Here is a 42,174-nt window from a genome sequence, read left to right as displayed (position 1 = left end):
CAAGGCAGGGCGTAGGCCATTACATAGTCGCCACGGTCAGTCGACTGACGGGCGCCGCCGGCGGTGATGACCACATACTGCTTGCCGGTCTTCGGCGAAACGTAGGTCATCGGGCCACCCTGGCTACCCACTGGCAGACGGGCTTTCCAGACTTCGTTGCCGTTGCTGCTGTCGTAGGCGCGCAGGTAGAAGTCCTGGGTGCCGGCGATGAACACCAGGCCGCCTTGGGTCGACAGGGTGCCGCCGAGGGTCGGCAGGCCGATCTTGATCGGCAGGTGCATGCGGATACCGAGGGGGCCGGTGTCTTCCACGGTACCCACTGGCACCTGCCAGGCGACCTGGCGGGTCTTCATGTCGATGGCGGTCAGGGTGCCGAACGGCGGCGCCTGGCACGGGATGCCGGCGACCGACAGGAAGCGGTTCTTGTTCACCGCATACGGGGTGCCCTTGAGCGGTACGGCGCCCATGCCGGTGTTCAACGCTTCGCCACCGGAGGCGGCCGAGCCCTTGTTCTGCGACGGGATCATCTGGATCCACAGGCCCAGGCGCATGTCGTTGACGAAGATGAAACCATGCACCGGGTCAGTGGAAATGCTGCCCCAGTTCATGCCACCCAACGAGCCCGGGAAGCTCAGCGACAGGTCGGTGCCTGGCGCGGTGTACAGGCCGTCGTAGCGCATCTTCTTGAAGTCGATGCGGCACAGCAGCTGGTCATACGGGGTGGCGCCCCACATGTCCGATTCGGTCAGGGTCTGCGCGCCGATCTGCGGCATGCCCACCGATTTGGGCTGGGTCGGGGAGTAGGGCTCGTTGGGGATGTTGCTGGGCTTGACCGGTACTTCGTCGACCTGGGTCAGCGGCTTGCCGGTGGCGCGGTCGAGCACGTAGATCTGCCCGGCCTTGGTGCCGATCACCACCGCAGGGACCGACTGGCCGTCGTCCTTGGTGAAGTCGATCAGGCTCGGCTGCATCGGCAGGTCGAAGTCCCAGAGGTCGTTGTGCACGGTCTGGAACACCCACTTTTCGTTGCCGGTGGTGGCGTCCAGGGCCAGTACCGAAGCGCCGTAGGTGTGGTCCAGCTTGCTGCGTTCGACGCCGTAGATGTCGGTGGACGACGAGCCCATCGGCAGGAATACGGTGTTCATCGCCGGGTCGTAGGACATCGGCGCCCAGCTGTTCGGGGTGCTGCGCACGTAGCTGCTGCCTTCGGCAGGCGCGTTGCGATCTTCCGGGTTGCCCGGGTCGAAGGCCCAGCGCATTTCACCGGTGATCACGTCGAAGCCACGGATCACGCCGCCAGGCATGTCGGTCTGGACGTTGTCGGCGACACGGCCGCCGACCACCACGGTGGTCCCGGCCATCAGCGGCGCGGACGACAGCTGGTAGTAGGAGTCCGGCACGTTACCCAGGCCGGCCATCAGGTTGACCTGGCCGTTGTTGCCGAAGCCCTGGCAGAACTCGCCGGTGTCGGCATCGACTGCGATCAGGCGACCGTCGATGGTGTTGGTCAGCAGGCGACGCTGGCAGTTGGCACCGGCCGCGACGCTGGCGACGGTGATCGGCGAGCTGTTCGGCTGGGTCGGCTGGGCGATGGCGGCCGTGGCGTCGAAGTAGGCCATGCCACGGCAACGCTGCCAGACCTTGGACTGGGCGTTGATCGCGTTCTTCCACAGCTCTTTGCCGGTGTCGGCGTCGAGGGCGATCAGGTTGTTGTGCGGGGTGCAGATGAACACCTTGTTGCCGACCTGCAGCGGGGTCAGCTGGTCTTCGGCACCGTTGCCGTCGCTGATCGCCACGTCACCGGTGTGGTAGGTCCAGGCCACTTTCAGCTTGTCGACGTTGTCGCGGTTGATCTGGTCCAGTGCGGCAAAGCGGCTGCCACCTTCGGTGTTGCCGTAGTGGGCCCAGTCTTTCTGACCCTTGCCGGCTTCGACCGGGGTCATGCCCGGGCCTTTACCGGTGGGCGCGACGCTTGGGTGGGCGACGAACATGTTGCCGGCAGCGATCACCAGCATCACGGCCAGCACGCCAGCGATGCCGTAGGCACCACGGCCGGTGCTGCCGCCATTGGCGCGCACCAGCAGCGGATAGACCGCCGCCACCACCATGCCGATCGCAGCGAACATGAACAGGCGCGAGAACAGTGGCCAGAACACCAGGCCGGTGTCGATCAGCGCCCACAGCGCGGTACCGACCAGGAATGCAGCGTACAGCCAGGCACCGGCCCGCTTGCGGCGGGCGATGAGGACACCGGCGATGGCCATGGCCAGGCCGCCGATCAGGAAGTACCAGGAACCGCCCAGGCCGGCCAGCTTGACGCCGCCAGCAGCCAGGAGAAGGCCGAGCAGGGCGATGATCACGCCCAGGCCGACCAGAATGAGTTTTGTGGCGCCAGAGGCGCGCGGTGTTTCGTTCATGCCAGGGATCTCAGCAGGTGGAATGCGCGCAGTTTAAGCCCTTAGCAAGCTAATTAACAAGTTAGTACATAATCTTGTGAGGCTGATTGTCGCAGGGCTGAACTCGCAGGCTTGTCGCGAAAAGTCTAGAACATGCGTTGAATATTGCAGAAAACAGGACCTTTGATTAGCCGCTTGAGGAGGGGCCAGACTTTTGTATTAGGCATGAAGGCCTGCCCCAGGCAGGCCCTTTTTTGCCTAGAACTGATAGTTCGCGGTGAGGATTGCTGCCCTGTCGGCGCCATACTCGATGGCCGAGGAGCGCGCGGCGTTGCCGTTTTGCTGGCGCACCCGTTCCACGTAGGCCTTGTCAAACAGGTTGTTGACGTTCAACTGCAGGTCAAGTTGCCGGTTCACCTGATAACCGAGCATGGCGTTGTGCAGCCAATAGGCATCGAGTTTGGCGGTGGTACTGGAAGTGACATTGCGTTCGCTGATATACCGGGCGCCATAGCCGAAGGTCCAGGCAGGGGTGAGCCGGTAGGTGGTCCACAGGTTCATCGAACGGGGCGGGGTGTTGGCCAGCGCATGCCCCTTGCTGGCGAAACTGTTGCCGCCTGCGGCCGCCTTGAGCGTCTCACTGTCGAGGAAGGTGTAGTTGGCGAATACCGTCCAGCGTTCGCTCAGATGGCCCGTGAGGCCAAGTTCCAGGCCTTGTACACGTTGTTTGCCGGACAGCTGGGTGGAGCCGTCAGCCAGCGTCTCGCGGGCGTTGCTCTTGACGATATGGAACAGCGCTGCATCGAGCTCCAATTGTTGGTCGAGCAACGCCCACTTGCTGCCGAGCTCCCAGGTCTGGTTTCGTTCCGGAGCAAGCCCTTCGGTTGCTGCGGTCAGGCCCCGGGCGTTACCGGCCAGAGATTCGGCCGACGGGTTGTAGGAGTTGCCCCAGGCAAGGTATACGCGGCCGTGTTCGGTTGGCTTGTAGACCAGCCCCGCGCGGCTGCTCACGGGGGTGTCGACGGAATTGAACGCCGAGGTGCGTACGTGGGCCGGTGAATAGCCTTTGGCGCTGCCGGCGAACCGGTCATGGCGCAGGCCAAGGTGCAGGTCCCAGCGTTCACTCAGGGCCACGGTGTCGAACAGGTAGATGGCCTGGTTGTCCAGCGCGGTTTCGCTGTACCCCGTGACAGCCTTTTCCACGGGGCCGTTCCAGTAACCGGGTGGGTTCCCCAGGTCGTAACCGTTGGCGGGGTAGCGCGTGGTGCCGAGGCCGTGATCGTAGGTTTTCAGGTCCAGCGTTTCGCGGGACAGCTCAACGCCGATTACCCAGTCGTGACCCATGCCCAAGAGCTGGTCGTGGCCTAGCAGGCTGGTCTGGCTGATCCACATCTGCGTGGTGGCGTCGCGGCCGTACCCTTGTGGCCCGGCCGGGCGGTAACGCCCAGGCGGCAAGCCCTCGGTGTTGACGTGGGAGGCGGACACCACCGTGTCACGCCTGAGCTGCCCATAGCGGGCCAGTTGCTGCAGTCGCAATCGCTCATTGAAGTCATGCTCCAGCTTGAGCGTGAGCTGGTTCTGTTCGATGTGTTCCTTGTCGAGGTTTTTCCAGCCGAAGTATTGCTTGCGCTCGACACCTGCCAGGCGCTTGCCATCCAGCGCCGGCACACCGTAGTCCGGCAGGTTGTCATCGCGCTGATGCACGGCGCTCAGGGTCAGCCAGGTGGCGTCGCCGAGGCCGAGTTGCAGGGCCGGGGCAATCCCCCAGCGTTTCTGGTCGATGCCGGGGCGACCGGGCACTTCGTTGCTGTGCGCCATCAGGTTGATACGCACGGCGCTACCCTGGCCGACATCGTTCAGTGGCTGGTTGCTGTCCAGGGTCAGGCGTTGATAGCCGGCGCTGCCCAGGCTGCCGCCCAGGTGGGTGAAAGCCTGCTGCTCGGGCTGCTTGCTGATCAGGTTGATGGTGCCACCGGTGGTGCCGGCCCCGCCGAACACTGAACTGGGGCCTTTGATGACCTCGACCTGTTCGGTGTTGAAGGTGTCGGAACGCGTGGTCTGGGCGCTGTCGCGCAGGCCGTCGACCTGGATATTGTTGCTGGCCGAGAAGCCGCGAATGTTGATGCTGTCGCCGGAGCCGCCACCGCCCTCACCGGCGTTGAAGGTGATACCGGAAACATTCGACAGCACCTGACGCAAGCCCAGCGCCTGTTGCTGGGCGAGCACAGGTGCAGGGACCACGGTGATGGTCTGTGGGGTATCGAGCAACGGGGCACTCTGTTTGATCGACGCCGAGCGTTCGGTACGTGGGCTGATCGCGGCTGGCGCCGTGACATCCGTTTCCTCCAGCTCGATCAAGGGTTGCGCAGCGAAGGCATTGCCACACAGGGAAGCGGCACCTAGGCCGAAGGCGGTGCTGCGCAGGGCACTGCGGATACTGCGGTCGGTCGTGAGGTCATGCATGTTTGAACGTCCAGCGTTGGAGAGTGAAGCCGAGCTGTGAGTGATTTTTCACAGGCGAGCGGGGGCACTGCGCCACGGCCACAGGCCGCGCAGGCATTTAGAAAGGATGAATTGGGGCGATCAGGTCAGTTGGCAGGCCAGGGCGTTGTGCTGTCGTAGAACACGGCCAGCCAGACGGTATGGGTGCCTTGGGCGGTCCATTCCACGCGATGTCGACAGTGCGCCGGGATGTCCAGGCAATCACCGGGTGCCAGCAACCGGGTGTGGGCTTCATGCTCCAGGCGCAGTCCGGCACTGCCGCTCAGCAGCAAGATCCATTCGCCTTCGGGCTGGTCGTACCAGAAGCCAGGCGGGCTGCACTGGCCACTGGAAACGATGCGCTCGATGCGCAGGCCAGGGCGTTTGAGCAGGTCGTCGACCCACTCTGGCGTGGCAGGGTCACAAGGGGGGAGAGGGGTCAGCACGTTGGTGGGTGTCATAGGAAAATCTCGCTCTTGGGGAGGTAATTCACTATGGACTTCATCGAAAGGCGGCGCGCTTCTTGACCGCCCATTCGGGATGTAGGAATTCTCTGAGACTTAAAGCAAAAGGGCACATCTGGACAAACTTTTGGCCAAGCGGCGGTGCCGCTGGACCTATCGGCCGAGCGGCAAGGCCACGCCGATCAAGGCAAACAAGCTCCCGCAGCAGCGATTGAAACCCTTGCCGCCCTTGGCCAACCAGGGCTTGATACGAAACGCCAGGCGCGCCAGCAGGTATTCGACTACGAACTCCACGCTGGCAAACGTGGCAGCCATGATCACGAACTGCAGGAACAATCCGCGCTGCGGGTCGATGAACTGCGGCAGGAACGCTCCATAGAACAGCAGCACTTTGGGGTTGGCCATGGCCGACAGCAGGCCCTGGCGGAACATGCCGGCGTTGCTCAAGCGTGCGGCCCGCGCATTCACTTCCAGGTGCAGTGCGGGGCTGCGCCAGAGTTGGATGCCCAGCCATACCAGGTAGGCCCCGCCTACCCACTTCAGCACGGTCAGCACCGATGCCGATGTCTGCAGCAGGGCTGTGAGGCCAAACATGGCCAAGGCGATCAATGCACTGAAACCGAACACCCCACCAACGATCGTGAACAAGGTCCGTCGCGCGCCGTACAGCGCGCCGTGGGTCAGGGCCAGCAAGCTGTTGGGGCCGGGGGTGAGCGACAGGCCGATGCTCGCCAGCAGGTAGATGAGCCAGGTATCCAGTGCCATGGAAAATGCCTTGTGTGTGCGAAGGCGGCCAGTTTAAGGGACGGCCCGGAATGCCAAGGGTATTATCTGGACATCCTATGGTGCTATCTGGACATTTGGCCATGCCCCCTGATATCCGTTTGCTGATCCTGCCACTGCCGGAATTCGCCCTGCTGCCCTTTGGCGCCTTTCTCGACAAGCTGCGATTCAGTGCAGACGATGAGGACTACAGCCGCCAACGCTATTGCGCCTGGACGCTGGGCAGCCTGACCGGCGAGCCCGTGGCGTCGAGCAGCGGGGCGGTGCTGCAGGTCGAGGCCATCGCCCAGCAGCGGCTGGCGGACTACCACTACCTGGTGCTGTTCGGCGGCCGCAACGCCGGGGCCACGGCGCGCCTCGCGCCGCATTACAAAAACCTGCTCAAGCGCGCGACGCGGGCTGGTGTGAAGCTGGTCGGCATCGACAATGCTGCGTTTCTGCTGGCGGCCTGCGGCTTGCTGGACGGGCACAAGGTGGTGGTGCACTGGCGGCATGAAGCCGAGTTCCGCGCCAGCTTCCCTCACCTTGAGGTACTGCGTGAACAGTTGTACTGCATCGACAGGGGGCGTATTACCTGCGCCGGCGGTACAGCCGCCATCGACCTTGCAGTGGAACTGCTGTCACACGGCTGTGGACGCGCCCGTGCGCTCAAAGGCCTGGCCGACATGCTGGTGGACGAGTATCGGGACAGCCGCCATGCCCTGCGTTCGCTGGAGGCCGGGGCAGGGCAAGGGCGTCAGGTGCAGCGCGCCCTGGCGCTGATGCGACACCACATGGCGGCGCGGCTGTCCATCGAGCAGCTGGCGGCCGAGCTGGGCATCAGCCGGCGGCAGCTGGACCGTCAGTTCCAGGCCAGCCATGGCATGAGCGCCAAGGCCTGGTGGCAGGAGATGCGCCTGCAGCAGGCGCGCTGGCGGTTGCTCAATTCCAGCCACAGCCTGGGGCAGATCGCCGATGAGGTGGGGTTGGGCGATGCCAGTTACCTGGGGAGATGCGTGCGGCAACGCTTTGGTTGCACGGCGCTGGCGTTGCGCGATGGCGCTGCGTGAGCGGGTGATGCAGCGGGCGTGGAGGCGTGGACCTGTGGGAGCGGGCTTGTCCCGCGAAAGGGCCGGCCCAGGCAACAGAGTTGCATGGCCAGGGCTTCGCCCTGGTTCGCGGGACAAGCCCGCTCCCACAGGGTCACTCCTGGAGGTTACTGCGGCGTGCCGAACAACCCCGTCCAGTAGATGCCGGCATCGCTCTTCGGGTCCACGGCATAGGCGGCGCCCATCTCGCGAAAATCCGGATTCATCAGCGTGGCGCAATGCCCGGGGCTGGCCAGCCAGCCATCCACCACCTTCTGCGCACTGTCGCGCCCGGCGGCGATGTTCTCGCCGATCTGCTGGTACAGGTATCCGGCCAGCTCCGCGCGGTCGCCCGGGGTGCGGCCATCGCGGTCGATGTGGTCGAAGAAATTCTGGTTGGCCATCGCCCGCGTATGGCCGGCCGCCACGCCGGCGAGGGCGGTGCTCCAGGTCAGCGCCGATGTCGCCGCGAACGGCTGGCCACCACATTGACGCGGTTCCTTGCGCGCCACATTGATGGCTTGCATCAGCTTCTGCCCCTCGGCCTGCCAATCACCCAGGCGCCCGCTCAACAAGGGGCGAGCCAGCACGATGCGCCAGTCGCGGCCTTCCTGGCTGACGCCGATATCGACGAACTGCGGGTCGAGCACCACCTGGCAGAAGCTCTCTTCGATGGCATGCATCGCGGCGCGGGCGTCGCGCGGGCCGGACAGACTGATGGCCTGGACGTTGACCATCGGGTAGGCGGCGCGGGTCATGGCCTGCTGCAGGTCGCGGGTGCCTTCCGGCGACAGCGCCAGGCGGGTGTCGCTATTGAGCGGTGGCAGTTCCAGCGATGCCTCGCCGCCACAGGGCTGGGCCTGGCTGCGGTAGGTATTGATCGACTCGATCAGCTGCGCCTCTTCGCCGGTGGCGGCCAGGCTCCCGGTCGTGACGACCAGGCCCAGCGTCAAGGCGGCAACGGATGACAGGACGCGCATGTGGATCTCCCTGTGACTGGCAGCGTCTTGGTATGCGCTGCTCATCCTACACAAGCCCAGGGCTTTTGGCCCGGAATCGTGCATCGCGAAGTAAACACCGGCAAAGGCTTGCAGGCGGCAAAAGAGGGGGTAGACCACAAGTCGACAAGAAAGTGCGAAATTCTTGGGAATGATTCCTGATATCGGCTAGAAACAATACGCAATTGATAATGATTGATATCCCTCGCGCGCGGGATGCCGACCCAATCGACTTCTGATGAGCAGGGTGTTCATCGGTCAGCGCGCCAACGCCTGGTTGGGCTTGTAGAACAGGAAATGCCGGGTCTCGGCCGTTTTGCGATAGGTCTTGGCCCAGTCGGGGTGCACGTTGCGGTCATGGAAGTACAACGCGCCCCCGGTCGAGTCCTTGAGCTGCTGGTTGAGCGCCTTGCGCGCGATCTCCTTGGCGATGTCATAGCGCTGCGCTTCCTCGACCTGGTCGGAGCGCCCGTCGCACCACCAGGAGAACTGGCAGGACTTGCTTTCGACCCCTTGCTTGACCACCCCGCAGATGGTGTCCGGGAAGCCCTCATGGCCCAGGCGGTTGAGCACCACGCTGGCGACCGCACTCATGTCCTTGGCATCGGCGCCCTTGGCTTCCCAGTAGATGGTGCGGGCAAGGCAGGTGATGCTGTCATCCATGGGCGCCTGGCCTGCCGGGTCGACAACCTTGACTTCACTGGGTGTCAGGGTTTCGGCCTTTTTTGGCGGCGGCGCGTCTTCGACGACTTTTTCTTCGAGCTTTTCGGCCTTGTCTTCGGCCACTGCGGCCTTGGCTGGCTCGACGGCCTGCAGAGGGCCTGCGAGCAGGGCCGCGGTCAATCCGATCAGCATCCACGAGCAGCGCATGGTCGAGCTTCCGTAGTGGGGGTTGCCTCACAGTCTAGCCAAACGCCATCACTTCAGCGTAAGCATTAATACCAAGGGCAAGGTTACGGCGGCGGCCACGGTCTGCAAGGCGATGATGGTGGCCATCAGCGGCGCGTTGCCCCCCATCTGCCGCGCCATGACATAGGACGAGGACGCTGTTGGCAGCGCCTGGAACAGCACCGCCACCACCGCCGCCTGGCCACCGAGGCCAAGCAGGCGGCACAGGCCCCAGGTGGTCAGTGGCATGACCAGGAACTTGAACGTCGATGCCGCCATCAGTGGCCGCACCTGCTGACCGAGGCTGGCACCGCCCAGGGCCGCGCCTACGCACAGCAGGCCCAGGGGCAGGGCAGCCTGGCCCAGGGCCTTTACCGTCGGTTCGAGGCCCGCAGGCAGGCCCATACCCGTCACCCGCAGCAGCAACCCGCCGGCGCAGCCGACGATCAGCGGGTTGGCGAAAATCGCCCGCAGCACCGTGGCGGGTGAGCTGTGGCGGGCGCTGAAGCGCGCGAACACCAGCACGCAGAGCAGGTTGACCAATGGCACGATGGCCGCGTTGGCAACGGCCGCCAGTGCAATCCCCGCACTGCCGTAGATGCCGGCGGCCAGGGTGGCGCCGATGTAGTTGTTGAAGCGCACGCCGCCCTGGAACACCGAGGTGAAGTCGGCGCCGTCGTGGTTCACCGCGCCCTGGTAGAGCACCAGCAGCACGGCACCGAGCAGGGTCGAGAGCATCAGTACACCCACCATGCCCAATACCGGTACGCCATCGAGGTTGGCGGTGGCCAGGCCGTGGAGGAACAGCGATGGCAGCAGCACGTAGTAGCTCAGGCGTTCGGCACCGGGCCAGAAGCTTTCGGCGAGAAAGCCACGGATGCGCAAGAGGGTGCCCAGGGCAATGAGCAGGATGATGGGCACCAGGGTGGTCAGCAGCAGGTGGAGCATGGCAGGTGTTCCGTGGTCGGGTACTGGCACAGGTTAGCGCGGCCGACAGGTCATTAAAAACGCGCATTTCTGCAGTCACCGTTGAGAAAAACTGCACTGTCAATATTGGCTGCATTGTGGGAGCGGGGTGGGTGCGGGGTGGGAGCGGGCTAGTCCCGCGACCTCTGTGGTCTGGGCGGGCCTCTTCGCGGGGCAGGCCCGCTCCCCCAGGGAGGAGGTGCCACTCATACCTGCAGTGCTGTCTTCACCACCGCACTCAAATGCCGTCGCTGGCTTTTTTCATGCTCCAGCAGCACCACCCGCCGTGTCAGTTGCGGCTCGCCGAAGGGCAGGCAGGTCGCGGGCGGCAGCCTCTGCACATCGTCGTCAGACATGGGAATGATCGCCACCCCCAACCCCATGACCGCCATGCGCGCCAGCGCTTCCTGGCTGTCCAGTTCCATCTGTTCGCTGACCTGCAGGTGCTGTCGGCGCAGTTCCTGCTCGATCTGCCGGCCGGCCCACGCACGCTTGTCAAAGCGCAGAAAAGGTTGGCTGGCCAACAGCTGTGGCAGGCTCTGGCCGGCGAGCTCAGGGCTGGCGATGGCCCAGAAGCGGTCTTCGAACAGCGGCGTGTAGTCGAGGTTCTGCGGATAGGGGCTGACGGGCTCGGTGGTGATCGCCGCATCCAGTTCACCGTCCTCCACGCGCCGCGCCAACTCCGCAGACATCCCCGAGGCCACGCTGATGTGCAGATCCGGGTGATGCGCCTTGATCCACACCAGCGCGTTGGGCAGACGGCGGGCGAGTACCGTGTGAATCGCCCCGAGCCGCAGGCAGCCACGCAGGCTCGGGCCGCTGGCCAGGGCGTCGGCCAGTTCGTCATACGCCGCCAGGATGGTCTCGGCGCGTGCCACGGCCAGCTGGCCGGCTTCGGTCAGCAGCACCTGGCGGCGGCTGCGGTCGAACAGCACGACCTGCAATTCCTCTTCCAGGGTCTTGATGTGCAGGCTCACCGCCGACGGGGTCAGGCTGAGCAGGTCCGCGGCACGGGCGAAGGTGCCGTGGCGGGCGATGGTCACCAGGGTGCGCAGGGCTTTGAGGGACACGCGGGCAGGCTCCGGGGTTGAGCGGGCGATGCGGCATTGTGTTTCAGTCTGTGGCTGGAGGGAATGCCTGGCGGCCTGGGCAGTCCCAGCTGTTACGCGGGTAGCAACGCCCGTGTTTCACACGCCATGGAGAAACTACATGAAAGCAGCGCTATTCACTGCCTTGCTGGCCTCTGCCGGCTTCGCCCAGGCCGCGCAGACGGTGGAACTCAAGCTCGCCGGGCCAGACGGCCCAGGCAAGTCGATCGGTACCATCAGCATCGAGCAGAACCCGTACGGTACTTTGCTCACGCCGGACCTGAAGGACCTGCCGCCCGGCGTACATGGCTTCCACCTGCACCAGAATCCTTCCTGCGCTCCAGCAGAAGAAAACGGCAAGCCCGTGCCCGCGGGCGCTGCAGGCGGCCACTGGGACCCCAGCTCAAGCAATGCGCACAAGGGACCGTATGACGACAGTGGCCACCGCGGCGACCTGCCAGCGCTGTATGTCGGTGCTGACGGCAAGGCCAGCTACCCGGTACTGGCGCCCAGGCTGAAGGTCGCCGACTTCAAGGGGCATGCCTTGATGGTGCATGCCGGGGCAGACAATCACAGCGACCATCCCGAAAAGCTGGGCGGTGGTGGTGCCCGTGTCGCCTGTGGGGTAGTGCAGTAACTCGCGTTTCAGGGTAGCGCCGCTGCCTGCTGCAGGTTCATCGACCGGGTTTCCGGCGCCATCGCCCAGCTCACCAGCAACCCCAGCAGGGTGATGGCCGCCGCGGCATACAGGGTCGGAGCGATGCCGTAGTCCTGCAGCGAGATCGGTACCAGGTAAGTGCCCAGCGCTGCGCCAATGCGCGACAGCGAAGTACCGAGGCCGACCGCCTGGGTACGAATTTCGGTCGGGAAGATCTCGTTGGGATAGACCAGCGCCAGCACCTGCGCCCCGCCAATGGCCACGGCGTAGAGGCCGAACAACAGCAGGATCAGCGCAGTATTGCTGTCGTGGAATGCCCCCAGGCCGAGCAGTGCCAGCCCCGAGAACAGGAAGCTGGCAAGCAGCAGGTTGCGCCGGCCCAGCGCGTTGATCAGGTGTGCGGCCAGCGCGCAGCCGATCACGAACAGCAAGGTGATCACCAGTGAGCCGAGCGAGGCCATGTCACCCTTGAGGTTGAGCGCGTCCATCACCTTTGGGGCAAAGGCGTACACGGCAAACAACGGGATCACCGAACAGCTCCAGAACAGCGCGACGAACAACATGCGCCGCCCGTAGCCGGCGCGCACCAGGCTCCATGCCGACAGCGTGCTTGTGCGCGGCTCTTCCGGCAGGTCCTTGAGCGAATAGTCGTTGCCGTACACGGCCTTGATGATTTGCTCGGCTTCGGCATGGCGCCCCTTGCTCAGCAGCCAGCGCGGCGATTCTGGAGTACCCAGGCGCACCAGCAGCAACAAGGCGCCGAACAGCGCAGCACTGGCCAGTACCAGGCGCCAGGCGTCCGGCCCACCCAGGCGTAACAGCAATTCGCCCAGCCCATAGGCCAGCGCCGCACCCGCGAACCAGATGATCACGAAGGCCGCCAGGCGCGGGCCGCGGTACTTGCGTGGCATGAACTCGACCATCATCGAAGTGGCCACCGGGTATTCGATGCCGACCGCCACGCCGATCACCAGCCGCAGCAGGAACAGCGTCGCTGCGTCCTGTACCCAGTACTGGCCCAGCGACGCGAGCACGAACAGCACGGGACCGACGAAGTACATGCGCCGCCGGCCGAACACATGGGTCAGCCAGCCGCCGAGCAAGCCGCCGAAGAAAATGCCGATCAGCGCCGAGGCGGCGATCATGCCTTCCCAGAAGCTGTCCAGACTCAAGGCGTTGCTGATGGGCATCAGGGCGATGCCGATCAGGCTCAACACATAGCCGTCGACGAACGAGCCGCCGGCGGAGCGCAAGGTGAGCAGGCGGTGGAAGCGGTTCAGGGGTAGATCTTCGATCGAGCGAAGCGGGTGGGTCATGAAGTCTCCTGGTACAGCTGGACTGTTGTTTTTGTAGGGCTGCTACTCAGCGTCGCAAGGTAGTGCGGTGATGCGCGGAAAAGTCGAGGGGCATCCCTGGCGGGCTAGCCCGCCAGGAGGTGCTAGAGGTCGATCAGCAGATCGGAAGTGGGGCGGCTGCAGCACAGCAGGCGCAGGCCTTTGTCGATTTCACGCTGGCGGATGCCGCCGTTGTGTTTCATCTCGACGCTGCCTTCGAGCACCGCCGTCTTGCAGGTGCCGCAGACGCCCTGGCTGCAGGACGAAGGCACGATGGCGCCCGCTTTCTTTGCAGCAGCCAATACCGTTTGCTCGGCGTTCATGGTGAAGGTCTTGCCCGAGCGCGCCAGCCGAACGGTGAAGGTGTCTTGTGTCTGGCCGGCGTCGCTGCCCGGCGCGGGGGCCGATAGCGGTGCTTCGGCACTGATGTCGAAGCTCTCCTGGTGGTAGCGCGCCAGGTCGAAGCCGGCGCCCTCAAGCAGCGTCTTCACGGCGTCCATGTAGCCTTTGGGGCCGCAGGTGAAGACTTCGCGCTCCATGAAATCCGGGATCTGCCGCTGCAACGCCTCGTGCGACAAACGCCCGATCGGCCCGCTCCAGTTCGCCTCGTCGCCTTTGCTCTCGCAGAAGAACAGCGTGCGCAGTTGGCCCATGCTGCCTTCCAGGCGCGCCAGTTCGCTGCGGAAGATGATGTCCTTTGGCGTACGCGCGCTGTGCACGAAGACGATGTCGAGGTCAGCGTGCAAGTCGGCCGCGGCGCGGGTCATGGCCATCAGCGGCGTCACGCCGGAACCGGCAGACAGGTACAACAGCTTGCGCGCAGCACCCGCCACCGGGGTGAAGATGCCGGCCGGGCCCGATGCCGCCAGCGCACCGCCTGCGCGCAGGTTGTCGTGCAGCCAGTTGGAAACCACACCGCCCGCCACCCGCTTGACCGTGATGGAAAAGGTGAACGGCCGGGTCGGCGTCGAGGACAGGGTGTAGCAGCGCGACACGCTCTGCCCGTCGATCACGGGCGACACGGTGAGGAACTGCCCGGGTTCATAGGCCAGGGCCGGGTAGTCGGGGCAGAGGAAGGTGAACGTCTTCACGTCGTGGGTTTCGTCCACCACGCTCAGGCACTCGATGCGCTGGCTGTCGCCGCTGGCCCACTGGGCACCGAAGGCGCACCAGTGGTCGCTGTCGGCGAAGCGCTGGTCGGCACGCAGGCCGGGGATGTTCTGGAAGGTACTCATGGCGCGACCTCAGACGCCATGCGCAGCGAGGCGCGCGGCATACCAGCGGGAGAATTGGTCGACGTAGCTCTCGGTGAAGGCCGAGAACGGGCCGGGTGCGTAACCGGGGTCCTGGGTGCCGCTGTGGGTGATGCCGACCAGGCTGGCATCCTGCTGGTTGGTGGCGACCCACACCTCGGTGAGCTGCTGCAGGTCGTAGTCGACACCTTCCACGGCATCCTTGTGCACCAGCCACTTCGAGCGCACCAGGGTGCGGTCTGGCGACAGCGGGATGATGTAGGTGATGACGGCGTGGTCGCTCATCACATGGGTCCACGAGTTGTGCGTCCACAGATGGGTGTCGCCGAGGTCGCGCCGGGTCAGCTCGCCGAACAGCCGGGTGCAAGCCACTTCGGTGCTGAGGGTCTGGGATTCGCCCCGGCCGGCGATCACCAGCCTCTGGGTGCGGAACTGGGTCACGGCGTCTTCGCCGAGGTACTCCACGGCGGCACAGAGGTGGCCCTGGCTTTCCCAGTCACGCTGGGCGTCGGCGTTGCGCTGGAAGTATTCGTCCAGGGCCTTGAGCGAGTCCTCGCCCATGTTGTCGGTGCAGAAACCGAAGTCCTCCGGCAGGAACGAGGCGGTCAGCTCCGGGTGGGTGCCCGCGCAGTGGTAGCACTCGCGGTTGTTCTCCATCACCAGCTTCCAGTTGCCGTTCTCGATGATTTCCGCCTCGTAGGCGATCTTGCTGTTGGTCAGGTCATAGGGCGCGAAGCGTGGCGTCAGGGTCTGTTCCAGCACGCTGATGTCTGCCGGCGGCGTGTCCGCCAGGCAGACGAAGATGTGCGTGCCCACCACTTTGCAATGCACCGCGCTCAGGCTGCGGCACTTGGGGTCGAAGTCCTTGCCCATGTGGGCGGCGTGCTTGAGGCTGCCGTCCAGGTCGTAGGTCCATTGGTGGTAGGGGCAGACCAGCATGCCCACGGTGGACTTGCCGGCTTCCTTCAGGCGTGCGCCGCGGTGGCGGCAGACATTGCGGTAGGCGCGTACCTGTTCGTCGTCGTCGCGCACCAGGATGATCGACGCCTTGCCGATGTCGATGGTCGAGACATCGCCCGGTTCGGCGATATCGGCGGTGACGCCGACCAGGATCCAGTGCTGGTTGAAGAAGATCTGCAGGTCGGTTTCGAACACATCCTGGCGGCCGAACAGCTGGCCGTTCATGCCGAAACCGGGTTGACGCAGGGCAATCAGTTGACGATGGCTTGGGGTGACAGGCGCAATGTTCATTATTTTCCTCAGGCACTTTGTCAGTACATTACGAATGCTGTGTTCGCAGTATCAGAACGGCCTGAAAAAGCGTCAACGCGCCTTATTTTCCACTTCGTATCACTTTAAGTTATGCGAGATTCCAGCTGCTGCGAGGCGGCCTGAACACCCCTAGTCGACCGGCAGTGCATCGCGCAACCAGTCCACCAGGCCCAGTACCGTGGGTGTGAAGTCGCGCCCGTGCGGCACCACCAGGTAGTACGCCTCGCGCGGGCGCACCACCAGGTCGGTCAGCCGTACCAATTCACCGCTCGCCAGCAGGTGATCGAGCATCCGCCCCCAGCCCAGGGCCACGCCATGTCCTTGCAGGGCGGCCTGGATGGTGTCGGTGTAGAGGTGGCTGCGCAGGCTGTAGCGCAGTTTCGGCGGGTTTTCCCCCAGCTCGCGGAACCAGGTTGGCCAGGTCATCCAGCCTTCGGTGGTGGCGTCGGCGTCGAGCAGGTCGGTGCGGTACAGCGCCTCCAGCGAATCGACCGGCGCCTGGCGCGCCAGCCACTGCGGCGAGCACACCGGAAAGATCTCTTCCTCGAACAGCTTCACCGCACTGCCATCTTCCCAGCGGCCGTTGCCATAGCGCACCAGCAGGTCGACATCGTGGTTGCGCAGGTCGCCGGTGAACATCTGCGTGGCCAGGCGCAGGCGCACCTGGGGCAGGGCGACGCGCAACTTGCCCAGGCGCGGCATGACCCGCAACTGGGAGAAGGTCGCCGTGGTGCTGAGCACCAGCTCCTGTTCCTCGCCCCCTTCGCTGAGGCGGTCGAACACCGAGGCAATCTTCTGCAGCGAGTCGGAAACGACCGTGAACAAGGCCTGCCCCTCGCTGGTCAGGCGGATGCTGCGGTGCAGGCGCTGGAACAACTGCGCACCGATGTTTTCCTCAAGCTGGCGAACCTGTTTGCTCACCGCCGCCTGGGTCACGCCCAGCTCCTGGGCGGCCAGGGTGAAGCTGCCGTGACGGGCCACCGCCTCGAATTCGAGCAGGGCGGTCATGGAAGGAATGATGCGCCGGTAACCTTTGTGCTTGCTGCCGTTTTCTTGTGTTTTCATGCGACGTCCTGGCAAGGCGCGACGCGCTGTTGCGCGTTGCGCGCAGACAGTGGCAGAAAAATCGCGAGGGCGATAGGCCTCAGCGCTGGCGCTCGGCGACGGCGCGCAAGGTCCGCAAGGTGACCACCGGCGCATCGACCACGAAGCGGTTGGCCAGCCAGCCTGGCACGTCGCCGGCCGGGTCTGCCTTGAGCTGGTAGGTCACTTCGGTTTCGCGCTCTCCCAGCGGTTTCATCACCCATTCACCGCTCAGGTGCTGCACGCGGATCAGCCCTGGCTCTTCGGGCAGCTTGCCGGGCTCGGCGCTCAGGTGGCGCACCAGGGTGCCGTCGTCCAGGCGCTCGGTGGTGACCTTGAGGATGATGTCGCGCGGCAATGTCGGCCAGGGCAGGTTGGTGGTCAGGTAGACCCAGGTGCTGTCGCCGTCGACCTCGACCAGGCGCATCTGGTCACAGGCATACAGCCACTTGCAGGCTACCCGCAGGTTCTCCTGCAGGTCGACGAGGGTGCGCACGCTGGCTTTGATGGTGCTGACGCCGCGAAATTGCTGGTAGGGGGAGTCCGCCACGCCGCTGAGGTAGACGCGAATGCCCTCGCGGTCGTAGGCCAGGCTCCAGCCATCGTCGGCCAGGGCGCCGGTGGACAGCAGCAGGGCGGCAAGCAGCAGGCAGCGGTTCATGGCAATTACCGCGCAACAGGGGAACCTGCAGTATGCGCGGCAAACAAAAAGCCCGCCAGAATGGCGGGCTTCTTCAAGCAGCCTGGGCTCAGCGCTGCGGGTTGAGCGTCAGGTGCACGTGGCGGTTGACGTCCTTGTACAGCAGGTAGCTGAAGTTGCCTGGACCGCCGGCGTAGCAGGCTTGCGGGCAGAAGGCGCGCAGCCACATGAAGTCGCCGGCTTCCACTTCGACCCAGTCCTGGTTCAGGCGGTACACCGCCTTGCCTTCGAGCACGTACAGGCCGTGTTCCATCACGTGGGTTTCAGCGAACGGGATCACGCCGCCCGGCTGGAAGGTGACGATGTTGACGTGCATGTCGTGGCGCATGTCGGCCATGTCGACGAAACGGGTGGTTTTCCAGCGGCCTTCGGTGCCCGGCATTTCGATGACGGTGGCGTTGTCGCGGTGGGTGACGAACGACTCGGGGATGTCCAGGCCCTCGACCTTCTGGTAGTGCTTGCGCAGCCAGTGGAAGGTGACGTTGGACTTGCTGTTGTTGCGCAGGCTCCACTCGGCGCCCGGGGCCAGGAAGGCGTAGCCGCCCGGTACCAGGGTGTGGTGTTTGCCTTCAACGGTGATGTCCAGCTCGCCTTCGACGATGAACACCACGGCTTCTGCGTTCGGGTCCAGCTCAGGGCGCTCGCTGCCGCCTTCCGGGGCCAGTTCGACGATGTACTGGGAGAAGGTTTCGGCAAAGCCGGTCAGCGGGCGGGCGATGACCCACATGCGCATCTTGTCCCAGAACGGCAGGTGGCTGGTGACGATGTCGCGCATCACGCCTTTGGGAATGACAGCATAGGCTTCGGTGAACATGGCACGGTCAGTCAGCAGCTCGGTTTGAGCCGGGTGCCCACCGTGGGGGGCGAAGTAGGAGTGATTCGACATGGACGGTCTCGACTTGTTGTTCTCTCCCCGTGCCTTGGACCACACCGGCCGGTGCGTGCAGGGGATGTACGGACAGCATATGGGGCAGTCCGTGGCATCCACAAATTAAATGTTGAAATACCCGGTATTTGCTTACTGAATGCGGACCTGCTGGCCTGCGTGAGCCTCGGGTAGCCGGTCGCCCTTGCCGAACAGCTTGTGCCGCAAGGTGCCGTCGCTGTACCCCAGCGGGTAGCGGCCGCGACGTTGCAGCGCTGGCACCAGCAGGTCGACGACATGTGTCAGATCATCCGGCTGCACGGCGTAGGTCAGGTTGAAACCGTCGATGCCGGTCTGGTCGAGCCAGTGTTCCAGCTGGTCGGCAATGCCCTCTGGGTCGCCCACCAATACCGGGCCACGGCCACCGAGGCCGACAAATTCCGCAGCCTCGCGCACGGTCCAGCGTCGGTTCGGGTCGGCGGTGGTGAAGGCCGCCAACGCGGCGCGGCCGGCGTCGTTCTCGACGTACTCGATGTGGGTGTCGGGGTCGAGGCCGGCGAAGTCGATGCCGGTCCATCCCGAAAGCAGGGCGAGGGCGGCGTCCAGGTCGACATAGCGGCGGTACTCGGCAAAGCGCGCCTGGGCCTCTTCACGGGTGGGGGCAACGATCAGCAGCGCCTGGGCATAGATCAGCACTTCGTCTCGGCCACGCCCGGCCACTTCGCTGGCCTGCCGGATGCCGTCGGCATAGCGGCGCAGCACCGTGGGCGTCGGCCCGCTGATGAACACACACTCGGCATGCCGCGCGGCGAACTGCTGGCCACGCGCCGAGGCACCGGCCTGGAACAGCACCGGGGTGCGTTGCGGCGAAGGCTGGCACAGGTGCATGCCGGGCACCTGGAAATGCTCGCCGGCGTGATTGATGGCGTGCACCTTGCTCGGTTCGATGTAGCGGCCAGTGTCGCGCTCCAGCTGTACGGCGTCGTCGTCCCAGCTCTTTTCCCAGAGCTTGTACAGCACCTCCAGGTACTCCTCGGCCAGGTCGTAGCGCTGGTCGTGGCCAAGCTGGCGGGCCAGGCCCAGGTTGCGCGCGGCGCTGTCCAGGTAACCGGTGACGATGTTCCAGCCGACCCGGCCATTGCTCAGGTGGTCGAGGGTCGACATGCGCCGGGCGAATGGGTAGGGGTGTTCGTAGGTCAGCGAGAAGGTCACGCCAAAGCCCAGGTGCTCGGTTACCCCGGCCATGGCCGGCACCAGCAGCAGCGGGTCGTTGACCGGCACTTGCACGCCGCCGCGCAGGGCGGCTTGCGGGCCGCCCTGGTAGACGTCGTAGATGCCCAGCACATCGGCGATGAACAAGGCGTCGAACAGCCCGCGTTCGAGCAGGCGCGCCAGGTCAGTCCAGTAGTCCAGGCGGTTGAAGGCCACGCTGGTGTTGCGCGGGTGGCGCCACAGCCCAGGCGACTGGTGGCTGGCGGCATTCATGCTGAAGGCGTTGAAGCGGATCGGGCGGGGCATGGCGCAGGCTCTCAGGTCAAGGCAGCACGGAGGTCGGGTAGACCGCATCGGCTACCTGCAGCTTGTGCGGGATCAGGCCCAGGCCCTGGAAGGTGTCGGCCAGCTTCTGCTGTTCGGCGACGATCTGCGGGGTGATGGCCACGGCGTTGTAATTGCGCCGTTCGCTGGCCACCTGCAGAACGCTGGCGTTGATGCCCAGTTGTGGCGACAGCAGGGCGGCAACCTCGGCAGGCTTGGCGTTGGCCCACTGGCTGACCTTGCCCAGTTCGACGAAGAAGGTCTTGAGCAGGTCGCGGTGCTGGTCGGCGAAGGCGGCGGTGGACAGGTAGAAGGTGCGGTTGTTGGACAGCCCGCTGCCGTCACGCAGGTTCTTCAGCCCCGGCTGGCTTTGCGCAGCGGCGAGGAACGGGTCCCACAGGGTGGCGGCCTGGACGCTGCCCGACTGCAGGGCGGCCACGGCATCGGCGGCGTTGTTGACGTAGGCGGGGGTGATGTCCTGGTAGCTCAGGCCAGCCTGCTCCAGCGCCACGGCCAGCAGGTACTGGGCGTTCCAGCCACGGCCGGTGGCCACGCGCTTGCCTTTGAGGTCTTGCACGCTGTTGAGCTGGTCTTGTTCACGCACCACCAGGCCGATGCCGTGCGGGTAGGGTTGTTCGGCGGCCAGGTAGACCACAGGTTTGCCGGCGGCCTGGGCGAACACCGAGGGCGCATCGGCGGCGTGGCCCAGGTCGATGGCGCCGGTGCTCAGCGCTTCGAGCAGTTGCGGGCCGGCGGCGAATTCGTGCCAGGTCACCTTCACGCCTTGCGGGGCCAGGGCTTTTTCCAGGGCGCCGCTGCCTTTGAGGATGTTGATGCTGTTGAATTTCTGGTAGCCGATGCGCAGGGTCTTGGCGTCATCGGCAAAGGCGTTGGACCAGGGCAGCAGGGCGCTGGCGACAGTGGCCAGGAGGCCGCCGACGAGCAGGCGGCGCAAGGGCGAGAAGGCACGGGCAGGCATGGGGGAAGCTCCTTGAACGGCGGGTAATGGATGCACTCAGCCTAAGGAGGTGGCGTTTGGCTTTCAATTTTTTAATTCCATTTGGTTAGATTGTTTTGTTCTTTTTATATCCTTTTACATCAGCGCGATCTCCCTGTGGGAGTCGGCTTGCCGGCGATGAGACCCGGGCAGACAAACATTGGCTAGCCTGTCAGGGCCCTATCGCCGGCAAGCCGGCTCCCACAAGTCCACCCCCCAGCTTTCATTGACATTTTTTTCACATCCCATTGCTAGGATCCCCAGCACTTTCCAGGAGCCTCGAACCCATGCCCATCCTGCGCCAGCGCGGCACCCGTATCGCTCTGACCACCACCGCCGCACTGCTCACCGCCACCCTGGGCTTCTTCGCCTGGCAAAGTTTCTACCCCGTCCAGGCCAGTGGCGGCTGGGATGTCGATGTACTGCACCGTGACGTGACCAAGGCCGCCTCGCTGCTGCTGCAGGCCGATGGCAGCCTGCTGGTCAGCCGCGAGCTGGACGACGGCCGCGGCAGCATCCTCAAGATCACCGCCCAGGGCGAACGCGTGGTGCTGATCGATAACCTCTCCAAGCCTGACGGCATGGTCGCGGCCCAGGGCGGCTGGGTGTTCAGCCAGGAAGGCGGGCTCGCGCCGGTCAGCCTGTCGCGTGACGGCCAGGTCACGCACTTGTTCGACGGCGAGAGCGTGCAGGGACTGTGGAACGATGGCGACTACCTCTACGCCATCGAGGACCGCAAGGGCAATGGCCGGCTGATGCGCTACCAGTGGGCCAGCGGCCAGCTTGAGGTGTTGCGCTCGAACCTGACTGAAACCGAAGGCCTGACCCGTTGCGCCGATGGCCGCCTGCTCTATACCGAAAAAGCCACCGGCAAGGTGCGTGCGTTGACCGAAGATGGCCAGGACCCGGTGGTGGTCGAGGGCCTGCGCAACCCGACCTTCCTGCTGTGCGACCAGCGCGGGCTGTGGATCAGTGAAGACAACACGCACCGTGCTCGCCTGCTGCGCATCGATGCCGACGGCACCCGGCACACCGTGCTGACCTTCCTCAAGGCGCCCCAGGCCATCACCCCGGACGGCAAGGGCGGCTATCTGCTGGCCGAAGGTGGCCGCAACCGGGTGCTGCACCTGACCCCACCCCCTGAGCAAAACACCGCCCAGCGTTAACTGGGCAAGCGGCGCCTGCGCCCGGGCAGCAGCCCCAGCACCAGCATGCAGCCCAGCAGGATCACCAGGCCGCCCGCAGCCTGCAGCAGGCTCAACGCCTCGTTCAGGAACAACGCGCCAATCACCACGGCCACCAGCGTCACGACGAACTCGACGCTGATGGCACGGGTCGCGCCGATGCGCGCCACCAGGCCGAAATACAGCACATAGGTGGTGGCGCTCATCACGCAACCGCTGAGCAGCAAATAGAGCCAGTCGCTGGCCTGTGGCACGGTCGGCACCGGTATCAGCAGCAGCAGGGGCAGCGTCAGTACGCCGCCGACCAGGAAGGCGCCGCCGGTCACTGTCCAGGGATCTTGCCCGCGCAGGTGCAAACTGGCGTAGTTGCTGCCGAAGGCGGCGCACACGCAGCCGAACACCGAAGCGATGCAGCCGTGGATGAAGGCTTCGTTCACCGGTTGGGCCGGGAAACCCACCAGCATCACGATGCCGAGCACGCCCAGCAGCAATCCGGCCAGCCCCTGCGCGGTGATCTTCTCCAGGCCCCAGGCACGGCCGATGAGCATCGAGAACAGCGGGATGGTGGCGATGAAGATCGCGGCCATGGCCGTGCCGATCAAGGGCGTGGCGTAGGACAGGCCGATCAGTTGGCCGGCCACGGTGGTGGCGCCGACTACCAGCAAGGGTTTGAGCAAGGGGCGCAGTTTCAGTCGACGGCCGAGCAGGGCGCCCAGCACCGCGAGCGTGCTGCCCGCGATCAGCGAGCGGAAACTCACCGCACCGGCCCAGCCGAAGGCATGCACCACCTTGAGCACCACCAGGAAGGAAAAGCCCCAGGCGATGGCCAGGAACAGGTAGGCGGCGAGATCGCGTGGGCGCATGGGGCAGGGTCCGTCCGAGAGGGGGCAGCGCAGGCTAGCGGGTTGATCGGGGGGAGATCAACCCGCCTCGTCGAGGGTTATTCAGCCACCAGCAGCAACGACTGCGGCACTGCACTCTGCGGATGTTGCGGCTCCTGCAGACTGGCCAGCCTGAACCCCGCCATGTCCAATGCATTCAGCCAACTGGCCAGGGTGCGGAAGTACCACGGCATCGGCCGCCAGTCCCCGGCAAACCCTGCAAAACACTCTTCGCGCCAGCCATCCTGGTAGTCGCCGTTGGCCACGCTCCAGGGGTGCAGCGTCTGGATCAGCAGTGCGCCGCCCGGCAGCAGCAGGGCTTTCATGGCGGCGAGCAGGGGAATGATGTCCTGTTGCAGCAAGGCGAAATTGGCGCAGATCACGTCATAACCTGCACCCATGCCGGAAGTGCTTTCGGCCAGCTGTTCATAGCTGGCCTGGTACACCTGTGGCGAACCGGCCGCTCGCGCCGCAGCGACCAGCGCGGCATCGCCATCCACGCCTGTGGCGTCGATGCCCCGGTCAGCCAGGGCGCGCAGCAACCAGCCTTCACCACAGCCCAGGTCGAGCACCCGCTCAGGCTGGCGACCGAGTATGGCCAACAGGATGGCCTGGTCGGTCACCTGTCGGCGGCTTTCGATGGCGCCACTGCGCACGGCGTCGATCCAGGCCTGGGCGTTGTGCTGCCAGCTGTGCAGCAAGGCGGTTTCGCGGCTGTGCATTGCACCCTCCAGTGCAGTGGGACAGCTCAAGCATAGGCGTCCGCCGCTGGATTGTCCGAGGCCGGTTGCTCAGCGCCTTGCAAGGCCGGCCTGCCGTAGAACAGCAGGGCAGTCGCCCAACTGGTGAACCAGACGAAGATCCCGGCCCAGAAGGTATGCGACATGTAGTGCCAGCCTTGCAGGACCCGGGTGGTGCCGTAGACGAAACCGATCAGCAGAATCGCCACCAGCAGTTTGCGCGCATGCTGCCAGCGGTGGCGCAGGGCCACGAAGTACAACGCCAACAAGGTGAAGCCGCTGGAGGCATGGCCGCCGGGCCAGCAACGGCCATCGCCGGCCTTGCTCAGCAGGGTGAAGTTCTCAAACCACTCCTTGCGCAGTTCATGGCCACCGTACAAGGTGGTTTCCACGGGGCAGTACACGCTGGTGTGGCTTTTCAGGTAGTGGATGACCGTGGTGCTCAAGGCGAAGGCGACCACGACGAACAGGAAATCGCGGCGATGCTGGGCGGTGAAGCGCAGTACCGGGCTGATCCTGGCCTTGTTCAGCATGCGCGTCACCCACGCGTCCGGGTGGTGCTGCAAACGCGGCCACACGAACGACAGCAGCGAGCCGATCACGGCCAGTTCACCTGTCCAGTCCGGCAGGATGCGCGGCCACTTGTGGGTGACTTTTTCGAACCATTGGTCATGCAGCAGCGGGAAGCTGCCCGTGGCCGGATCGATCAGCAGGTTGCTTGTCCAGCGGTCCAGTTCGGTGAGGTCGAACAGCAGGAAGACGATCAGCGCCAGCACCAGCGGCAGCAGCAAGTTGTTGATGTAGAACGTGCTACGTGAAGGATTTGGCATGGTTACTTCCCGGTGCTGCTGACAAGTTCGCGCCATTGTTTGGCATTGAGTTGGCCCAGGATGTGGGGCTGGCCATCGCTGCCCTGGATGACGAACAGCGCGCTGGCATAGCCGCTGTCGCGCTGGCCACCGGAAACGTCCAACTGCCGCTCCAGTTCGTCGATGCAGCCGCTATGGGTGACCAGCACCAGGTTGCGACCCTCGCGCTTGTGGGCGAATGCCGAGTCAGCAAATGTCCCATCGCATTGCACCAGCCAGTCCTGGGTCTCGATGGCCTTGCCAAAGATGAAAAATGCGGTCTGCCGGGTGCGCACTTCCGGGCTGCTGAGCAGGTCGGCCGTGCCCAGCCCCAGGCGGCGAATGCCATCGCCCACGGCCATCGCCGCGTGGCTACCGTCGACGGTAATGCCGCTGGGGTCGGCGAGGCAGGCATGGTTGGAGCGATCGCAGCGCTCGGCGTGGCGAATCAGCACCATCACCTCGCCCTTGGCCCAGGCGCCATAAACGCCGTGCTCGTGCATCTGTTGCACACTGCCCAGGTTGCTGACCTGGGCGCGGGAGGCCTGCCAGAGACCGAGCAGCAGCACCGCCAGCAGCCCGGCAAGCAGCCAGGGCCGTCGGTGACGCCTGGCGCGTACAGGGCGCAGGCGGGTATCGATCACATTCTCCAGCATGCTGGCACTCCAAGACTCCGGTCCTACGGGTGCGTGGCATGGCCTATCACCCGAAACTGGCCGGCACCATAACCTTGTGGTTGTGGCGCTGAAGTGAAGTGGATGTGAAAAATATGCACGGTGCCGGATGCAGCGAGTGCCGAGTGGAAGCCGGTTATACCCGACAAATCCGTCAGCTAAGCTTGTTCTGCACTTTACCGACAGCTAGCGCGCGGGAGTAATCATGAACATCACGCTCAAATCGAAGCTGTTGCTGGCCGGCATGACGTTGGCCTGGGGCATGCTCAACGTCCAGGCCGCCGAGAGCCGAAAGGTCGATGTGATGCTGGTGGGCGGCGGGATCATGAGCTCGACCTTGGCGGTCTGGCTCAACGAGCTCGAGCCGGGCTGGTCGATGCAGATGGTCGAGCGGCTGGACAAGGTGGCCGAAGAAAGCTCCAACGGCTGGAACAACGCCGGCACCGGCCATTCCGCCCTGGCGGAACTCAACTACACACCGGAAAAAGACGGCAAGGTCGATATCACCAAGGCGGTGGAGATCAACGAGTCGTTCCAGATCACCCGGCAGTTTCTCGCCTGGCAAGTCAAGCAAGGCGTGCTGAAGAACCCGCACTCCTTCATCAACACCACCCCGCACATGAGTTTCGTCTGGGGTGACGACAATATCCGCTTCCTCAAGAAACGCTACGAAGCGCTGCAGGCCAGCCCGCTGTTCAAGCCCATGCAGTACTCCGAAGACCATGAGCAGATTCGCAAGTGGGTACCGCTGATGATGGAAGGGCGCGACCCTCAGCAGAAACTGGCGGTGACCTGGACGCCCATCGGCACCGACGTCAATTTTGGCGAGATCACCCGGCAATATGTCGCCTACCTGCAAACGCGGCCGAATTTCGACCTGAAGCTTTCCAGCGAAGTCGAAGCGATCACCCGCAATGAGGATGGCTCCTGGCATGTCGAGTACAAGAACCTCAAGGACGGCAACCAGGCCGCCACCGATGCCAAGTTCCTGTTCATCGGTGCCGGCGGCGCGGCGTTGCCGCTGCTGCAGAAGTCCGGCATCGATGAAGCCAAGGACTACGCCGGCTTCCCCGTGGGTGGCTCGTTCCTGGTGACCGACAATCCGGCCATCGCCCAGCGGCACATGGCCAAGGCCTACGGGATTGCCGCCACCGGCGCACCGCCGATGTCGGTGCCGCACCTGGACACCCGGGTGCTCGATGGCAAGCGGATGATCCTGTTCGGGCCGTTTGCCACGTTCTCGACCAAGTTCCTCAAGCAGGGCTCGCTGCTCGACCTGCTCGCCAGCGTGAATGTGCACAACACCTGGCCCATGGTGCGGGTGGGCGTGCGCGAGTTCGACCTGGTGCAGTACCTGGTTGGCCAGGTGCTGCAGTCCGACGATGACCGCTTCGAGGCGCTGCGCACCTATTTCCCGGAAGCCAAGCAGCAGGACTGGCGCTTGTGGCAGGCGGGGCAGCGCGTGCAGATCATCAAGAAAGACCCGAACATGGGCGGTGTGCTCAAGCTCGGTACCGAAGTGGTCACGTCGAAGGATGGCAGCATCGCCGGCCTGCTCGGCGCTTCGCCAGGCGCCTCCACCGCGCCGCCGATCATGCTCGACCTGATGGGCAAGGTGTTCAAGGACAAGATGGCCTCAGCGGATTGGCAGGCGAAGATCAAGCAGATCATTCCCTCCTATGGCATCCGCCTGAACGATCATCCCGACCAGGTACAGAAGGAGTGGGCCTATACCAATGAGGTACTGCAGCTGAGCCCGCCAACTGTAGAGGCAGCGCAATAAAAAATGGGCTGCCGAAGCAGCCCATGGGGTCTTGCAGGCGCAAAATTCAAGTGTCAGAAGGCTTTGCAGATTTTAACGGGCGCCCCGCATATGCAGAGCCTTCGACCTTGGCGAATGCTTCGACGGCCTCTTTGGTGATGAAACTGTGGTAATCAGCGGATTCAATCAAACGTGCAAGTTTTGCGTCTGCAGTTGCCTTGTAATGAGCAACATTTGCGTTGAAATCGCCGGTTTTACGTACCATTTCAAAGCTCCTCATGATTGAGAGAAGCATAGATAGGGGACAGATCGTAGGCAAGGCCTATACCTCTCACCTGCCGGAAACCATCCATCTGATAGGCAGCTCGGGCTTCAGGAAGGGGATCTTTGACGACGATCCATCTGAAGCCTAGAAGCAGTGCATAGTACCGAACACCACTCATGCACATAGGGGCGATATACCCTCGTGTTGCCAAGCTGTTGTCCGGATCTCGCTGAAGGTACAAGACCATGATCTTCTCCTTGCTGCCTTGGGGTGAGGCCCAGCACAGGCCGGCCAGGCGGTCGCCGAACCAGATGGAAATATCGATTGCATGAGCATGGGCATGTCGCGCTTTCCATTTCAGTACTCGGCTCCAACCGAAGTCGTGCGGATTGGGATGCCAATCTTCATGTGCTTCGATAGCCCTGTAGTCGATTTCCTCGACCCTGACTCCGTTAGCAAGTAGTGGGTTCATGTGTTGTGTTTCCAAGGCTACTTGCCGCCGGGCAGCATGCTTGAAGCCGAGAAGCACCGCCCGTTGTTGTTCGTCCATAGTGGGTATTTCGACATCTACCGGTTAGGTCGATGATGGTATGGCCCAAACCCATCAGAATGGGCTAAGAAACAGCTTCCGGTGTTCGAGTTGGCATGTAGTCCAAATCTTCATTGGACGCGATCAGGACATCTAAACTTACAAGCAGCCCGCTGCTGGTTTCATCGCAGCGTGTCCATACCATTTTCCGACCACCGCCCCCCGGGCCGGACTTCCCTCGTCGACGGTGGCCTTCTTGCAGAGGAGGGCAGGTCATGGACGAGGCAAGGCTTCAGGATTTCATGGGCAAGCTGGTGGGCGACATGGGCGCGGCGGCGACCTTGGCCAATGTCATTCTCGGTGACGAACTGGGGCTTTATCGGGCCATGGCCGACAGTCAGCCGACCACACCCGAAGCGCTGGCGGCCAAGACCGGTTGCCACCCGCGGCTGGTGCGCGAGTGGCTCAATGCCCAGGCGGCGTCCGGGTACATGACCCATGACAAAGGGCAATTCGTGCTGCCCGAGGAACAGGCCATGGCGCTTGCCCTGGAGGATTCGCCGGCCTACATGGCCGGAGGCGCAGCGGTGGTGGCGGCGCTGTTCCACGACAAGGACAAGCTGGTGGCGGCCATGCGCGGTGACGGCGGGCTGGCCTGGGGCGACCATCACCCGTGCATGTTCAGCGGTACCGAACGGTTCTTCCGGCCGGGCTATCGGACCTTCCTGGTGGCTGAGTGGCTGCCCGCGCTCGACGGTGTAGTGGGCAAGTTGCAGGCCGGGGCCAAAGTGGCCGATGTCGGGTGCGGGCATGGCGCCTCGACCCTGGTCATGGCCCAGGCGTTTCCGGCATCGACGTTCACCGGCTATGACTACCATGCACCTTCCATCGCCACGGCCAGCGAGCGTGCGCGCGAGGCAGGGCTGGAAGGGCGCGTGAACTTCCACCAGGCCTCGGCCAAGGATTACCCGGGCCACGATCATGACCTGGTGTGCTTCTTCGATTGCCTGCATGACATGGGCGACCCGGTCGGTGCGGCGCGGCATGCCTACCGGGCGCTGAAGGCCGACGGTACGGTGATGCTGGTGGAGCCCTATGCCGAGGATTCGCTGGATGGCAACCTGACGCCGGTGGGGCGGTTGTTCTATGCGGCGTCGACGTTCATTTGCACGCCGAATTCGCTATCCCAGGAAGTGGGGCTGGGGTTGGGGGCGCAGGCGGGGGAGGCGCGGTTGCGGGCGGTGTTCGAGGAGGCAGGGTTCACAAGGTTCCGGCGGGCGACGCAGACGCCGTTCAATCTGATTCTGGAGGCCAGGAAGTAGCTAGCGGCCCCATCGCCGGCTTGCCGGCGATGAGGCCGGGGCAGACAAGAAAGGGGCGCCTGGTTGGCGCCCCTTTCAGTCTTGCTTAGGCTTCAGCGTCCCAAGGACGATCGCCTTTCTCATCTTTCACGCGGGTCGGCAGGCCCATGACGTCCAACGCCTTGAGGAACGGCTCGGCCGGCAGCTCCTCGACGTTGACCATGCGCTTGGCATCCCACTCGCCACGGGCGACCAGCAGGGCCGCAGCCACTGGCGGTACACCGGCGGTGTAGGAGATACCCTGGCTGTCGGTCTCGGCGTAGGCTTCCTCGTGGTCAGCCACGTTGTAGATGAACACTTCGCGCGGCTGGCCGTCCTTGGTGCCCTTGACCAGGTCACCGATGCAGGTCTTGCCGGTGTAGCCCGGGGCCAGGGAGGCCGGGTCGGGCAGCACGGCCTTGACCACTTTCAGCGGTACCACTTCCAGGCCTTCGGCGGTCTTGACCGGCTGCTCGGAGAGCAGGCCAAGGTTCTTCAGCACGGTGAACACATTGATGTAGTGCTCGCCGAAGCTCATCCAGAAGCGCACGTTCGGCACGTTCAGGTTCTTCGAGATCGAGTGGACCTCGTCGTGACCGGTCAGGTACAGGTTCTGCGAGCCAACCACCGGCAGGTCGTCGGTACGCTTGACTTCGAACATGGTGTTGCTGGTCCACTGGCTGTTCTGCCAGCTCCATACTTGCCCGGTGAACTCGCGGAAGTTGATTTCCGGGTCGAAGTTGGTGGCGAAGTACTTGCCATGGGAACCGGCATTGACGTCGAGAATGTCGATCGAATCAATGCTGTCGAAGTACTGTTGCTGCGCAAGTTTTGCGTAGCTGTTCACCACACCCGGGTCGAAACCGACGCCGAGAATGGCGGTAATGTTCTTTTGTTGGCACTCTTCGAGGTGTTTCCACTCGTAGTTGCCGTACCACGGCGGGGTCTCGCAGATCTTGCCCGGCTCTTCGTGGATGGCGGTGTCCAGGTAGGCGACACCGGTATCGATGCAGGCACGCAGCACCGACATGTTGAGGAACGCGGAACCGACGTTGATCACGATCTGCGATTCGGTCTCGCGGATCAGTGCCTTGGTCGCCTCGACATCGAGGGCGTTGAGCGAGAAGGCCTGGATGTCGGCGGGAACCTTGAGGCTACCCTTGGCCTTGACGCTGTCGATGATGGCCTGGCATTTGGAGATGTTCCGTGACGCGATAGCGATACGACCCAGTTCGTCGTTATGCTGCGCGCACTTGTGGGCCACCACCTTGGCGACACCTCCTGCACCAATGATAAGAACGTTCTTCTTCAATTTACCTTTTGCTCCTTACTTGAGTGCCGGTCTTTACGACAGGCTGGAAACGTAGTCTTCGAAACCAAACTCGCGCACCACTTCGACGCTGCCGTCGAGTTGCTTGACCGCGATGGACGGCATCTTCAAACCGTTGAACCAGTTTTTCTTGACCATGGTGTAACCCGCGGTGTCGACGAACGACAGGCGGTCGCCGATGGCCAGCGGACGATCGAATTGGTACTCGCCGAAGATGTCACCGGCCAGGCACGACTTGCCGCAGACCATGTAGGTGTGCTCGCCATCGTTGGGTGCCATCTTGGCATTGAGACGGTAGATCAGCAGATCCAGGAGGTGCGCTTCGATCGAGCTGTCGACCACGGCCAGGTGCTTGCCGTTGTACAGGGTGTCGAGCACGGTCACTTCCAGCGAGGCGCTGTTGGTGATGGCCGCTTCGCCCGGCTCCAGGTAGACCTGCACGCCGTATTTTTCCGAGAAGGCTTTCAGGCGCGCGCAGAACGCGTCGACTGCGTAGTCTTCGCCGGTGAAGTGGATGCCGCCACCGAGGCTCACCCACTCGACCTTGTGCAGCAGGTGGCCGAAGCGCTCTTCGATGTGCGAGAGCATCTTGTCGAACAGGCCGAAGTCACCGTTCTCGCAGTTGTTGTGGAACATGAAGCCGGAGATTAGCTCGATGACCTTCTCGATCTTTTCCGGGTCCCACTCGCCCAGGCGGCTGAACGGCCGGGCCGGGTCGGCCAGCAGGTAGTCGGAGCTGCTCACCTGCGGGTTGACGCGCAGGCCACGGACCTTGCCTTCGGACTGTTCGGCGAAGCGCTGCAGCTGGCCGATCGAGTTGAAGATGATCTTGTCGCAGTTCTCGAGCATTTCCTCGACCTCGTCGTCGGCCCAGGCCACGCTGTAGGCGTGGGTTTCGCCGGCGAACTTCTGGCGGCCGAGCTTGAGCTCGTAAAGCGAGGAAGAGGTGGTGCCGTCCATGTACTGCTGCATCAGGTCGAAGACCGACCAGGTGGCGAAGCACTTGAGGGCGAGCAGTGCCTTGGCACCGGAGTGTTCGCGCACGTAGGCGATCTTCTCCATGTTGCCCAGCAGCTTGGTTTTATCGATGAGGTAGTACGGCGTCTTGATCATTTAAAGGCCCCCGGCCAGGCCGGCCAAAAAAAGGACACGCATTGTGCCTTCACTTGCTGCATATCGAAAGAGTGAGATCAGCATTTCGTCGCGGTCGTGACTGTTGGGGCGGGTTTTTCCGATGGCGACGGGGTTATTTGAACAGGCCTGTGTGAACATCCTAATCACCGGCTGTGCAGATGGAGAAGAATCTGATGAACAGCCGTGATCGAACTTATCCGTACAGGAGTTGAGCATGAGGGTTGGCGTCATATCCGACACCCACGGCCTGTTGCGCCCCGAAGCGGTCGATGTGCTGGTGGGTTGCGACCTGATCGTGCACGCCGGCGATATCGGCAAACCCGAGGTCATCGAGGTGCTTGGGGCCTTGGCGCCGCTGCAGGTCGTGCGTGGCAACAACGACCTGAAATTGCCTTGGGCGGCGCAGATCGCCGATCAGCAGCGCTTTGAGATGGGGGGCTGGCAGGTTCTGCTGGTCCACGACATTGCCGATGTGCCGGGGGCGTTGGATGAGGGGGTGCGGGTCGTGATCACCGGGCATTCGCACAAGCCGCTGATGGACTGGCGGGAAGGGCGGTTGTTCCTGAATCCCGGGAGTGCCGGGCCGCGGCGGTTCAAGTTGCCGGTGACGGTGGCGGTGATTGAAATCCAAGGGGAGAAACTGGTGCCGCTGATCATTCCACTTTTGCGGTGAGTGTTCCGGCCCTTTCGCGGGACAAGCCCGCTCCCACAGGTACCGCGTTGCCTTTGAACAGAGTGGTAAACCTGTGGGAGCGGGCTTGTCCCGCGAAAGGGCCGGAACAGCCCACCTTAGTCGACCTGCTTCAACCAGTCCTGAATCTGCCCAAGCGTTGCCGTAGCACCGCCACACACCACGACCAGTACATTCTGGTAACCGGCCAACTTCCCAGGCGCGTAAGCCAGCGCCAACGCCGCCCCACAGGCCGGCTCCACCAGTACCCGATGATCGCTCAGGAACCGCTCGCACGCCTCCAGTGCCGCGCGATCGGTGACCAGAACGCTCTGCACCGGATGTTCGCGCACGCACACCAGGGCCTGATCGGCAACACGCTTGGCGCCCAGCGAGGTCGCCACCGACGCGATACGCTCCAGCTCCACCGAATGGCCGGCCTGCACCGCAGCGTGCAGCGAAGCCGCACCTTCGGTTTCCACCGCCAACACCGGTACGTCATCCCAGCCGTTGCGCTTGAGCCCTTCGACCACGCCACTGAGCAGGCCGCCGCCGCCGACCGACAGCACCACGGCGTCGGGTTTGATCCCGGCGGCAGCGACCTCGTCAACCAGGCTGGCATGCCCGGTCCACAGCAGCGGGTCGTCGAAAGGGTGGATGAAGGCATCATCGGCCCCGACCAGGGTCTGTGCCAGTTCATTGGCCTCCTGCCAGGAGCTGCCATGCACCACCACCTTGGCGTCTTCCAGGCGCAGTAGTTCCTTGGCGCGGTCGCTGGTGGTTTCAGGCACCACCACCGTCACCGGCACGCCCAGCTTGCGACCGGCATAGGCCACTGCCAGGCCGGCATTGCCACCGGAGGAGGAAACGAAATGTCGCGCGCCACGGGCATGGTGGACTTCGCAGGCATGGCCCACGCCACGCAGCTTGAACGAGCCGCAGGGCTGCAGGGCATCGAGCTTGAGCCAGACCGTAGGGCCAGCGGCCAGCGTCATAGAGCGGGATTCGATCAGGGGGGTGTGGATGTGCAGGGACATGGCAGCCTTCTGATTTCTAATACAAAAAGAAGGATGTCATACCAGCTGTCCCCAGCGCCGGCAAGCCGGCGTTGGGGACAAGTCGGTCAGCCCAGGGCGGGCGTACGCGGCGGGATCATGCGACGAGAGCCGGTCGATTCGAACGCGGCAGCGAAGCTCAACAGGTTGTTGTCGCTGTAGGACCGGCCCGCAAAGGTCAGGCCTACCGGCATGCCGATATCGGCCATCACGCCCATTGGCACGGTGACGGTCGGCACACCCAGGTGGCGAATGGCGAGGTTGCCGTTGGCTACCCAGATGCCGTTGCTCCAGGCGATGTCCGCCGACGCGGGGTTGACGTCGGCATCGGCCGGGCCTACGTCGGCCACGGTCGGGAACAGCACCGCGTCCAGGCCCAGGTTGTCCATCCAGTCTTCCAGGTCGATCTTGCGGGTCTTTTCCAGACCGCGCAGGCCATCCGGCAGGGTCTCGATCTGGTCCCAGGTCTTCAGGCCGCGCTTGGCCATGTTGACGTACTCGTCCATGCCGGCGGCCAGGTCGTCCTCACGGTTGGGCAGGGTGCCTGGGTCGTGGGGGAAGATCAGCGGGCCATCGACATCGGCCAGGCGGTTGAGCTTGGGGTCGTTGTTGGCACGCAGGAAATCGTCGAACGCCCAGCCCGACAGTTCCCACAGTTCGTCATGGAGGAATTCCTTGCTGACGATGCCGCGGTTGTACACGGTCGGTGCGCCAGGGCGGTCGCCTTCGCAATTGGACACCAGCGGGAAGTCCACTTCGACTACCTCGGCGCCGGCCGCTTCCAGGGCCTGACGCGCCTGTTGCCACAGGTCGATGACGGTGGCGCGGGTGTTGATGCGCTGACCGGTCGGGCCACCGATGCCGGGTTTTTCCGAGGTGCCGGCCTCAGGGTCGGCATTGATGTACATGCGCGGTACGCCGAAACGCTTGCCCTTGAGCGTGCTGGCGTCCACCGCCAGGTCAAGGTAGGACGCTGGGCGCACGCTGGATGCGGCCGGGATCGGCACCCAAGGCTGCAGGCGCCACAGGTCGCCACGCTTGTCGGCGTCGTCGGCCACCACCACGTCGAGGATTTCCAGCAGGTCGGCCATGGTACGGGCATATGGCACCACCACGTCCATGGTCGGGGTCAGCGGCCAGTTGCCGCGTACCGAGATCACGCCGCGCGATGGGGTGTAGGCGCACAGGCCGTTGTTCGAGGCAGGGCCACGGCCGCTGGACCAGGTTTCCTCGGCCAGGCCGAAGGCGCTGAAGCTGGCGGCGGTGGCGGTACCGGCACCGTTGGACGAGCCAGAGGCGAACGGCGCGGTCAGGTAGTTGGCGTTATACGGGCTTTCGGCGCGGCCATAGACGCCACGCTGCATGCCGCCGTTGGCCATGGGCGGCATGTTGGTCTTGCCCAGGCACACCGCACCGGCGGCGCGCAGGCGCTCGATGGTGAAGGCGTCGCGCTGCGCCACCAGGTCCTTGAAGGCCGGGCTGCCGGAGGCGGCGGTCAGGCCTTTGACCAGATAGCTGTCCTTGGCGGTGTAGGGGATGCCATCGAGCGGGCTCAAGGGCTGGCCCTTGGCGCGGCGGGCGTCGGAAGCCTCGGCCTCCTTGAGTGCTTCTGGGTTGCGCACCACCACGGCGTTCAGTGCGGTAGCGGTATTGGCTCCATCGTAGGCGTCGATACGCGCCAGGTAGGCCTTGACCAGCTCGACCGCCGTCGTGCGGCCCGATTCGAGCGCGTCGCGCAGCTCGGCAATGGAAACCTCGGTTACCTCGATCATGCTTTCACCAAAAATTGTGCAGGTGGGGGCTTTTGCGAGGAGTGTACAAGAAGGCCGCTGGGGAGGGAGGTTTGCGCGGCAGAAATGGTTTTTTGCAGAGGGGCATTGTTGGCCTTTTCGCGGGACAAGCCCGCTCCCACAGGATCATCCCAGCGCTCAGGCTTATCGTTCTCTCTGTGGGAGCGGGCTTGTCCCGCGAATGGGCCGCAAAGCGGCCCCGATACACTCAGTCCAGGTCCGCCGACGAATGCCGTTCAGGCACCTGGTTGGCTTCATCGCCCCAGGTGCGGTTGACCCGTGTGCCCCGTTGCACCGCTGGTCGCTGGGCAATTTCTTCAGCCCAACGCTGCACCTGCGGGTACTCGTGCACGGCCAGGAACTGCGCCGCGTCATACAGGTTGCCGCGCACCAGCTGGCCGTACCACGACCACACGGCAATATCGGCAATGCTGTATTCGTCGCCACCCAGGTAGCGGCTTTCGGCCAGGCGGCGCTCGAGTACATCGAGCTGGCGCTTGGCTTCCATGGTGAAGCGGTTGATGGCGTATTCGAATTTCTCCGGCGCATACACATAGAAGTGGCCGAAGCCGCCACCCAGGTAAGGCGCCGCACCCATCTGCCAGAACAGCCAGTTCAGGCATTCGGTTCGCGCGGCGGGTGCCTTGGGCAGGAATGCGCCGAATTTCTCGGCCAGGTACAGCAGGATCGAACCCGACTCGAACACCCGTACCGGCGGCTCGACGCTGCGGTCGAGCAGGGCGGGGATCTTGGAGTTGGGGTTGACCTGGACGAAGCCGCTGGAGAACTGGTCGCCTTCACCTATGCGGATCAGCCAGGCATCGTACTCGGCGCCGGCGTGGCCAAGGGCGAGCAGCTCTTCGAGCAGAATGGTCACCTTGACGCCATTGGGCGTGGCCAGGGAGTACAGCTGCAAGGGGTGCTTGCCTACCGGCAGGTCCTTGTCATGGGTTGGGCCGGCGACTGGGCGGTTGATGTTGGCGAACTGGCCGCCGGACGCTGCGTCGTTGCGCCAGACCGCAGGCGGGACATAGGGGGGCTTGCTCATGCACGAACTCCTTGAATGGCGTGATGCTGTCACTGCATCTATGCCACGGGTTCGGCGCAATTCGCAAATGCATTGTGGGCACTCACGCGATCCCTGTGGGAGCACGACTCAGGCCACCGGAATGGTCGGATCCGCAGCGGCCAGTGCCGCCGCGCGGTCGTTGGCCGCTGGCGGATAGATCCAGACCGTATTGATCTGCGACTTCAGCACCTTGGCCTCGGCCTTGTCGGTCGGTGGCGACACCTGGCGGTCCCAGCCCTCGGTGTACACCGCACCCCAGGCACCCAGATCAAGGCAGGTCACGTACTTGGGCTGGCTATAAGTCATCGGCGCCACGCCGATCAGCTCGGCCACGGCATTGTTCCCCGCATACCGGCCCAGCGGAATGGCATGCTGGCAGGACATCACCGCGTAGTTGCCCACCTCATCGCACGCCGCATAGGCCACATCACCCGCCGCATACACCGCATCGCTGCCTATGACCTTGAGGTTGCCATCCACATGCAAGCGGCCCTGGCGGTCGCGTTCGCCGCTGATCTGTTCGGTCAGCGGGTTGGCCTTGAAGCCCACGGTCCAGACCACCGTGCTCGCCGCGATGCGCTGGCCGTTGTCCAGCAGCACACCGTCGCGGTCCACCGAGGCCACGGTGGCGCCGCAGATCCATTCGATGCCCAGCGCCTCGGATGCCTGCTCGATGGCCGGTCGAATACCGTCACCCAGCGCAGCACCGATTTTCGCGCCGCGGTCGACCACCACCACACGTAGCCGTGCCTGCTCGCCGAGGATGTCGCGCAAGCGCGCCGGCAGTTCGGTTGCGGTCTCGATGCCGGTGAAACCGCCGCCCGCCACTACCACGGTGTTGCGCTGGGGTGTGTCGGGGAGGTTGGCCAGCGACTTGAGGTGGGCTTCAAGGCGTGCGGCGCTGTCGATCTTGTCGACATCGAAGACGTGCTCGATACCGACCATGTCCGGCCGGTTGAGCACGCTGCCACAGGCCATGATCAGGCGGTCATAGCCCAGGCTACACTCGGTGCCGCTTTGGGTGCGGTAGCGCACCTGCCTGGCGGATTCGTCGATGTGGAACGCCGTGCCTTGCACGAATCGCACGTTCACCGCCTCGAACAGCTCATGCAACGGGGCGGCCATGGTGTGTACTTCAGGTTCGTAGAAGCGTGGGCGCACGTGCAGTTCGGCCTTCGGCGCGAGCAGCGTGACCTCGACATCCGTGCGCCCGTGCAGGTCCAGTTGGCGGACCGCGCTGAGGGCGCTCCACAGGCCTGCGAAGCCGGCGCCAATGATCAGGATATTGTTCATCGTTGTGCTCCTGGAGAGTCCGGTTAAACAAGGTAGTCCTTGTTCACGGCCAACGATGTGGCGGGCGACGAAACGCGCGACCCTGAGCGCTACACCTCAGAACGTCGGCGGGGTGATCACCCAGATCACCACGGCATCCACCTCCCCCGGATTGCCGTAGCGGTGCGGTTCCTGGCTGGGAAAACTGAAGCTGTCACCTTCGCCCAGCTGGAAGTGCCGTTCGCCCACCCACAGCTCGAAACAGCCCGAGAGGATGTAGCCGGCCTCTTCGCCTTCGTGGCTGTAGCTCTGCTGGCTGTAGGTGCCTGGCGGGAAGCGTGAATGCAGGATCTCCAGCTGGCGGTTGGGCTGGGGCGTGAGCAACTGGTCGACGATGCCGTCTTCGTAATGCACGCTCAGCCGGCTGTTGCGCCGCACCACGTAGCCCTGGTCTTCGGGGGCGGTGCTGGCTTCGCTGGCGAAGAACCACTGGATGGTCACGCCCAGGCTGCGGGCGATGTTGAACAGCGCCGGGATCGACGGGTACGACAGGTTGCGTTCGAGCTGGCTGATGTAGCCCGCCGTCAGCTCGCTCTGCGCCGCCAGCTCCGCCAGGGTCATGCCGCGGCGCTTGCGCAGGCCGCGGATACGGGTGCCGAGAAACTGGGGGGCGGCGCCGCCATCTTCGGCGGCGGGCGGGGTCTGTGGCAGCTGGCTCATGCGCTTCGGTCCATCGGGAAAGCGGCAGTATGTACAGCGTCAGACGGACCAGGCAACTGTCAGGCCATCATGGATCGCTTCTTCGACGGTACGCGGCGCCAGGCAGTCGCCGATGCGCCGTACCTCGACCAGGCCGGCCAGTTCCTCGGCCAGCGTGTCTTGCGGCTGGTGGCCCAGGCACAGCACCAGGGTATCGATGTTGTCGAAGATCATCGGTTCACCGCTGGCCGTGTGCTGCAGGTACACAGTGTTGTCGTCGCAGCCGTACAGGCGGGCATAGGGGGTGATCGGGATGCTCAGGCGGTGCAGTTCCCCGGCCATCTGGTCGCGCACGTACAGCGGCAGGCTTTCACCACAGTGGGTGCCATTGACCGCCAACTGCACCTGATGCCCTTCGCGGACCAGGCGTTCGGCGATACCGGGGCCGATCCAGTCGCTGCGCCAGTCCACCACCAGCACCGAACGGCCTGGCGTGACTTCATTGCGCAGCACTTGCCAGGCATCCACCACCTGCAGTTCACCGCTGCGTTCGAACGATGGCCAGTAGGGCGTGGCGCCGGTGGCGGCGATCACCAGGTCAGGGCGCTCGCGTTCGACCAGGGCGCGGTCGACTCGTGTATTACGTACCACACGTACACCTGCCAGCTGCATTTCGCGCTGCAGGTTGGTGCTGGCTCCGCCGAACTCGCTGCGTCGGGGCAGCAGTTGCGCGAGCTGTACCTGGCCGCCGAGCTGCGCGCTGGCCTCGTACAGCGTCACCTCATGCCCGCGCGCGGCGGCCACGGCGGCGGCTTTCATGCCTGCAGGGCCGCCGCCTGCCACCAGGATGCGCTTGCGTGCGGTGGCGGGCTTGAGCGTGCCGTACTGCAGTTCGCGGCCGGTTTCCGGGTGCTGAATGCAGGAGATCGGCAAGCCTCGGTGAAAGTGGCCGATGCAGGCCTGGTTGCAGGCGATGCAGGCGCGCACGTCCTCCACGTGCCCCTGTTCTGTCTTGCTCGGCATCTGCGGGTCGCAGATAAGCGCACGGGTCATGCCGCAGACGTCGGCCTGGCCACGGGCCAGGATCAGCTCCGCTTCCTGCGGCTGATTGATGCGCCCGGTGACGAACAGCGGAATGTCCAGGCGCTGCTTGAAGGTGCCGGCCTCGCGGGCCAGGTACGCCGGCGCGATGGCCATCGGCGGCACGATGTGCACGGCGCCGCCGAGGGTCGCCGAGGTGCCGGCGACGATATGCATGTAATCGAGTTGACCCTGTAGCGCTTCGGCGGCGGCCAGCGATTCATCTTCGCTCAGTCCTTCGCTGTCGCGCTCGTCGGCACTGATGCGCAGGCCGACGATGAACTGTTCGTCGGTGGCCGCGCGCACCGCGTGCAGTACCTCGCGCAGGAAGCGCAGGCGTTGTTCCAGGCCACCGTTGTAACCGTCGTTGCGCAGGTTGACCCGCGGGTTGAGGAATTGCGCCGGCAGGTAGCCATGGCTGGCCACCACTTCCACGCCATCCAGCCCGGCCTGGTGCAGGCGGCGGGCAGCGTTGGCATAGCCCTGGACGATCTCGTCGATCATCGCCTGGTCCAGGGCTCGCGGCATGACGCGAAACCGCTCGTTGGGCACCGCTGATGCGGAGTAGGCGACGGCCAGCAGCCCGTCGGCGGATTCCATGATCTCCCTGCCTGGGTGGAACAGCTGCGACAGCACCACCGTGCCATGGGCATGGCAGGCTTCGGCCAACTGCCGGTAGCCCTCGATGCAGGCATCGTCGGTGGCCATCAGTACATGGGAGGTGTAGCGGGCGCTGTCATGCACCCCGGCCACCTGCAGCACGATCAGCCCCACACCTCCGGCAGCGCGGGCGCTCTGGTAGGCGATCAGCTTGTCGTTGACCAGGTTGTCGGTGGGCAGGCACGTATCGTGGCCGGTCGACATGATGCGGTTCTTCAGGCGCTTGCCGCGAATCTGCAAGGGCTCGAACAGGTGGGCAAAGGCGGTCGACATGCGGGCGGCTCCGGTGTTGTTCTTGTTTTTCTCATGAAAGTGTAGCTTCAGTAAAAAATCAACTTGTTTTTTTACTGATGCCCGACTAGCTTTTTCTCACCCACGGCTGTGGGTCGTGACCTCACAACAACAAGAAAACGGGCCCTTCGGGCACCGGCAGGAGGCAACTCGATGCAGGCATTTCCTCGCGTTACAGGCCTTTGCGCAGCGCTGCTGGCCATCGGCCTTGGCAGTGCGCAAGCGGCGCCGCAGATGGTCGTGGTCGGCTATGGCGGTGCGGGTCAGAAAGCCCAGGATGTGGCGATCTTCCAGCCTTTCAGCGCCCAGGACGGCAGCCAGTTGATGCAAAGCGAATACAACGGCGAAATGGCGCGCATCCAGGTGATGGCCGATACCGGCAACGTCGACTGGGATGTGGTGCAGATCGAGGGGCCGGACCTGGCCCGCGGCTGCGAGGAGGGCATCTACGAGCACCTCGACTGGCAACGACTGGGACACGCCGCCGAACTGATTCCCGACGCAGCCCAGGATTGCGGCTCGGCGGCGCTGGTGTGGAGCGTGGCGATCGCTTACGACCGCAACAAGCTGGCCGAGGCGCCCAGCTCATGGGCGGACTTCTGGGATATCAAGAAATTCCCAGGCAAACGCGGCCTGCGCAAGCGCGCGGTGTACAACCTGGAGTTCGCCTTGCTGGCCGACGGCGTCAAGGTGGAGGACGTGTACAAGGTCCTTTCCACGCCGGCCGGTGTCGATCGGGCCTTTGCCAAACTCAGCGAACTCAAGCCCTATGTCCAGTGGTGGGATGCCGGCGCGCAACCGGCCCAGTGGCTGACCGCCGGTGACGTGGTGATGACGTCGACCTACAGCGGCCGCATCGCTGTCGCCGCGCAGCAGGGCAGCCCGCTGGCGCTGGTCTGGCCGGGCAGTCTGTATGGCATGGACTACTGGGCGATCATCAAGGGCTCGAAACATGTCGACCAGGCCAAGCGGCTGATCAGCTACGCTAACCAGCCGGATACCCAGGTGCGCTATGTCGAGCAGATTCCCTATGGGCCGACCAATACCCAGGCAGCCGCCAGGCTCGACCCGGCCCTGGCCAACTGGGTGCCGACATCGCCGCAGAACCTGCAGGGCGCCTTGGCGATGAACGTCGACTTCTGGGTCGACCATGGCGAGGAACTGGAGCAGCGGTTCAATGCCTGGGCCAGCAAATGAACGAAGGACGAACGACCATGACTGCCACTGAACACTCGTTGCGCCAGCAATTGGCTGCCTGTTACCGGCTGATTGCACACTTTCGCATGTCGGACCTGATCTTCACCCATATCTCGGTGCGGCTGCCGGGCCCGGAACATCACTTCCTGATCAACCCGTACGGCCTGCTGTTCGACGAAATCACCGCGTCGAGCCTGGTCAAGATCGACCTGCAGGGCAGGGCGGTGGAGGCCAGCCCGCACCGGGTCAACCCGGCTGGGTTCGTCATCCACAGCGCCATTCACGCCGCTCGCGAGGATGCCCAGTGCGTGCTGCACACCCATACCCGTGCCGGTTGTGCGGTGGCGGCACTGGAATGTGGGTTGCTGCCGGTCAACCAGATGTCCATGGAGTTCTACGGCAAGGTTGCCTACCACACCTATGAAGGCATCGCCCTGGACCTGGACGAGCAGCAGCGGTTGGTGGCGGACCTTGGCGACAAGCCGGTGATGATCCTGCGCAACCACGGCCTGTTGACCACCGGGCGCACAGTGGCCGAGGCGTTCTTGCGCATGTACTACCTGGAGAAAGCCTGCGAGATCCAGCTGGCGGCGCAAAGCGCCGGCCAGTTGGTGCTGCCGTTGCCCGAGGTGTGCGCGCATACCGAGCGGCAGTTCAATGAGCCGATGCGGGGACTGAAGCAGGGGGAGCTGACGGACCCGGATGCGGTGCAGTTGGCCTGGGGGGCATTGTTGCGGATGCTGGACAGGACGGCGCCGGATTACCGCGACTGAAACATCGAGACCTGTAGAGCACCTGTGGGAGCAACTGTCTTGCTCAGTTTCTAAAAGCTGGCGCGATTCCTGTGGGGGCGGGCTTGTCCCGCGAACACCGGC

The 42,174-nt window shown here is 64.2% G+C and carries 38 protein-coding genes; 8 read left to right on the top strand and 30 right to left on the bottom strand.

All coding sequences use genetic code 11. The features are described from left to right. From PMI38_RS11425 to PMI38_RS11410, 4 genes are all read right to left on the bottom strand, one after another. Positions 1–2,417: glucose/quinate/shikimate family membrane-bound PQQ-dependent dehydrogenase (locus PMI38_RS11425; RefSeq protein ID WP_008093936.1), on the bottom strand; the 2,417-nt coding region annotated here is incomplete at its 3' end. A gap of 237 nt (positions 2,418–2,654) precedes the next feature. Next, a complete protein-coding gene (locus tag PMI38_RS11420) occupies positions 2,655–4,859 on the bottom strand; it encodes a TonB-dependent receptor (RefSeq protein ID WP_008093935.1) in 2,205 nt (734 codons plus the stop codon). A gap of 125 nt (positions 4,860–4,984) precedes the next feature. After that, entirely contained in the window at positions 4,985–5,338 is a 354-nt protein-coding gene (locus PMI38_RS11415; RefSeq protein WP_008093934.1) for a hypothetical protein, read from the bottom strand. A 156-nt stretch (positions 5,339–5,494) separates the two neighbouring features. After that, on the bottom strand, positions 5,495–6,106 hold the full coding sequence (locus PMI38_RS11410; RefSeq protein ID WP_008093933.1) for a LysE family translocator: 612 nt from the start codon (positions 6,104–6,106) through the stop codon (positions 5,495–5,497). A gap of 101 nt (positions 6,107–6,207) precedes the next feature. Between PMI38_RS11410 and PMI38_RS11405 the strand changes: the two genes are divergently transcribed. Continuing rightward, positions 6,208–7,173, top strand: coding sequence for a GlxA family transcriptional regulator (locus PMI38_RS11405; protein ID WP_008093932.1), 966 nt, complete (start codon positions 6,208–6,210; stop codon positions 7,171–7,173). Between the two features lie 146 nt (positions 7,174–7,319). On the opposite strand, the gene PMI38_RS11400 is transcribed toward PMI38_RS11405, so the two are convergent. From PMI38_RS11400 to PMI38_RS11385, 4 genes are all read right to left on the bottom strand, one after another. Further along, positions 7,320–8,171 carry a CAP domain-containing protein gene (locus PMI38_RS11400; RefSeq protein WP_008093930.1) on the bottom strand — a complete coding sequence of 284 codons (852 nt, stop codon included), beginning with the start codon at positions 8,169–8,171 and terminating at the stop codon, positions 7,320–7,322. 276 nt (positions 8,172–8,447) lie between these two features. Continuing rightward, complete coding sequence (locus tag PMI38_RS11395) at positions 8,448–9,059, bottom strand: cell wall hydrolase (RefSeq protein ID WP_008093928.1); 612 nt, start codon at positions 9,057–9,059, stop codon at positions 8,448–8,450. Between the two features lie 48 nt (positions 9,060–9,107). Next, on the bottom strand, positions 9,108–10,025 hold the full coding sequence (locus PMI38_RS11390; protein ID WP_008093925.1) for an AEC family transporter: 918 nt from the start codon (positions 10,023–10,025) through the stop codon (positions 9,108–9,110). A 224-nt stretch (positions 10,026–10,249) separates the two neighbouring features. Continuing rightward, entirely contained in the window at positions 10,250–11,113 is an 864-nt protein-coding gene (locus tag PMI38_RS11385) for a LysR family transcriptional regulator (RefSeq protein ID WP_008093924.1), read from the bottom strand. 139 nt (positions 11,114–11,252) lie between these two features. Between PMI38_RS11385 and sodC the strand changes: the two genes are divergently transcribed. After that, on the top strand, positions 11,253–11,768 hold the full coding sequence (gene sodC / locus PMI38_RS11380; RefSeq protein WP_008093921.1) for a superoxide dismutase family protein: 516 nt from the start codon (positions 11,253–11,255) through the stop codon (positions 11,766–11,768). 8 nt (positions 11,769–11,776) lie between these two features. On the opposite strand, the gene PMI38_RS11375 is transcribed toward sodC, so the two are convergent. The 8 genes from PMI38_RS11375 to PMI38_RS11340 all read right to left on the bottom strand — a co-directional run bounded on the left by PMI38_RS11375 (position 11,777) and on the right by PMI38_RS11340 (position 20,811). Beyond that, positions 11,777–13,105, bottom strand: coding sequence for an MFS transporter (locus PMI38_RS11375; protein WP_008093919.1), 1,329 nt, complete (start codon positions 13,103–13,105; stop codon positions 11,777–11,779). A gap of 122 nt (positions 13,106–13,227) precedes the next feature. Continuing rightward, the gene (locus PMI38_RS11370) at positions 13,228–14,358 is read right to left on the bottom strand and encodes a hybrid-cluster NAD(P)-dependent oxidoreductase (protein ID WP_008093918.1); all 1,131 of its coding nucleotides are present in this window, start codon (positions 14,356–14,358) and stop codon (positions 13,228–13,230) included. A 9-nt stretch (positions 14,359–14,367) separates the two neighbouring features. Then, positions 14,368–15,627: an aromatic ring-hydroxylating oxygenase subunit alpha gene (locus PMI38_RS11365; protein WP_008093916.1), complete on the bottom strand. Its 1,260-nt coding sequence runs from the start codon at positions 15,625–15,627 to the stop codon at positions 14,368–14,370. Positions 15,628–15,777: 150 nt separating this feature from the next. Then, positions 15,778–16,713, bottom strand: coding sequence for a LysR substrate-binding domain-containing protein (locus PMI38_RS11360; RefSeq protein ID WP_008093914.1), 936 nt, complete (start codon positions 16,711–16,713; stop codon positions 15,778–15,780). Between the two features lie 79 nt (positions 16,714–16,792). After that, a complete protein-coding gene (locus PMI38_RS11355; RefSeq protein ID WP_008093912.1) occupies positions 16,793–17,392 on the bottom strand; it encodes an START domain-containing protein in 600 nt (199 codons plus the stop codon). A gap of 88 nt (positions 17,393–17,480) precedes the next feature. After that, entirely contained in the window at positions 17,481–18,317 is an 837-nt protein-coding gene (locus PMI38_RS11350) for a bifunctional allantoicase/(S)-ureidoglycine aminohydrolase (RefSeq protein WP_008093910.1), read from the bottom strand. Positions 18,318–18,449: 132 nt separating this feature from the next. Beyond that, a complete protein-coding gene (locus tag PMI38_RS11345; RefSeq protein ID WP_008093909.1) occupies positions 18,450–19,814 on the bottom strand; it encodes an LLM class flavin-dependent oxidoreductase in 1,365 nt (454 codons plus the stop codon). A gap of 16 nt (positions 19,815–19,830) precedes the next feature. Next, a complete protein-coding gene (locus PMI38_RS11340) occupies positions 19,831–20,811 on the bottom strand; it encodes an aliphatic sulfonate ABC transporter substrate-binding protein (protein ID WP_008093907.1) in 981 nt (326 codons plus the stop codon). A gap of 305 nt (positions 20,812–21,116) precedes the next feature. Here PMI38_RS11340 and PMI38_RS11335 point away from each other — a divergent pair, with 305 nt between their 5' ends. Continuing rightward, positions 21,117–21,995: a hypothetical protein gene (locus tag PMI38_RS11335; RefSeq protein WP_008093905.1), complete on the top strand. Its 879-nt coding sequence runs from the start codon at positions 21,117–21,119 to the stop codon at positions 21,993–21,995. Here PMI38_RS11335 and PMI38_RS11330 read toward each other — a convergent pair. The 4 genes from PMI38_RS11330 to PMI38_RS11315 all read right to left on the bottom strand — a co-directional run bounded on the left by PMI38_RS11330 (position 21,992) and on the right by PMI38_RS11315 (position 25,138). After that, on the bottom strand, positions 21,992–22,876 hold the full coding sequence (locus PMI38_RS11330) for a DMT family transporter (protein ID WP_008093903.1): 885 nt from the start codon (positions 22,874–22,876) through the stop codon (positions 21,992–21,994). The genes PMI38_RS11335 and PMI38_RS11330 overlap by 4 nt on opposite strands. A gap of 77 nt (positions 22,877–22,953) precedes the next feature. After that, complete coding sequence (locus tag PMI38_RS11325; protein ID WP_008093901.1) at positions 22,954–23,616, bottom strand: class I SAM-dependent methyltransferase; 663 nt, start codon at positions 23,614–23,616, stop codon at positions 22,954–22,956. A 26-nt stretch (positions 23,617–23,642) separates the two neighbouring features. After that, positions 23,643–24,464 carry a phosphatase PAP2 family protein gene (locus tag PMI38_RS11320; protein ID WP_008093899.1) on the bottom strand — a complete coding sequence of 274 codons (822 nt, stop codon included), beginning with the start codon at positions 24,462–24,464 and terminating at the stop codon, positions 23,643–23,645. Positions 24,465–24,466: 2 nt separating this feature from the next. Next, positions 24,467–25,138, bottom strand: coding sequence for a histidine phosphatase family protein (locus PMI38_RS11315; RefSeq protein WP_008093898.1), 672 nt, complete (start codon positions 25,136–25,138; stop codon positions 24,467–24,469). Between the two features lie 223 nt (positions 25,139–25,361). Here PMI38_RS11315 and mqo point away from each other — a divergent pair, with 223 nt between their 5' ends. Further along, positions 25,362–26,939, top strand: a complete 1,578-nt coding sequence (gene mqo, locus PMI38_RS11310; protein ID WP_008093897.1) for a malate dehydrogenase (quinone) — start codon at positions 25,362–25,364, stop codon at positions 26,937–26,939. 46 nt (positions 26,940–26,985) lie between these two features. On the opposite strand, the gene PMI38_RS26575 is transcribed toward mqo, so the two are convergent. Both PMI38_RS26575 and PMI38_RS27085 read right to left on the bottom strand, forming a co-directional pair. Beyond that, positions 26,986–27,183, bottom strand: a complete 198-nt coding sequence (locus tag PMI38_RS26575) for a hypothetical protein (protein WP_008093896.1) — start codon at positions 27,181–27,183, stop codon at positions 26,986–26,988. A gap of 1 nt (position 27,184) precedes the next feature. Continuing rightward, the gene (locus tag PMI38_RS27085) at positions 27,185–27,733 is read right to left on the bottom strand and encodes a hypothetical protein (protein WP_157214866.1); all 549 of its coding nucleotides are present in this window, start codon (positions 27,731–27,733) and stop codon (positions 27,185–27,187) included. A gap of 254 nt (positions 27,734–27,987) precedes the next feature. Between PMI38_RS27085 and PMI38_RS11300 the strand changes: the two genes are divergently transcribed. Then, on the top strand, positions 27,988–29,034 hold the full coding sequence (locus PMI38_RS11300) for a class I SAM-dependent methyltransferase (RefSeq protein ID WP_008093894.1): 1,047 nt from the start codon (positions 27,988–27,990) through the stop codon (positions 29,032–29,034). 85 nt (positions 29,035–29,119) lie between these two features. Here the strand turns inward: PMI38_RS11300 and PMI38_RS11295 are convergent, their stop codons facing one another. Beyond that, positions 29,120–30,364 carry a saccharopine dehydrogenase family protein gene (locus PMI38_RS11295; protein WP_016394970.1) on the bottom strand — a complete coding sequence of 415 codons (1,245 nt, stop codon included), beginning with the start codon at positions 30,362–30,364 and terminating at the stop codon, positions 29,120–29,122. A 33-nt stretch (positions 30,365–30,397) separates the two neighbouring features. Beyond that, positions 30,398–31,495: a carboxynorspermidine decarboxylase gene (locus tag PMI38_RS11290; RefSeq protein ID WP_008093889.1), complete on the bottom strand. Its 1,098-nt coding sequence runs from the start codon at positions 31,493–31,495 to the stop codon at positions 30,398–30,400. A gap of 235 nt (positions 31,496–31,730) precedes the next feature. Here PMI38_RS11290 and PMI38_RS11285 point away from each other — a divergent pair, with 235 nt between their 5' ends. After that, positions 31,731–32,189, top strand: a complete 459-nt coding sequence (locus PMI38_RS11285) for a metallophosphoesterase family protein (protein ID WP_008093887.1) — start codon at positions 31,731–31,733, stop codon at positions 32,187–32,189. A 116-nt stretch (positions 32,190–32,305) separates the two neighbouring features. Here PMI38_RS11285 and PMI38_RS11280 read toward each other — a convergent pair whose 3' ends face one another. The 6 genes from PMI38_RS11280 to PMI38_RS11255 form a co-directional block, all read right to left on the bottom strand. Next, on the bottom strand, positions 32,306–33,223 hold the full coding sequence (locus tag PMI38_RS11280; RefSeq protein WP_008093885.1) for a pyridoxal-phosphate dependent enzyme: 918 nt from the start codon (positions 33,221–33,223) through the stop codon (positions 32,306–32,308). Positions 33,224–33,309: 86 nt separating this feature from the next. Beyond that, positions 33,310–35,013 carry an amidase gene (locus PMI38_RS11275; protein WP_008093883.1) on the bottom strand — a complete coding sequence of 568 codons (1,704 nt, stop codon included), beginning with the start codon at positions 35,011–35,013 and terminating at the stop codon, positions 33,310–33,312. Positions 35,014–35,239: 226 nt separating this feature from the next. After that, positions 35,240–36,079, bottom strand: coding sequence for a glutathione-dependent disulfide-bond oxidoreductase (gene yghU / locus PMI38_RS11270; protein ID WP_008093881.1), 840 nt, complete (start codon positions 36,077–36,079; stop codon positions 35,240–35,242). Between the two features lie 108 nt (positions 36,080–36,187). Continuing rightward, complete coding sequence (locus tag PMI38_RS11265) at positions 36,188–37,393, bottom strand: NAD(P)/FAD-dependent oxidoreductase (protein WP_008093879.1); 1,206 nt, start codon at positions 37,391–37,393, stop codon at positions 36,188–36,190. Positions 37,394–37,489: 96 nt separating this feature from the next. Then, on the bottom strand, positions 37,490–38,092 hold the full coding sequence (locus PMI38_RS11260; protein WP_008093876.1) for a helix-turn-helix domain-containing protein: 603 nt from the start codon (positions 38,090–38,092) through the stop codon (positions 37,490–37,492). Positions 38,093–38,131: 39 nt separating this feature from the next. Next, a complete protein-coding gene (locus PMI38_RS11255; RefSeq protein ID WP_008093875.1) occupies positions 38,132–40,084 on the bottom strand; it encodes an oxidoreductase in 1,953 nt (650 codons plus the stop codon). 171 nt (positions 40,085–40,255) lie between these two features. Between PMI38_RS11255 and PMI38_RS11250 the strand changes: the two genes are divergently transcribed. Next, entirely contained in the window at positions 40,256–41,299 is a 1,044-nt protein-coding gene (locus PMI38_RS11250; RefSeq protein ID WP_008093873.1) for an ABC transporter substrate-binding protein, read from the top strand. A gap of 17 nt (positions 41,300–41,316) precedes the next feature. Continuing rightward, a complete protein-coding gene (locus tag PMI38_RS11245) occupies positions 41,317–42,072 on the top strand; it encodes a class II aldolase/adducin family protein (RefSeq protein ID WP_008093871.1) in 756 nt (251 codons plus the stop codon). Positions 42,073–42,174: the final 102 nt, after the last annotated feature.

This window comes from Pseudomonas sp. GM84 (assembly GCF_000282535.1).
Lineage (GTDB): Bacteria > Pseudomonadota > Gammaproteobacteria > Pseudomonadales > Pseudomonadaceae > Aquipseudomonas.
The sequence above is the reverse complement of the archived record's forward strand: the minus strand, read 5'-3'. Positions and strand labels throughout refer to the sequence as shown.

Bases quoted from the DNA above. Each gene is read 5' to 3' on its own strand.
- PMI38_RS11405 (WP_008093932.1), top strand. From the start codon at position 6,208: ATGCCCCCTGATATCCGTTTGCTGATCCTGCCACTGCCGGAATTCGCC.
- PMI38_RS11415 (WP_008093934.1), bottom strand. From the start codon at position 5,338: ATGACACCCACCAACGTGCTGACCCCTCTCCCCCCTTGTGACCCTGCC.
- PMI38_RS11265 (WP_008093879.1), bottom strand. From the start codon at position 37,393: ATGAACAATATCCTGATCATTGGCGCCGGCTTCGCAGGCCTGTGGAGC.
- PMI38_RS11320 (WP_008093899.1), bottom strand. From the start codon at position 24,464: ATGCCAAATCCTTCACGTAGCACGTTCTACATCAACAACTTGCTGCTG.
- PMI38_RS11345 (WP_008093909.1), bottom strand. From the start codon at position 19,814: ATGCCCCGCCCGATCCGCTTCAACGCCTTCAGCATGAATGCCGCCAGC.
- PMI38_RS11290 (WP_008093889.1), bottom strand. From the start codon at position 31,495: ATGATCAAGACGCCGTACTACCTCATCGATAAAACCAAGCTGCTGGGC.
- PMI38_RS11410 (WP_008093933.1), bottom strand. From the start codon at position 6,106: ATGGCACTGGATACCTGGCTCATCTACCTGCTGGCGAGCATCGGCCTG.
- PMI38_RS11375 (WP_008093919.1), bottom strand. From the start codon at position 13,105: ATGACCCACCCGCTTCGCTCGATCGAAGATCTACCCCTGAACCGCTTC.
- PMI38_RS11400 (WP_008093930.1), bottom strand. From the start codon at position 8,171: ATGCGCGTCCTGTCATCCGTTGCCGCCTTGACGCTGGGCCTGGTCGTC.
- PMI38_RS11260 (WP_008093876.1), bottom strand. From the start codon at position 38,092: ATGAGCCAGCTGCCACAGACCCCGCCCGCCGCCGAAGATGGCGGCGCC.
- PMI38_RS11420 (WP_008093935.1), bottom strand. From the start codon at position 4,859: ATGCATGACCTCACGACCGACCGCAGTATCCGCAGTGCCCTGCGCAGC.
- mqo (WP_008093897.1), top strand. From the start codon at position 25,362: ATGAACATCACGCTCAAATCGAAGCTGTTGCTGGCCGGCATGACGTTG.
- PMI38_RS11245 (WP_008093871.1), top strand. From the start codon at position 41,317: ATGACTGCCACTGAACACTCGTTGCGCCAGCAATTGGCTGCCTGTTAC.
- PMI38_RS11275 (WP_008093883.1), bottom strand. From the start codon at position 35,013: ATGATCGAGGTAACCGAGGTTTCCATTGCCGAGCTGCGCGACGCGCTC.
- yghU (WP_008093881.1), bottom strand. From the start codon at position 36,079: ATGAGCAAGCCCCCCTATGTCCCGCCTGCGGTCTGGCGCAACGACGCA.
- PMI38_RS11250 (WP_008093873.1), top strand. From the start codon at position 40,256: ATGCAGGCATTTCCTCGCGTTACAGGCCTTTGCGCAGCGCTGCTGGCC.
- PMI38_RS11365 (WP_008093916.1), bottom strand. From the start codon at position 15,627: ATGAACATTGCGCCTGTCACCCCAAGCCATCGTCAACTGATTGCCCTG.
- PMI38_RS11340 (WP_008093907.1), bottom strand. From the start codon at position 20,811: ATGCCTGCCCGTGCCTTCTCGCCCTTGCGCCGCCTGCTCGTCGGCGGC.
- PMI38_RS11360 (WP_008093914.1), bottom strand. From the start codon at position 16,713: ATGAAAACACAAGAAAACGGCAGCAAGCACAAAGGTTACCGGCGCATC.
- PMI38_RS11330 (WP_008093903.1), bottom strand. From the start codon at position 22,876: ATGCGCCCACGCGATCTCGCCGCCTACCTGTTCCTGGCCATCGCCTGG.
- PMI38_RS11285 (WP_008093887.1), top strand. From the start codon at position 31,731: ATGAGGGTTGGCGTCATATCCGACACCCACGGCCTGTTGCGCCCCGAA.
- PMI38_RS11335 (WP_008093905.1), top strand. From the start codon at position 21,117: ATGCCCATCCTGCGCCAGCGCGGCACCCGTATCGCTCTGACCACCACC.
- PMI38_RS11395 (WP_008093928.1), bottom strand. From the start codon at position 9,059: ATGCGCTGCTCGTGGATGCTGATCGGATTGACCGCGGCCCTGCTCGCA.
- PMI38_RS11300 (WP_008093894.1), top strand. From the start codon at position 27,988: ATGGACGAGGCAAGGCTTCAGGATTTCATGGGCAAGCTGGTGGGCGAC.
- PMI38_RS27085 (WP_157214866.1), bottom strand. From the start codon at position 27,733: ATGGACGAACAACAACGGGCGGTGCTTCTCGGCTTCAAGCATGCTGCC.
- PMI38_RS11325 (WP_008093901.1), bottom strand. From the start codon at position 23,616: ATGCACAGCCGCGAAACCGCCTTGCTGCACAGCTGGCAGCACAACGCC.
- PMI38_RS11370 (WP_008093918.1), bottom strand. From the start codon at position 14,358: ATGAGTACCTTCCAGAACATCCCCGGCCTGCGTGCCGACCAGCGCTTC.
- PMI38_RS11390 (WP_008093925.1), bottom strand. From the start codon at position 10,025: ATGCTCCACCTGCTGCTGACCACCCTGGTGCCCATCATCCTGCTCATT.
- PMI38_RS11280 (WP_008093885.1), bottom strand. From the start codon at position 33,223: ATGTCCCTGCACATCCACACCCCCCTGATCGAATCCCGCTCTATGACG.
- sodC (WP_008093921.1), top strand. From the start codon at position 11,253: ATGAAAGCAGCGCTATTCACTGCCTTGCTGGCCTCTGCCGGCTTCGCC.
- PMI38_RS26575 (WP_008093896.1), bottom strand. From the start codon at position 27,183: ATGGTACGTAAAACCGGCGATTTCAACGCAAATGTTGCTCATTACAAG.
- PMI38_RS11350 (WP_008093910.1), bottom strand. From the start codon at position 18,317: ATGTCGAATCACTCCTACTTCGCCCCCCACGGTGGGCACCCGGCTCAA.
- PMI38_RS11315 (WP_008093898.1), bottom strand. From the start codon at position 25,138: ATGCTGGAGAATGTGATCGATACCCGCCTGCGCCCTGTACGCGCCAGG.
- PMI38_RS11255 (WP_008093875.1), bottom strand. From the start codon at position 40,084: ATGTCGACCGCCTTTGCCCACCTGTTCGAGCCCTTGCAGATTCGCGGC.
- PMI38_RS11355 (WP_008093912.1), bottom strand. From the start codon at position 17,392: ATGAACCGCTGCCTGCTGCTTGCCGCCCTGCTGCTGTCCACCGGCGCC.